Below are 57,671 nucleotides of genomic sequence, written 5' to 3'. Positions count from 1 at the left end.
TCTCGGCCCATAATTTTTGAATATTTTTTAAATCATCTTTACTTGTTTGTCTTATTTCCAACATTATAAATCCTAACTTTTAAAACATAATCTTTATCTAGTTGCTTGTGGATAATTGCAAGTCTGCCATATCGTAAATAATCAATATAGTAGTTTCTCATGGTAGGTCATTATGACTTGGAAAATCAAATTTGCCCTTATAATAAGGTTTATTCTAGATAATACTCTTCTTTATTTTTTACCTTACCATTGTAATCCTTTGGAATAAGCATCCGCACGAAAAAAAGCTGGCTTATGTCGCCAGCTTTTGATGCTTATTTTTCTTCGGCCGCTGCGTTTTGACCTGCTATTCTACCAAATACTACTAAATCTACTATAGCATTTCCGCCTACTCTGTTTGCTCCATGGATTCCACCAGTAACTTCACCTGCTGCGTATAAACCTGGTATAGGTTTGCCATCCTTATTTAAAACATGAGCATCAGTATCTATTCTTAAACCACCCATAGTATGGTGAAGTGATGGTGTTCTTGGCACTGCCACAAATGGGCCTTTTTCAATCTTATGAACAAATAATTCTCTTCCAAATTCATCTTCACTTGCGCCTTCTTCTACAAGTTCATTGTAATGATCAAAGGTTCCTTTTAGATTTTCATAAGGAACTTCTAATTTTTCAGCTAGATCTTCAAGTGTATCAGCTTTTACCCAACCATATTTACCATCTTCTAGCACATCTTTCATTGGCTCATTTTCTAAGGTAACAGCATCGTTGTCATAATCAAAATAATCTGACGAATGAATCATATACATTATTTGATCTGTTTGTTCGTATATAGCTTTAGATATAACATCACGTCTTCCATCTTCTCTTACAAATCTTTTACCTTCTTTGTTAACTATAATATCATCTTCTGCACCAGCCTTTAGAAGTCCTGTTATTGGGCCTTTCTCTGGTATACCTAGATATAAGAATTGCATTTGGTCCATATCTACAAGGTCAGCTCCTATTTCTTCGCCCATAGTAATACCATCACCAGTAATAGAACCCAAGTTAGTAGAAATTGTATTCTCATCTAAGTCAGGCCATTTTTCATCGTTTTTGTATTTTACTACCATATCGGTATTTTTTGCAAAACCACCTGTCGAAATTATAACAGCTTGATTTGCTTGAATTGTTAAATCTGACCCATCATAATTTTTAGCTTTAACACCAGTAGCTTTGCCGTCTTTCATGATAACATGTTCAGCTGTTGTCTCTGTTAAAACTTGAACATTGTTATTTTCTTTTAGAGCGTCCATAAAGGCATCTATAAATCCTGTGCCATTTGGTTTTGTAGAAAAATGTGTTCTTGGATATAGTGAACCTGCTCCTTGACCAATTTTATCTTCAAATTCCATACCTAATGATTTTAACCACTCTAGACCATCGTATGCATTCTCTGTCATCTCTTTAACTAATTCTGGGTTCGCAACTTCATCTCCAGCTTCATAAGTTTGTTCATAGAATAATTCTGGGCTATCTTCAATTCCTTCAGGCTTTTGTAGGTCTGAATCTGGGGCGTTGTATATGCCGCCTGATAAGATGGTATTACCACCAACAAAGCCATTTTTCTCAATAACTACAACTGATGATCCAGCTTTGCTCGCCTCAACTGCTGCAGCAAGTCCTGCTCCACCGCCACCAACTACTACTATATCCGCTTCGATTTCGCTTGGATATTCACGTTTTTCCTTGTATTCTTCCTTAAAATCATCAGCAACTCCAGCTTCTTCCAAAGCCTTGCCAACTGCAAGCATCATTCCTTTTGATGATGCTGTCGCACCAGTTACAGACTCAACATTTGTTGATTGGCCTTCAATTATTCTTCCACTAACTTTTTCAAGGGCAACTTTGCCAACTCCACTAGTTTCATTGTCTTCTAGGATATTGATATCAAGGATTTCTCCTTCTTCTCCCATTTCTACAGAAACTTTGACATCTCCACCATATCCTGGAGCAATTCCCTCATATGTACCACCAGTTGCTGGGCTATGTCCGCCTTCATCAACAGGTTTTTCTGCCATTTCATCTTCTGGCGTTTCTTTACCCTCTTCCTTCTTTTCTTCTTCGGTATTTACTTCTTCTGCTTTCTGTTCGCTCTTATTGTCAGTCTCTGCTGAATCATTGTTACACGACGTTAGCATTGTAATTGACAATGCAAGGGTCATCAAATACGATAAGGTTTTCTTTATCTTCATATACTTACCTCCTTATTTACCTGTATTTTAACATATTTTAGCCAAAAAATGAATACTACTAATATATAATTTTTAATTGAAAACATTTATTTGTTTTTTTAATTTATTTGTTTTCTACAGATATGTAGTATAATAAAATTGACAGTGTTAAAGAAATAACTATCAAGGAGTTACAATGAAAAATTATTTAGATTTAACAGGTGATGTAGCTATAGTTACAGGTGCCTCATCAGGACTAGGTGTACAATTTGCCAAGGCTTTGGCTAGCCAAGGAGCAAAATTGGCCCTATTTGCTAGACGTGAAGAAAAATTAAAAGAAGTAGCAGAAAATATAGAAAACGAATTTGACGTTGAAGTTAAATACTATGTGACAGATGTTACAGATTCCAAAAAAGTAAGCGAAAATGTCGGAAAAGTAATAGAAGATTTTGGCAAAATTGACATCCTAGTCAATAACGCAGGTCTAGGCCTATCAGCACCAACAACAGAAACAAGTGATGAAGATTGGCAAAAGATGATGAATATCAACGTTAATTCACTATTTTATATGGCTCGTGAAGTAGCAAAAAATATGAAAGAGAATGGATATGGCAGAATCATCAACTTAGGATCAATCCACTCAAGCGTAGCCCTTGCCAATGGTGCACTAACAATGTATACAACCACAAAAGGTGCAGTAGAAAATATGACCAAAGCCTTAGCAGTAGAATGGGCAAAAGATGGAATCACAGTAAACGCCATAGGACCAGCATACTTTGCAAGTGAAATGACAGAAAACTTATTAGAAGATGAAGCTTTCAACCAATTTATAGCAATGAGCGACCCAATGGGCAGAACTGGCAAGCCAGGCGAACTAGACACAGCCCTACTAATGTTCGCAAGCCACCACTCCTCATACACAACCGGCCAATTACTAACAGTTGACGGTGGTTGGATAGCAATTTAAGGCATAGCATTAATTTAGGTAAAGTTTCGTCCAAGCTATCTTATGAGTCGTACATACTTTCAACGTTATATGTTCTAATCTTATACCAGCATATTCCAAAAACTTTAATACGTATTTTTTAATAATTATTTATAAAACAAGCATTTACCCAATTATATTCGAATTAAGGAAATTATTTGTATATCTATTATAGTAATTTCTTCATTAATTATCATAATTATAAATAATTAATTGAATAATAAGATCTTAGTATTTGGAAATCGAATAGGGGCTAAGATCTAGCCCCTTTCACACCACCGTACGTGCCGTTCGGCATACGGCGGTTCAATATTTTCTTGTATTATATTATTTATTTCTGATGCAACTATTTAACTTTATTCTTTTTCTATCCAAACCTTGAGAAATGAATACGTCATTTCTTGTATTCCATCAAGTCATAGTGCATCCTTTTCAAATATTACAATAAATATTGTTCCTCCCTTCGCTCCATTTCCATTACAGAAACTTCTTCGCTACTATGGATTCTGCTGACTTCTCACTATTCGTTGTTACTACTGCTTCGCTAGTGAGACCTCACGGGATAAGCCCTAATACTTTCATCGTTTACTTGCAGAATTTAAGCCTTGGGTTTACGGTTACCTTTTGGGTCTTTGCTATCTTAAGCTAGCTTGCCCACCTGTTACGCCTTGTATTCTGTTCCTGTTCGTCAAGCCACGATTTCGCTACTCGTTCTTCTCTCCTAGATGTCACCATCTAAAACTTGCAAGTCGCTGTTAGATTCGACGGTAACTACGCTCCGTAGGGATTTACACCCTAGCATTAGAACATGCCCGTCATACCAAAAAAAGGATGCGAAAATTTCAATTCGCATCCTTTTTATTGTCCTAAATTCCACCCTCAAAACTTGTATCTTCGTTATCATTATTCATAACAAAATATGAAACTCCATCCTTGGCAACTCTGATAGCTTCATCGGCATATGATTTTACATTACTTTCTAAATTGGAAAGTTCATAGGCTAGTTGGAAGTTAAGACCTGAAAATACCATAACTCTTTGATCTTCATTAGTTAAAGTAACTGCAGTATTGTAAGGAGTTCCTCCTGCAATATCTGTTGCAATAGCTAATGAATCATATTTTTCCAGCATTTCTGAAATAATTTCTTTTAATTTAACTTTATATGCATCAACCCTGTCTCCCTCAAAATCTATGGCTCTTACATTGTCAAGATCTCCAACCACTAAATTTAGACCACTTTTAAGTCCAGACGCATACTGTCCATGCCCTGTTAAAATTAACCCAATCATTCAATCTCCTATCTATATATATCTAAATCTTGCTGTCCATTTAAAACAATTGCTCTAGCATGAAATTTGATTCCCTCTACATTGAATACTCTTGGAGAATCAGTAATCTCTTCAAAAACATTTACAATTATTTCATTTTTATTCCTAATAGCTAAAGCTTGTTTATCACTTAAATATTCTTTATTTCTTTTTACCTTCACAAATTCGTAATCTTCAACGTTTCCAAATACCATACATTGAGTATAAGTATCAGTAAAATTCTCGGAAATCTTTACCTTTAGGCAACTATCTAATTTATTATATTCTGGAGAAAAATATCCACCATCTTCCAACATGTATTGCTTATTAGTCAAGAAATTTTTTCTATTAATACCTTCAGCCAACAATTCCATTTTAACTTCATGATTTCCACTACACTTTACCTGATCAAAAACAATTAAGTCACCCTCTTTTAAATAGAATATTCTTCTCTTTACAAAAATATTCCTATTATCATCAAAGTAGCTCATTTCTACAAATGTATTCTTATCTTTTTTCACATATATTGGGTTGATAATAGGGTAATAATTTGTTTGCCAAGAGGAAACATATCCCATCGATGAAATGCCATCAATAACTAAGTTGTTGTGAGAAAATAGTTTAAAGTATTTTCTATCCTTACCTTCCTTGTAGGTGTATCTTCCACCATCCAATATTTTTAATTTTTTATTCTGATAATTAAAATGAGTAAAGTCAGCATGAGTATGATTTGAGCTCATAGACTGATTATAGCATGATAAATATGAATTGCTGTTTTTTTCTACATATAGTCCGTAGTTTTCAAAAAGTTTATATTTTTCACAAACTATTTTTTCTTCAAATATTTCCTCATATCTCCTAATTAAAAATCTTATATCAGTAAGATCTGAATCTCCATTATTTATTTGCTTGTACGATAAATCACTAGTTAGCTTTGTTGTTTTTGCAATACTTTTAATGTTCTCTTTAAAACTTATTTTATATCCATGGCTCTTTTCAAAATCACTTAATCTCAATAACCATAACAACATGAAATTATGATATCCTATGCATTTTTCCCAATGAATAGAAGAATCATCAATGTATTGGATGGCAAGCATATCTTTTAATTTTTCTATTGACTTATCATACATTTCTTTATTGTTAAAATAAATTCCAGCTACTGCTATGGCGATAACTTGTACTAAGCCCCAATTACTCAAATAATATTTTTCAATATAATTATTTTCCAAAAAATAAATTTGTTCCACCAAACTTTTTCGGAGTTTCTTCATAAATATTTCGTCATCTATTTTTCTATTGGAAACAAAATTTATAAAATGATATATCCTCATTCCAGTATCTAGTGTTCTTGTCATTTTAGATGGTTTGAGTTCGACATTATCTATCCAATCATTTATAAGATATAATCCCTTGTTTATATATGCCTCATTCTTGGTTTCCCTATATGCCCTATCTAAAAGATCTAGGTAAGAAAATCGATTTAGCATATAAGTCCACTCATCATCTCCATTTGGAGAAAAATCCCAAACTAGAGGATGATTTTTTACCTCTAGCTTACATTTTTCCATATCTCCATCTTCATCGAATACAAATATATCATTTAATATTAATTTAGCCTTGTATAAATCATCCATTATATTACCTTGCTCAATATAGAATTTTTACTTATTTTCATAGCATTTCCATCTTCTAATTTTATTATGACAGTTTCTCCTTGAATTTCAGAAACATGACCGTAAATACCAGCAACTGTAATTATCTTATCTCCACAGGATACATCTATGGATTTTTCATCAATTTTTATCGATTCTTCTAATCTTTTTCTAGCCTCGTATTTATCAATTGCTAAATAAATCCAAAAGCTAAAATACATCACTAAAATTATAAACCAATCTTTTTTAGTCATATTATTCGATTACCGGAGCCTTAGGAGAAATCAATCCTAATGTTGATCCAATAATTGCTACTATTACAGTTAGGATGATTACTTTGTAAGTTGTCCAGCCTTTTTTCTTAACTAACCAGTATACAAAGCCAGTCCATAATACTGGCAAAAGTTTTGGTGCCATCCCATCAATCATTGACTGAATAGCAACATTTTGTGTTTGCTCACCTATCTCTTTTACATAGGTAATAGGTATGCTTATTTTAACAAATTGTGTAACAAGTGCTGAAATTACTGCAACACCTACAATACTTGCTGCGCTAGTTATTTTTTCCATTTTTTCAGAGAAATCACTTACTACAGATACTCCTACCTTGTAACCTGCCTTTCCCATGCTAAGTTTAAGAACAAGAAGAATTACATTAATAGTAATAAAGAAAAATACTGGCGCTAAATTATTTCCTGCTGCAGCCATTGAAGCAAATATTGTCGATAGTAAAGGAGCTAATAGAAATTGAGATATTGAATCTCCTATACCTGCCAAAGGCCCCATCAAGGCCATCTTCATATCTTGTATTTGATCTTGCTCTACTCCTCCCTCTTCCATGGCTAATTGTACACTTGATACAAATGGAACTAGCTGAGGATTTGTGTTATAAAACTCAAGGTTTGACAACATTGATTTTTTATATGCTTCCTTATCGTTAGCATGAATCTTTTTTAGCGCTGGTCTCAATACATTTGCATAACCTGTACCTTGATAATTTGAGTAGTTAAATCCATTTTGCAAAATATACGCTCTAAGAGAAGCTCTTGTATAGTCTGAACTTGTTAATTTTTTCTTATTTTGATTAGATTCCATCTGTAAACTCCATCCTTTCATCACTTTCTTCTGCTACTTCTAAAGCTTTTTTATCAGATTTTCTTTGATACTCATAAATCGCGAAAAATGTTGCAAATGCCGCAACTCCCATCAATGGCATTTCAAGATATGCAGCTAGTATATAACCTAGTAGTACAAAAGCTACATTCTCTTTTCTTATCATATTAGATAAAATCATAGCAAAACCAACTGCTGGTATCATTGCTCCAGCCATTGAAAGACCATTTGTTATAAACTCTGGAATCATATTTACCATTTGATTGATTGATGAGGTTGATATAGCTGCTACAAAACCAATTATTGCTCCAATTAATAGTTGTAATAAGAACGATAGATTAGCATATAATGTAAATTTTTTATCATTATCTTCTACTATTGCTTTTTTAGCTAAAGATGGTGAAAAGCTCATTAATGTATTTATTGCTGTAATTGCAAATTGTATTGCAATTGCAAATGGTATAGATAGAGAAAATGCTGTTTGTCCATCTATACTTGGATTAGTAATAGCAAGGAGCGCCCCAAAGATTCCTGGTCCTAGAGGAGATGGTGGTATTGTTCCACCTGGTGATACACCAAATCCCATAAATGCTAGTTCACCTATTGCTCCTACTGTTAATGCTTTAGGTACATCACCTAAAATTAATCCTATCCCAAAAGAAAGGACAAGTGATCTGTTACTATAAATTCCGAGTAAGGAACCTGCTAATGCTAAACCAGTCCATAATGCAATTAATAATGCTTGTACTAATGTAATTTCCATGTTTTACTCCTACTATAAATAATCATTTATATCTACTTCTTTAGATCCGTCAGAGCCTGATGGTGTGGATCTTGTATTAAACGAAATATTGTAATCATCTCTCATTTTTCTTAAGTTATCTTTATCACTTTCGCTTAAATAAATAGCTCTAGTGATTCTTTCCTTGCCTTCACCATCGTGAATATTTCCAATGTTAACTTCTTTTATTGGTATCCCTGATTTAATAATTTTCATTGCATCTTGAGTATTACCTACAACAATAAAGAACTTTTGTCTAGGACTTGCTTTATCAAATATACTAATAAATTTATCAACACCATAAAAACTAACTGCAATAGACTTATCGATCATAGCCTTCATCAAATTTTGTTGAACTGGATCATTTGCTGCTTTATCATTTACGCATATCACTGAATTGGCTCCGCAGTGTCTTATCCAAATTTGTCCTTGTCCATGAAGTAATCTCTCGTCTATTCTAAATAATAAAATTTCTGCTCCCATATTAACCTCCTATTATTTCTTTTAATACTTTAGCATCTTCTCTAAACTGTTCAATACTATCACCTTCAACGAATTCCAATAAATAAGCTCTATCGTCTCCAAGTTTATCCACATAACTCTTCCACTCATCTCTTGCATCTTTTAGAGGATATCTATTAAATTCATCATCCCAATTAAATACATGGACATTTGAGATTTTATCCTTTAATATATCTATAGCTTCGAGTCTTTCACTTGTATCATTTCCTGCCTGGGGCTGCCAATACATATATAGATTATCTTTATCTATATCGGTTAATAACTTTTTAGCTGATTTAGTAGTATCCGTAAGAGTTTTTCTATGATTTTCAAAATTTATATTAATATTTTTGTTCTTGGCTTTATCGCAGATTTCTTTGCTTACCCTAATAAATTTCTCATAATCCAAAGCTGATATTTCTTTTGAACTAATTCTTTTAGCCCAAATCCTGACATCCTTAGCACCTAAAACTTCTGCGGTTTCTAAGACTAAATTTATGTCATCATCTTCTTTATATTTAAAATATGACCCATAAGAATAAAAGATATTGTTTTTTTGACATATATTTTTTATTCTTTCTGCCTTCTCAAAATCTCCAGGAGGTAAGTGAATATCAGCTCCCCATTCGATGAAGTTTAGACCATTTTCAATAGCTATGTCTACAATTTCATCTACACTTTTATCTCTGAATGTGACTGAGCATAAACCAATTAATTTCATTATGCCATCCTCCTAAAATCTTCATGAGAAATTTTATATTTTAATTCTCTACCATTTATATACCTTATTAACTCCTCGTACATCATCTCTCCCATAAGATACGTCTCATTTCCTATAGAGCCAGCTATGTGTGGCGATAAGATAATATTATCCATATCATATAATGAAGAATCTTTGCTTAAAGGTTCTGGGTCAGTAACATCTAATATTGCCGTAAGATCACTTCTACTAGTAAAAACTTTTATTAGGTCTTCAGTATTAATAATTTTTCCCCTAGCTGTATTTATAAATGAAGCATTTTCTTTCATTCTTGAAAACTGCTCAATAGTAATCATACCTTCTGTTTCTTTAAGTAATGGAGAGTGAAGGCTGATTACATCGCATTTATCAAATATTTCATTGAGTTCTGCCTTGATGAGACCTTCTTTTTTGAAAAAATCTTCATCATAAAATGGGTCGTATACATAAATATTGTTGTCAGAAAGATATTTTAAATTATTTATAACAGCTTGACCAATCTTACTATAAGATATTATTCCTATATTTCTTTTATAAAAACCTTTCGACAAATTATAAACATCTAATTTGTTTTTTCTTTCGCTTTTACCTATAGATGTTAACTTAAAAAAGTCTTTCAACAACAATTGAATTAAACTTGTAGTGTACTGAGCAACGGGAATTGCATTTGCTGAACTTGCAGATGTAATATCTACATCTCTCTCCCACATATAGTCAGTTTGGACTTTTTTAATTGATCCTGCCCCATATAAAACTAACTTAAGCTTCGGCATAGCATCTAAAGCTATTTTATCCATGGGCACTGCTCCCCAACCAGAAAATACGAAATCAACATCACTTAAATTCACAGCTTCTGCAATCGAATCAAATCTGCCTAATACTTCAACTTCTTTCTTTATTTTTTCTAAGCACTCATCAGAATATATACGTTTATAGTTCTCCTCGCTTAGCAAAAACACTGCCTTCATTTTATAAACCTCTCCCTTTGTCTAAATATTCCTTCCATTGAATCTCAAAGGGATAATTATTAGATGGGATTTCTCTAATTTTTTCCCAATCAAATGTACATTCCTCCCCGTCAAACTCTACTGTTTGAATTTCATTTACAAATTTACCTTCTGAATTAAAATCTATATCTTCTTCAAAATATATACTACCTCCTATTTTTGCATCTATTTTTTTATAATAATCTAACATAGCCTCTAAGTAAACTAATTGAGAAATAATTATATCATAATACTCGAATGCTTTTATAAGTTCGTTATTATTTATTTTAACCAAATCATAAAAATTTTTATAAGTATATCTACGCTTAAGTATTAGTTCTTTAATCGCTTTTATATTCCTAAAAGCTGCTGCACTTGCTGTCATTTCAGCTTGTGCTTGTCTTATAAGCTCATATATGTTGCTTTCATTAGAGATTAACTTATAAAATTCTCCTATAAATTCACTTGCTTGTTTATAATGATCTCTTATAGGTGTTATTCTTCTGGTAAGACTTATCTTATCGCTTGCCCTTTTTGATCCAACTTGACCTGCATTTAATGCAGATCCACCCGGCCTATAAATCCCATGACTTCCTGCAACTTCACCTACCGCATAGAAGTTTTTTATATTAGTTTCATAGTCCTTGTCAATATAAAGACCTCCATTGTTATGTTGTGCACAAATTGAAATCTCTAAGGATTGTTTCTTTAAATCAACTCCATGGTCTAAATAAAAATCATAGGCTCTTTTGTTCATTTTTATTAATCTATCAATAGGTCTAGGAAGGTCCGCATTATTTTTTAATATATATTCTCTAGCCTCATCGTCTAATTTATTAAATTCGATCTCCTTATATGAAGGATTTTCCCTAAAATCTATGAAGACTCTTCTTTTCTTATTTATTTCTTCCTTATATACTAAATAGTCAATTAAAGATGACCCCTTTATTTTTCTAACATCAAATGGCCATTGGTATCCTTTTAAAAAAATATTTTTCAAAAGTTCATTGAAATCTTCATACTCCTCTGCCAAGAAATCATGTTCTTTACCTTCTTGATCTAGAGAGTAAAATCTAGGCATTGCTTGCATATAAGTACCTGATACATTCCACTTAGGATTTAATGATGACATTCCATATTGAAAATGAGTTAAATTCATTCCCATGACTCTAGCTTCAAAAGCAAGTCCGCTAGCTCCCTTTTGACCATGAGGATAGACATTGTTTGCGTAGATGTTAGCTGGCCCTCCTGTAGCATATATGATATTATTTGCTTCAATTAGGTAGAAATTATCCTTATGTAAGCATAAGATAGAATCAAAAGCATTATCTGATGTGAAAATTTTAATAACTTTAAAATGATTTAAAATTTTTATTCCATAGTCAGATGCTCTTTTTTCTAATTTTTCAGTCATTTGCTTTGACGTATATGGGCCAGCTGAAGTAGCTCTTTTGTTTGGGTCATGGTCAGTTTTATAAGCTATATACTCCCCATAATCATTAAAAGGAAACTCAACTCCTAATTCAACAAGATTCATAAATGCCCTAACTGATTCGCTTGCTTCAACTTTTGCTATATCTCCGTGCATTTGTAGACCATCAACATACACCTTAGCCATCTTATCTACCGAGTCTAAATCAGATGATTCTAAGGATAATTTATAATATGTCTGCTTATCAGAACCTGCATTTCTGCTAGTTCCCATATTAATGTCTTCTGTTACTATAGCTATGTTTTTTACTCCTCTTTCGAAGAGTCTATTTGCTGCATTAAAACCGGATGCTCCAGAACCAACGATTATTGCATCAAACTTTTCTCTATAGAGTTTGTAAAGTGTATCCGCCGTCAACTTTTATCACCTGCCCTGTCGTATATTTGAATTTAAATTCAGCGAGAGCGCTAACTGCTAATGCTATATCTTCTGGATAACCCCATCGTCTAATCGGAGTTATTCCTTCATTAAATAACTTATCATACTTTTGCTCAGCTATTTTAGTCATATCAGTCTTTATAATTCCAGGTTGAATTTCATAAACATTAATCCCGTACTCTGCAAGTCTACTTGCATACAATTTAGTAATCATTGATATGGCAGCCTTAGATATGCAATAATCTGCCCTATCGACGCTTACTACAGATGATGATATTGATGAAATGTTAATGATACACTTATCTGTGTTTTTATCGCTAATCATTCTTTTAGCTATATCTTGAGTCAAGAAAAACATAGCCTTAGTATTAATTTCAAATAGTCTATCAATGCTTTCCTCAGATACTTCAAGTATGTCCTCTCTTACCTTCGGAGCAACTCCTGCATTGTTTACTAATACATTTATTGACTTAAATTTTTCGTAGACCTTGGATACAAATTGTTTCCTATCATCAATATTTGAAATATCTCCCTTGAAATAAAAGATACTTTCAGGATCATAAATATCGCTAAATTCTTCATAATCTTTTATATCTCTTGTTCCAAAAGCGCATATTTTGTAACCATCAACTAAGAGCTGTTTTGTAATGCCCAAGCCAATACCCCTAGTTGCACCAGTAACAATCGCTACTCTACCAATCATTTGTCTAGCTCCTTTAAATACTTACCATATGTCTCTTTGTTTCTAACAACACATCCTGCAGGTAAGAAATTAGCCTTAAGCTTTGAGCATAATCCACAAGTAATACAAACTTTATCCTTATCAAGACAAGCATTTGTCAAAATATCATTAGCAAGATCAGGATATGCTAAAACCTCTCTTCCAAAACCAGCAAGTTTGATATCGTTATTTTTTATTTCATTTTCAGCAACATTTGCCGCAAATTGCCTAAAGAAAGTATAACCAACCCCTACAAAGAATATTTCCGGAAACTTTCTCTGTAATGTTCTACTCATTTCGAATATCCTATAAGAGGAAGTAAAAGGATCTTCTATATCTTCATTTTTTTTCAAATCAGAAGGCTTATTAACATAAGGAATATAGTAAGGGTTTCCTAAAGTCAAAGATATAAGTTTTACTCCACGATCTCTCAATAAATTAATAAGCTTTTGAGTTTCTTCTAGGTCATATTGGAGGTTTTCTGTAGTAGAAAATCCATTTTCCGTCAAATCTGCCATGTTAAGCCTTATAGCTATATCTAAATCTTGACATTCTGAATTAGACTTTATCATATCAATAGTTTCCAATAAGAACCTACTCCTATTAGAAAAACTTCCCCCATAATTTCCTGACCTATCAAATGCGGAAAGAAGTTCAGACAATAGATAGCCATGACAAGATTTTATATCGACCGCATTGAATCCACATTTTTTCGCAAGCTTAGCTGCATTCAGGTAATCGTTTTTTAATTTATCAAGATAATCATCAGTTACTAATTTCCTATCACTCTCTATCCCTCTTTTTTCATCCAGAAGTCTTCTATGAGTTGCTATTTGTGCATTTTCTTTTTTATTATGATTTGAATATCGTCCAGAATGATTTAATTGAAGAACTGTATAGGCTTCTTTTTTATATGAGGATTGTTTTGATGCTTTTTTTATATCTTCATTTAATCTTTTAAATTCATCATAATTATCTTCGTTGATGATTAATTGATTATCATTGCTCATTCCTTCTCGATTGACAGACGTAGCCTCAAGCCATATAAGGCCGTATCCACCACTGGCAACATTTATGTATTTATCCCTAGTAAGTTTTGTAGGTGCTCCATTAACTGCATCCACACCTTCCATTGGTAAAGCTACTATCCTATTAGCTAATATAAAATCACCAAGCTTAATTGGAGAAGTTAACTCTGTAACGTTTTCTGAAGCAGCTAAATTAAACTTATTAATCTCATTATTTAAATCATTTAATGTCTCGAAGCTAAACCTTCTTTTATTAAACTCCATACATCCTCCTCTTTAATTGCGATTATAACATAGTAAAGTAAATATAAAGATAGTAATTTTTGTAATTCTATTTACATTTCTTGTATTTAGGAGGATAGTTTGGAAGATAATATAAATATTTATTACACTGAAAATAAGAATAATATTGAAAATACACATTATCATAATAATGTAGAGCTTATTTTTATAACAAGCGGAAGTAGTACTTTTTTGATAGAAAATAAGAAAGTATTAGCAAATAAAAACTCTTTGGTTGTTATATCCAACCTTGAAAAGCACTCTATGATTATCAATACTTATCCCTATAAGCGATATGTTGTAAATATTGATAATATATTAAAAATAAATCTATTACCTTCAGAAATATACATCAAAATTTTCCAAAGTAGGCCTATAGATTTTCCATATGTATTTAATTTGACAAATACTGAAGCAAAAGAAGTTGTGAATCTATTCGATATTTTAATCAATGAGGAACCTAAACTTATATTATCTTCCCATTATTCCAATCTTATTTTCAACCAAGTTATGATTATTATATTTAGATCTAACGAATACTTTTTCAAGAGAGAAAGAGAAGAATTTGAAGAAATAATATACAAGATTCAAGACTACATAAATGAGTACTATATGGAAGATATAAATTTAGAAATGATAGAGAGAAAGTTTTATATAAATAAATATGAAGTAAGTAGACATTTCAAAAAAATAACAGGTTATAATTTTAAAACTTATATAATATTAGTAAGAATGTCTAAAGCAAAAGACTTGCTAATAAATACAAATCAAACCATAGATACAATATCTAAACAAATAGGTTATAAGTCTCAGAGTATATTCATTAGAATGTTTAAAAAATACGAAAATATGACTCCAACTAGATATAGAAATATTTACAAAAATTATAGAAATTAAAAAATAAGCATAGCCACAATCTAACTTAGCTATGCTTATTTACATTATTCAATTATCTCAGGCTCATCATAGTCTACGCCGAAAGTTTCTACTGTTACTGTCTTCATCACTTGATCTTCTTTTGGTTTATCTTGGAAGTCAGTTTTTGTTTCTGCTATCTTATCTACTGTATCCATTCCTTCGATTACTCTGCCGAAGGCTGCGTATTGGCCATCTAGGTGAGGGCTGTCTTTGTGCATTACAAAAAATTGGCTACCTGCACTATCTGGCATCATAGACCTTGCCATGGAGAGAACTCCTCTGTCGTGTTTTAGGTTATTCTCAAAGCCATTTGCAGCAAATTCTCCCTTGATAGCATAGCCAGGACCACCAATTCCTCTTCCTTCTGGGTCTCCTCCTTGGATCATAAAGCCTTTGATTACCCTATGAAAGATTACTCCGTCGTAGAAATTGTGATTTATAAGTGAGATAAAGTTTCTTACTGTGTTTGGAGCAACTTCTGGGTAGAGTTCGGCCTTGAAAGTATCTCCATTTTCCATTTCAAATGTTACAATTGGATTTTTGTTTTCCATATTTCCTCCTTAGTTTTTGAATGAGTGAACAGGGGCTGGTATGTGGCCGCCTCTTTTGATCATTTTATCTGAATTTGAATTTCCTATATCTATAATTGGTGCATAGCCTAAAAGTCCACCGAACTCGGCATAATCTCCAACTTCCTTTCCTGGAACTGGGATTATTCTAACTGCAGTTGTTTTTGCATTTATCATTCCTATTGCCGCCTCATCTGCAATCATGGCAGAAATTGTAGCTGAGCTTGTAGAGCCGGGGATTGCAATCATGTCAAGACCAACAGAGCAAACAGAGGTCATGGCTTCTAGCTTGTCAAAGGTCAAATGTCCTCCATCTACTGCTTTAATCATCGCTTCATCTTCGCTCACTGGTATAAAGGCACCGGAAAGTCCTCCGACAGAGGCACTTGCCATAAGACCGCCCTTTTTTACAGCGTCATTGAGTAGGGCTAGGGCTGCAACTGTTCCGTGTCCCCCTACATTATCCATTCCAATCTCTTCTAAGATTCTTCCTACAGAATCGCCAATTGCTGGCGTTGGAGCTAGGGATAGATCAAGGATTCCGAAGCTCTTGCCAAGTCTATCGCAGACATCTCTTGCTACAAGCTCGCCCATCCTAGTGATTTTAAAGGCTGTCTTTTTGATAATCTCACAGATTTCATTGATTGGAAGATCATCCTTGCCTGAAATTGCTGCCTTTACTACTCCAGGTCCAGAAACTCCGACATTAATTACTGTATCGGCCTCACTTACTCCGTGGAAGGCTCCTGCCATAAAGGGATTATCCTCTACGGCATTTGAGAATATTACAAGCTTGGCACATCCTAGGGCATCTGTATCCTTAGTTTTTTCTGCCAAATCTTTTACGACCTCCCCGCACATGGCTACAGCATCCATGTTGATTCCTGCCTTAGTTGATCCTACATTTACACTTGAACATACCAGGTCGGTATTCGATAGGGCCTTAGGGATAGATTTAATCAAAATCTCATCAGCCTTGGTCATGCCCTTTTGAACTAGGGCAGAAAAGCCCCCTATAAAGTCTACTCCAACGTCCTTGGCCGCCCTGTCGAGGCATTCGGCAAATGGAGTGTAATCGTCAAGGTCTGTCGCTGCCGCAATAAGAGAAATTGGTGTAACAGATATCCTATTATTAATGATTGGCACACCATATATTGCAGAGATTTCCTTAGAAGTCTTGATAAAGTCCTTGCTTTCTCTTAAGATTTTATCATAAATTTTATCACATGCTTTTTTATAATCTTTGTCTATACAATCAAAAAGGGAAATACCCATAGTAAGGGTCCTGATGTCGAGATTTTCCTCATCTAGCATTTTGATTGTTTCAATAATATTATTCTTATCCATATTAAATCCTGTGCATAGCGTCAAAGAGCTTTTCGTTTTGGATTCTTATTTCGAGATTGTTCGCATCGGCTAGCTTATCAAAGGCCTTCTTAATCTCAGCAAAGTCTGCCTCTGACTTTGTAAAGTCGATATTAAACATTCCTACAAATTGATTTTCCATTATAGTTTGGCTTAGATCAAGGATATTGATATTGTATTCATATAAAACTTTAGAAATTTTATAGATAATTCCTTCTTGGTCATTTCCTATGACTGTTAGTATAGCTTTCATTTCTTCCTCCTAATGAGACTTTTCCTGCTTATGATTTTACCCTTTTATTAATTAGTGCAAAGAAAAATAGCCCCTAAGGGCTTTAGTGCAAATCGAATAGGGGCTAAAATCTAGTCCCTTTCACACCACCCGTACGTGCCGTTCGGCATACGGCGGTTCAATCTCTTGTATCATATTGTTTATTTCTGATGAAACTATTTAACTTTATTCTTTTTGTATCCGAACCTTGAGGAATGAATACGTCATTTCTTGTATTTCATCAAGTCATAGTGCATCCTTTTCAAATATTACAATAAATATTGTTCCTCCCTTCGCTCCATCTCCATTACAGAAACTTCTTCGCTACTATGGATTCTTCTGACTTCTCATAGTTCGTTGTTACTACTGTGTCGTCTATGAGACCTCACGGGATAAGTCCTATTACTTTCATCGTTTACTTGCAGAATTTACGCTTTGGGTTTACGGTTACCTTTTGGGCCTTTGCTATCTTTAGCTAGCTTGCCCACCTGTTACGCCTTGTATTCTGTTCCTGTTCGTCAAGCCACGATTTCGCTACCCGTTCTTCTCTCCTAGATGTCACCATCTAAAACTTGCAAGTCTCTATTAGATTCGTTGGTAACTACGCTCTGTAGGGATTTTCACCCCAGCATTAGAACATGCCCGTCATACCTAAAAAAGCCACATTTTCTTGTGGCTAGTTTTACTTATTCTCTTCAAAGAACTCATACATTTTGTCAAATATTATTTGCCTGTGATCGTAGTTGGTAAATGAGTGATCTGCTCCATCGATTTCTTCATATTGGCAGTGTGGGAAAGCTTTATATAACTTCTCATTTGAATCTCTAAATACAAGCTCGTCTTGGTTACCTCTAAGGATTAGGACATTTCCCTTATATTTTTCTGCTGCACCGTAGATATCATATCTTAAGAAGTCCAACCAAAATCTTCTGTGAAGCTTCTCCCCACCTATATCCATATCTTCTAGGTCTTTGATTTTTTTGATTTTCTCTATTTCACTTAAGTTACTATATTCATCTTCTACTCTGATTTGGACTGCAACCTTTAGATAGTCAATGTTATTCATATCGCTAGCTGGTGCAAGTAGGGCTATGGCCCTTGGGTTAATTTTCTCTCCTATGAGAGTTGATATAACTCCTCCAAGTGAGTGGCCGATGAGATAAATCCTATCCTTATCTACATATGACCTAGTCTTTGTGAAATCATAAATCATATTGGCTTCGTAAAGCTCTCTTGTGACGGTCATATCATAGAAGTTGCCATCGGACTCATTGGTTCCAGAAAAATCAAATCTTACTACTAAATATCCTCTTTGGGTGAGATGTTTGGCGTTTTGAATCCTCATCCAAGTCCTGCCATCCCTATCACCACCAAAGCCGTGGTACATTATTACTGTTGGATATTTCTTATTTTTATCAAAGTCATCAGGAGTATTCACTACCCCTCTTAGGACCACTCCATCTTTTTTTGAAATTTGCTCGTAAAAATATTTCACTTAATTTTCTCCATTTAGGATCCTTGCCATTTCTACTCCAGATGCAGATGCTTGGGATAGGGAATGGGTTACGCCTGATCCATCTCCTAGGCAGTATAGGCCTTTTTGTGATGTTTCAAATTTATTGTCAACATCTACTACAGAGTTGTAAAATTTAACTTCTATACCATATAAAAGTGTGTCGTCATTTGCCATACCTGGGGCAATTTTATCTAGTTGGTAGATCATCTCTATAATGTCGTCAAGTTGTCTTTTTGGCATAACTAGGGAAAGGTCTCCAGCTGTGGCATTTAAGGTTGGATTGGTAAATGATTTTGCCATACGTCTTTCTGAAGACCTACGTCCTTTGACAAGATCGCCAAATCTTTGCATAAGCACTCCCCCACCTAGCATATTTGAAACTTTTGCTATAGATTCGCCATATTCGTTTGAGTCTTCAAATGGTTCTGTAAATCTATTTGTTACTAGAAGAGCAAAGTTGGTATTTTCTGTTCTTAGGGCAGGATCTGTGTATGAGTGGCCGTTTACTGTTAGAACACCATTGGTGTTTTCTGTAACAACTTGACCATATGGGTTCATACAAAATGTCCTTACAACGTCGTTATATTGTTTGGTTTGATACATTATCTTTGCTTCGTAAACATCATCTGTTATATGCTTGAAAACTTCAGCAGGAACTTCTACACGAACTCCAATGTCTACCCTGTTTTTCTTGGTTGTTATATTGAATTTGTCGCAGATTTGAGATACCCATTTTGATCCAGATCTACCGGATGCAAGAACAAGGTCCTTGCAAGTGTAGGTATTACCATCATCTGTTTTCACAGAATACTGACCATCTTGGTAGTCGACATCTGTGACCATTGACATAAATTTAAAATCTATGTCATCTTTTACATAGTCATAGATTCTTTGTAAGATTATCTTGTTTCTTTCTGTACCGAAGTGGCGAACCTTGGCATCGAGTAAGTGGAGGTCATACCTTAGACACTTAGTTTTAAGGTCGTTTTTATCTGTAGAATATAACTCAAGGTCGTTTCCACCATCAAATTCCATGAGAACTGAATCCACGTATTCCATAAGTTCCATGGCCTTTTTTTCGCCTATGTACTGGTGCAAATCTCCACCAAAGTTGGTTGTTATATTGTATTTACCATCAGATAAGGTACCTGCTCCACCAAAGCCATACATAATATTACATGGCTTACAGCCTATACAATGGTCAACTTTGCCCTCTGTTATAGGACAAGTCCTCCCATGAACCTTCCTACCTCCATCAATTACTAGAACTTTTTTATCAGTATTTAGCTTTTTGAATTCATAGGCCATAAAAGCGCCTGCAGCACCTGCACCTACAACAATTACATCATAATCCATATCTATCCCCTTTTAAACTTCATAAACAGCACGTGCTCCGCCAATCAACTTTGGTCTAGATTTAAGCGCTGTTAGCCTAGCATTTCCAACAAATTTCTCAGTAATTCTCAGCGGCACTTGAACAAATTTCACGTGCATGCCAATTTCTGTATCGCCAATATCAATACCTGCATCAGCTATTATGTGTTCAACCATAACCGGGTCATTAAACTTCTTATAGGCATTAACTGCAAGTGATCCGCCTGCATGAAGGGCTGGAATGACTGATACAATCTCAAGTCCGCGTGCCTTAGCAAGTTCTCTTTCAACCACAAGGGCTCTGTTTATATGTTCGCATCCTTGGACTGCAAGATTGATTTTTCTTTCATTTAGAATTATCAAAAACTCATCTATAACAGCTTCTCCAACTTCAAGTGAAGAATCTTTACCAATCGCACCACCTACAATCTCACTAGTAGATCCACCCAAAACTAATATATCGTCCTCGCCAATACCAGAAGCATCGATAACTTCTAGGATGGCCTTATGTACTTGTTTATGAATTTTATCCAAATTTTCCAATTTATTCACCTCAATATAATCACTATACAACAAAAAATAACTTTATAAATCATAATTAAAAACCGAAAACCAGTTAAAACAAATCTTTGATTTTCATCTATTCAACCAAATTTAAGCACATAAAAACCGCCACAATTTACAAACTGTAGCGGCTATTATCTTACTTGTACCAATATTTACCTTGATCAGCAAACTTTTGGTAGAGGAAGTATCCTGCCCCTCCCAAAAGTATTATTGGTAGTAATTTTATTACAAGGCCTATACCCAATCCGAGTATTGCAAAAGGTATTAACAAAATGCCAGCAATTATTAAAAATGGTAGTAGTAGAACACCACCAACTAGTCTTAGGACAAAGCCTAGAATAGCAAATAAAATTCTAAAAACAAATGCACATATTAGTCCACCTGCTACTAAAAACAAAATTGTTGTAAGCATTTCATTCTCCTTCGATCGTTTTAAATTTCTTAATAGTATTATACCACATTTTAAAATAATTCAATAGATATTTGAAAATATTTTATAATATTAATCAAGAACTTTAATTTCTATTTTTAATTCGAAGTCAGATCCTGGACCTAATTTATAAGCTTGCTTATTTTGATCAGAGAAGGCAGTTGAATTATAAGTTGGCTCTACGCATATATATTCGCCCTTATAATCAGTCCAAAATACAAATTCATTTACATTTGTAATCCCTTTAACCACGATGTGATTGTCGTTTGATGAAAATTCTTGAGATTCAGATTTGTTATAGATGCTATTTGGCAAATCCTCTTTGTTTATTTGCACATCATCAATTACAAAATCTTCGTGGTCAGTATAAAAATAAGGATGAAAAGCTGGTGCAATTATCTTATCACTTTGACTTTGATTTTCTATTTTTATGCTGGCAAATAAAGATTTATTGGTAAGTTCATAGAAAAGTGTGAATAAGGTATCTTCATACTCTCCCTCACCTTCTAATGAAAGTTTAATGCTAGATTCACTTGATTCTTCTATTTTCCATTCTCTATCCCTACAAAAACCATGAGCAGGCAAGTTCTCATCAATTGTAGAAACACCAAAATTAGGGGCACACACATGCATGCCCCCTCTAACTTTCAATTCATCACCAATTTTTACCATAAGCTTTGGGAAAAATATTGGCTTGTCTCCTAGCTTAAGTGAGTCGATATATCCACCATTGGTGTTTACCCCTGCTATTAGGCTAGAATTTGAAATTATTTTTTTCATATTATTGTGGAGTTACATCAGGAGCTTCTGCTGGGCCTCTCTTGCCTAGTTCATTATCAAGCATATAAACTGAATGCCAGTCATCTCCAACTCTTTCAAGTCTTGTTAACATCTTTGTGAAGTTTTCTTCTTCTTCAACTTGTTCATCGATGTACCATTGGATAAATGAAAATACACGATGATCACTGTCACGTGCTACATCTGCTATGTGTGTGATTCTTTTTGTTACTTCTTTTTCATGTTCTAGGGCAGATCTTATAACATCAGTTACACTGCTGTATTCAGATTTTGGTTCACTGATTGCTGCATAATGTGGCTTATATCCTACTGATTGAAGGAATTTTCTCATGCCTTCACCATGTAAAATTTCTTCTTCAACTTGGATGTCAAGCCATGATGTGAATCCATCTAGGTCCAAATCATCTGTATAAGCGCTCATTGCCTTGTAAATATAAGCTGATTCATACTCAAAGTTCATTTGTTCATTTAATAAATCTAATACATTTTCACTCATTTTTATCTCCTTCATTCATTTCTAAAAAATTGTCATACAGAACGTATATCCCATAAAAAGGTAAGTTGTTATCCAATAAAATTTTTGCTATTTTGGGTATATTTTCCAAAAGAACCTGTATTGTAAAGGTATTTTTGCCCAAAACAAGAGAGTCCTTGGAAAGCAAACTCTTATCTTTAATTTTGGAATAAACTTCTGTTATCCCATCTCTGTCGAAAGCAGATCCTATATCAATAGTAACAGGATAGATTTCTCCAGAATTTTCCCTATATTCTATTTTTTTAATTAAAGATACATTTTTCATGACAAACTTCCTCTTCTTATGTTATTATACAAATACCCATATAAAGAAAAAAAACACAGATTTTATTCATCTGTGTCATTTTTTATATTTTCTTTGTATTCTTGCATCTCCTTGTAGGAAAATACACATCCGCAATAAGATTGCCTGTACAAATCGTATTTTTTAGACAAATCTATGGACATCTTATAGCCATTTCTTTTTTTGAAATCAGAATATAAGTATTTTACTTTATATTTTTCTTCCAAATCTTTGCCTATTTCATTGATCCATTTGGAGTTCTTATATGGCGATATTGACAAGGTTGTGCAAAAATAATCGTAATTATTTTCCTTGGCGTATTTGGCTGTTTCTTCTAGCCTAAGCTTATAGCAATCATAACAAGCCTCGCCCCCTTCAGGAGTATCTTTTCTGACTTTTGCTATATCAGCAAAATCTCTCACATCATTTTCTGGCACTATAAGCTTTCCATCTAGACCCATGCGCTTAGCAAGTTTATCCACTTCTCTTGTCCTCTTATCAAGCTCGCTTGCTGGATATATCATAGGATTGTAATAATACATATCTATATCAAAATCCTCCTTTATCCTATACATAACAGTTGTAGAACAAGGAGCACAACAAACTTGCATCGAAAGTTTGGGTCTAACTCCATCTTTTTTATTCTTCTCTATTATTTTTTCCATTTCAAGGTTGTAGTTTATATTGTTCATATGAAAATTATACCTTTAAATTTTCCCAAGAAAAAAGCAGTTGTCTATATATTATAACAGACATATCTCAAAAGAAAGCGTTCCATTCGAAAGAAATTCCAATCGATATAATTTGCCAGTAAATCGCATTGTCTGTGATTAGTAGTAACAATTAATTTCAAATACGAAAAAAGCACATAACTGGTATGTGCTTCGTGATTTCTGTAATATTATCTCTTTGAGAATTGTGAAGATTTTCTTGCCTTCTTTTGACCTGGTTTGTATCTTTCTTTTTTACGTGGGTCACGTGTAAGAAAGCCTGCTCTTTTTAGAGCTTGTCTATAGTCAGGGTTTACTTCTAGTAAAGCTCTTGCAATAGCATGTCTGATTGCTCCAGCTTGACCATTGTATCCACCACCATTAACATTAACTTTAATATCATAACTGTTTTCATTTTCTGTTAGTTTAAGTGGTGATTTTACTATAACTTTTAATGTTTCAAAGTCAAAGTAATTGTCTAAGTCACGTCCGTTTATTACGATATTTCCGCTGCCTGGTCTCATTGTTACTCTAGCAACAGAAGATTTTCTACGTCCGGTTGATTGAATAATTGTATCTGCCATTTAAATCTCCTTACTTTAATTCCAATTTTTCAGGCATTTGAGCTTCGTGATTATGCTCTGGTCCTACTACTACTCTAAGTTTTTTAGCCATTTGGCGACCTAGTTTGTTGTGTGGTAGCATGCCAACTACTGCATGTTCAACGATTCTTTCTGGGTGTTTTGCCATCATATCTTGGTATTTTGTTATTTTAAGTCCACCTGTGTAACCTGAATATCTTTTGTATTCTTTTTGGTTTTCTTTGTTACCAGTAAGTCTGATTTTTTCAGCGTTCACTACAATTACGTAATCTCCTGTATCCATATTTGGAGTAAATGTAGCTTTGTGTTTTCCTCTTAAAATTGCTGCAACTTGGCTAGCTAATCTACCTAGCACCATGTCTTCTGCATCTACGACATACCATTTTCTATCAATGTCTGATGCGCTTGGTGTGTAAGTTTTTTGATATTTCATCAATATTCCTCCTATAAAATTTTCGCCTATCACATTTGGACACCGCAGCTGATAGGTGGCGGCTGTACTCGTCCTGACATTTGTTTTTAAAATCGCTTACAGGAAGCGCGATTTAATCGAAAAGTTTCATAAGAAGAAACTTTATAATCGACTGGTATATATTACTATATATCAGGCATTTTGTCAAGCTATGCTGGCATAAATGAAGGATTTTCTTTATTCTTGCCAAAAATAGCTTTCCTATTTTGTAAAAACAAAAATATGAATACTATGACAAATATTATTGCTGATAGGGCATTGATAGATGGGTTGATTCCTCTTCTTGCCATGCCGTAAATAGTCATAGATAGGTTAGACACGCCATTTCCTGATGTGAAATAGGATATGGCAAAATCATCTATGGATAGGGTAAAAGATATCAAAGCTCCGGCCAAGATTCCATTTTTAATATTTGGTATCAAAACTTTTCTTATAGCATATGATGGAGTTGCCCCAAGGTCTAGGGCAGCTTCTATAATATTTTTATCCATAGTTTCTACAGCTGGCAGTACTGTCAAAACGACATAGGGTATGCAAAACATAATGTGGGATAAAATCATGGTAATGTAACCAAGTTCCATCCTTAGGAAACCATATAGGCCCATAAGAGATATAGCTGTGATGATATCCGGGTTTAAAACTGGTAAGTAGTTAATATTTAATATCATATTCTTGCGTTTTCCACGTAGTTCTGATATGCCAATAGCTGACAATGTTCCTATTATTGTCGCAATTATTGTCGCAGCTACTGCTACTATTAGGGTAGTTCTCACCGCTCCTATAATCTCTGGATTAGAAAATAGCTCTACATACCAATCGGTTGTAAAACCAACCCAGCGGCCACGTAGTTTACTGTCGTTAAAAGAAAAGACAATCATCACTACAATTGGTGCGTACAAAAATAAAAATACAAGGATAGTGTAAAAGCGTTCTAGAAATTTTCTCATACTATATCCCCCTCTAAGTCTCTACCAAATCTTCTTTGAACTGCAAGGGCTAGGATTAGTATAAGCATTAGAATTATTGCAGTTGCCGATCCAAATCCCCAATTGCCAGTGAAAGTGAATTGTTGGTCTATGAGGTTTCCTATCATATAAACTTTTTGTCCACCCAAGAGGTTTGATACCACAAAGGTTGATATGGCAGGGATAAATACCATTATAATTCCTGTATAAACTCCTGGAAGTGAAAGTGGAAAAGTTACTTTTTTAAATACTGTCTTTCTATTTGCTCCTAGATCTAGGGCGGCTTCTATAAGGTTTGGGTCAACTTTTCTAAGGGCATTATAAATTTGGATTACCATAAATGGCAAAAATTCATAAATCATGCCCAAGACTACAGCTGTTGGTGTATACATTATTCCAAGCGGGTCCATGCCAAGACTTGCTAAAAACCTATTTAATACACCATTTCTGCCCAGAAGTGTAATCCAACCATAAGTCCTTAAGAGTAAATTTATCCACATTGGCATTATAAAGACAAAGATTAATGATGAAGCCACATTTTCATCCATTCTAGAAATTATATAGGCAACAGGATAGCCAATCAATAAACATCCTAGTGTCGCTAGAAAAGCTATGAGTAAGGTTATTCCAAGCATTTTTAGGTAGATAGGCTCAAAAAATCTCTGATAATTTCTAAAGGAAAATGTGAAATTGTCAAAGGCTATAGATTCTGATCCGTTGAAAGAATACAAAAGTATCAATATCAGCGGCAATATTATAAAAACTCCCGCCCAAACCAGGTAAATATTTAAATATTTTTTCATGATGGCTCCTCAACTAATGGGTTATCATAAGGATCTGCCTCTATTGTAGGCTCTTCCATAACGTGTATAGCATCAGGGTCTATGGCAACTCCTACCTCACTGCCTATTTCTACATTTTCTGGATTGTGGACATTTATAGAAAAATCTTCTCCACTTACTTTGATATTGTAATAAGTTCCCTTAAACATTGTATTTTCTACAATGCCCCTAAGGCTAGCGTCATTTGATAGGTAGAGGTATTCTGGACGAAGCATGACGCTTACGTCCTTGCCTGGCATAACCTTATCTACACATGGGAATTCATGGTTTAAAAATCTTACCTTTGACCTATCGACCATCTTGCCCCTAAAGATATTTGAATCTCCAAGGAAATTTGCAACAAAGGCATTTACTGGTTCTTCATAAATGTATTGAGGTGTTCCGTATTGCTCAATGATTCCCTTATTCATTACTGCAATCTTATCTGACATAGAAAGAGCTTCTTCTTGGTCATGTGTTACGTAGATAAAGGTGATTCCTACTTCTTTTTGGATATTTTTTAGTTCGATTTGCATCCTTTTTCTTAGTTTTAGGTCCAAGGCTCCAAGAGGTTCATCAAATAGTATAATTTCAGGTTCGTTTACCAAGGCACGAGCAATGGCAACTCTTTGTTTTTGACCACCTGAAAGCCTTGATATATCACGGTTACCATATTTAGCCAAGTCAACTAAGTCTAGGGATTTTTGAACTTTTGTTTTTATTTCTTTTTCAGGAACTTTTTTTATCCTAAGGCCAAAGGCAACATTGTCGAATACATTTAGATGAGGGAAAAGGGCGTAATTTTGGAAAACTGTATTTATATTTCTCTCATTTGGTGGGAGCTTTGAGATATCTTTACCTTCAAAGATTACCTCTCCACTATCTGGATTTTCAAAACCTCCAATAATTCTTAGAGTTGTTGTCTTGCCACATCCTGATGGTCCTATTAAAGTTAGGAACTCTCCTCTTTCTACCGATAGATTGATGTCATCTAAGATCTTTTTGCCATCAAACTCTTTGTTAATTCCAACTAAATTTAGTACTTGACTCATTTCCCCTCCTTAATAGCTTGCTAGGACTTCCACCCATTTGTCGTTATAAACTTGCATAAATCCTTCTAGGTCCTTGAACATCTCAAGTTTTGGCAATTTATCAAAATCTGGATAGGCAATATCAGAATCAGCAATATAAAATGGTAACTTTTCTCTAACACCTGATACAACTGACGTGAAGCCTTCCATCCACTCAGCATTCTTTGCAGAAACATCTGGGTCTGTAAAATAATTTATAAAAATCTCAGCATTTTTTTTATTTTTTGCTCCCTTTGGAATAGCCATAGAATCTACTTGTAGGTTCATTCCCTCTTCAGGAATCACATACTCAAGGTTTTCATTTTGACTTTGCATTAAAAGCGCATCCCCAGAATACATAACAGTAATCGCCGCATCGCCTTGGACTACCAAGTCCCTGGCCTCATCAGTGAGATAAGCGTAAACCAAGGGCTTTTGCTTGATTAGCTCCTCTTTGGCTTCTTCTATTTCATCCATATTTGTAGTATTTATAGAATAACCAAGTTTTTGTAGGGCAACAGACATAGAAAGCCTTGGCAAATCGTACATTATAATCTCACCCTTATACTTAGGGTCCCACAAATCAGCCCATTTCGTTATAGGTTCTTTGATGATATCCTTGTTATAAATTATGCCAAAATGTGATGTGAAATAAGGCACTGTGTATTCATTATTAGGATCAAAATCAAGGCCCTTGTACTTATCTTCCACATATTTAAAATTAGGGACATTAGAAAAATCAATTTTTTCGAGCATGTCATTTTTCTTAAGTCTTTGGACCATATAATCTGACGGAAAAATAACGTCATAGTTATTTGATGATTGGGATAGCTTTATAAACATCTCTTCATCAGAAGTAAATGTTTCATAAACAACATCAATCCCCGTTTCTTTCTCAAACTCAGGAATCAAATCCAAATCAAGATATTCACCAGCATTAAAAACAACAACCTGGTTTTTTTCTCTTGATGAGCAAGATGATAGTAATAATATTAAAGCCAATAATAAAAAGCTCTTTTTCTTCATAATCCCTCCTTTTAAAGTTTAAAATATTTTTTTATTTTGTTAATTGATTAATTATCTTTTGGTTTATTTATAGTTTAAGGATATTCCGCTGCACCTCGGGGGATAGGAATTAGGGGTAGCGGAGACCCCTTTTTCCTTTCCCCCGATCCCCCTATACCTTCTACACCCCCTCCGCCACTGCGTGGTGCGCAGAGCAGAAGAAGTTCTCTTCGAGAATTCTTTTGTTTTAACTGTTTATGCACTATAAGCTGCACCGTTAAGTCTAAGTGTTTTTAAGCCTAGAGGTGGAAAAAATTGGTGTTTTAAGATCTCATAATTTCGTTTAAAAAATCGCACTGTTTGAGCGAAGCGAGTTTGCGATTTTTAGAAATTTGAGATTGCAAAAACCCAATTTTTGATGTTGGTATTATCAATCCGCCCCACGCGAGTGGCCGTTTCGAGGGGTAGCGGAAATGGGGGTTTAAGGGGGAAACCAGTTGGGGAGAATCGGAACTCCCCTGGGTTTTCCCCCTTAGGTCGAAGGAATAACCTTAAACTACAACAAAATAAAAGACATATTAATATAAAAAAGTATTTACTTACATGCTATAAATATGCTACAAGTAACTAGATAGCTTCCCTTAGTGCAACGGTATATCCTTAAATAACGAAAAACCACAAGATAATCATCCAATCAAAAAACAAAAATTTTAGTCCAAGATATTTAAAAAAATATCTTCTCCAACTCTTTTTGGGCAAAAAAATTCCTTGCACATTATTTTGAACAAGGATTTTATTATCCTACCTATTTACTCATTATTTAAACCCTATAGGTAGGAAGTTTATTATTCGGATTTGGCAATTTGCCCCCTGTGGTTGTGAGTTTTAGCCATATAAATGAGTCTAAAGTATGGATAAATGTGAGATTTCCCACCAGTTCTTACCCCACAGGTGTTCTTAATGTTTTTTGTTTTTTTATTTTATTGTCACTGCAATTATAATGATTAAAACTATAAAAGTCAATCAAAAAATCAAGTTTTTTATTTTTTCTTGATATTCTTGTATGTCATTGGAGATACTAATAGTAGCATTGGGTATAATTCCAATCTTCCAAATAGCATAGCAAGGGTCAATGTGAATTTTGATAGGTCGCTCATCCTTGCAAATGTGTCCATTGGGCCTAGTTCTCCAATGTATGGTCCTATGTTATTTATTGTTGCCGCCACTGCTGTGAATGCCGTTTCAAAATCACTAGTATCTATTGAAACTATTATCATAAAGATTACAAATAAAATCGTATAGATCAAAAAATATCTATTGGTTGAACTTTCGACATCATCATCTACTTTTTTGCCATCTAATCTATTTACTGTAATCCTCTTTGGGTTAACAGCTGTTTTTATTTGATTTATCGCAGATTTAAACATCATCACTACTCTAGAGACCTTTAGACCACCAGCTGTTGAGCCAGCACATCCACCTATAAACATAAGTAGGGTTAGTAGGTGTCTAGCAAAAAATGGCCAGTTGCCAAAGTCAGCTGATACATACCCTGTTGTTGTAATTATCGATGACACTGTAAAAAACGCATTTGATCCAGAATACAAAGGATCATTATAGATTGGTCTTATGCTTATGAATATGAGGACTGTCGCAACAAATATTACTCCTACATATGCCCAAAGTTCTTCTGATTTGAAGCTTTCTTTTACAGATTTTATTATTGCATAGTAATATAAGTTGAAATTTACTCCAAAGAGCATCATAGCAACTCCAAGGATGATTTCTATAGACCTAGAATCATAAAAGGCTACACTTGTCCCATGGTTTGCAAATCCGCCAGTTCCAGCAGCTCCCATAGCAAATATGATACTATCAAATAAGTTCATTCCAGCTAGCAATAGTGCTATTGTAGTTATAAGTGTCAAGGCAAGATATAGTATGTATAAGACTCTTGCTGTTTCTGCTAATTTTGGTGTGATTTTTCCAAAGGTTGGTCCTGGGACTTCTGCTTGCATTAGGTTTGTTGCTTCTTTGTTTTGCTTTGGCAAAATCGCAAGGGTAAATACTAAAATTCCCATACCACCTATTAAGTGGGACAATGATTTCCAAAATATTATTGAGTGAGGAAGTATATCTACGTTTGTAGCAACTGATGCACCACAAGTTGTAAATCCACTTGCCATTTCAAAAAAGGCATCCAAAAATTTGGGATAGTTTGTTGGTGTCAAGTAAAGAGGAATGGCTCCAATAATAGAGTACAAAACCCAGCAAAAAGCTGTGGTAAACATGGCTTCTCTAGTAAATACATGGCCTTTTGTACTTCCCTTTTTTACTAAGAAAGTCCCTAAAAGTCCTGATAAGATAATTGGAAATACGAAATATAATTTGTCATTTGTGCCTTCTTTGTAAATAAAAGCAACTATCAATGGTAAAATCATCAATAAAGCTAGTACCTGCAATAGCCTTCCAATAGCGTTATTTATAATTTTAATGTTCATACCTACTCCAATATATCGTCAACTTGAGCCATATTCTTACTTTTTGTAATGATTAGGACCCTATCACCTTTTTCTATGACAGAATTTCCTGTAGCAACTTCAATCGATCCGTCACGATTTCTATGTTCAATTATTGCCACTAGGGTGTCATCTTTTACCTTTACTTCTTTCAAACTATGATTAAATAGCAAAGAGTTTTCGCTTACTTCAAATTCTAGGACTTCTACTTGATCATCTTCTAGCTTGTAGAGGTTGTTTAAGGTTGATATGTCCTTAGAATCGACCTTTGACCTGATGACCCTATTGATATAGTTAGATGCTACAGATTTTGGTGTAAAGGTGGCATCTAGGTCTAAGATTCCGGTTATCTTTAACAAGCTTGTTCTATTTACCTTGGCTATAATTTTTTCAATTCCATATTTTTCAGCTATTAGGGCAATCAAGATATTTTCTTCGTCCATGCCTGTGAGGGCTACAACAGCATCGAAGCTCTCAACCCTAGCTTCTTCTAATATATCAGGATCTGAACCATCTGCATTTATTACTATGGCTTCAGCATATTGCTCTTGGAAATTAATCGCCTTTTCTCTATCAATTTCAATTACTGTAACATTAAAATTTCTTTCTAGTAGGAGTCTAGTTAGATGTGAACTTAAGGAGCTTGCACCTATTATAAGCACATCTTTCATTCTAATATTTTCAGGAATTTCCGCCTTATAGAAGGTATCTACATCTTCTTTTGTTCCCATTATATAAATTTTTTGCCCTGCTTCTAGGATAAAATTACCCCTAGGTATACTGATTTCTCCATGGTCATTTACTATGCCCATTAGCACATCAAATTGGTTTAAGTATGAGTCGGCCTCACTAAGCCTAAGACCAGCAAGCCTAGAATTTTTGCCAATAGTAATCTCAAGCATCATTGACCTATCTTCTAGGAAACTTTGTACATTTCTAGCATGGGAATATTTGATAGATCTCTGAATTTCTTTTGCAGCAAGGTATTCTGGATTTATTACTAGATTAGAACCAGTTAGTTCTACTATATTATCCAAATTGTTAACATACTTAGTATCTCTTAGCCTAAGTATTATGTCCTTTGCTCCCAAATTTCTTGCTAGGGCTGCAGAGATAATATTAGTATCATCGTTTCTTGTTAGGGCTATGAATATGTCACAGTTATCGACATTTGCTTCTTTTAATACATCAATATCTGTTCCATCGCCGACAAGCGCCATGACATCATTTTGTTCAAGTAATTTATTTAAGATATCCTTATCTTGATCGATTACCAAAATATCGTGATTTTGTAAAGATAATTCTTCTGTAAGATAAGAGCCGACCTTACCAGCTCCCAGGATAATAATATTCATCTATTCCTCCTAAGTCTAACTAGTATAGCATTTATATATTTAAATTCAAGTTTAAAACATAGATAATTAACTTAATTATACCACATAGATACTTTACAATAAGACTAATAGGCAAAGAAAAAAGCTAACCTAAAAAAGTCAGCTTTTGTCTCTTATATATTTATTCAAATACTTGCTTTTGATAAGCTTCTTCTTTATTTTTCTCCTTGTAACCTAGATAGTTTAATGAAAGTTGGTTTAGGAAAAATACATAAGCGACAACTATATAAACAATGAAAACAAGGCTTAGAATCCCAGCAAAAATACTTGCCCCAATATTAGCTCCACTTGACGCCCCAAACAAGGCTACTATCAAAACTATAAAAATAATTACAGGAAGTAATATCCATTTCAAAAATACCTTTACTGTTTGCCCAGCCAAATTTTTACCAACAACAAATACTTTTTTAAAAAGATCTCCAAAAGGCATCTTTGGATTCTCAGCTATGACAAAAAATTGGTAGGCGGTAAAAATATAATATATAGTAGATAATACAAGTATTATTATTAGACCAAAAGCAAAAGATCCCAGGCCACTATAGTTTCCTGCCAGAAGGCTAACAGTTAAAGATGCAGCAAAAACTGTTCCAATTAAAGTCATTGCTATAGTTGGGATTACATTTAATAATAGGCTAACTCCAAAGTTTGATGGATTTATAACATGGATTCCATCTAAATATTCTGAAACCGTACCCATCCTATTAAATAATAAACCGTGGGCAAGGGTTACATTTCCCAGTATAGTAATTAACAAAGCCAAAATTGAGTAAATAATCGATGGTTCGGATTCTTCTATAGGTCCATTAAGTATCTTTCCTAAAAGATATAGAATAAGAGCCATCAAAATTTGAATAATTAATACGCTTGATAATTTAAAATCTCTTCTTTCCATAATTTCCTCCTATATTATTTTTATTTATTTACCCATTATTGGGGTATAGATTCAATAAGAGGTGAATAAAATGATTATAAAATTTGTAAAAGAAGAACACGAAGCTCAAGCTTTAGATGGTGATAAAAAAGCTGGCTTCTGCCAATACGAAGAAAAAACAAATGACACTTGGGCTATCACCCATACAGTTGTTGATAGCAATTACCAAGGTCAAGGCCTAGCAGCTAAGCTAGTTGACGAAGTTTGTGAAGCTGCCAGAAAGGAAAATGTAAAAATCATCCCTATTTGCTCATATGCAGTTAAGAAATTTGATCAAGAGCCAGAAAAATACGGGGACTTGGACGCTAGATAAAATTAATACTAAGAGTGCTAGGCATGATTAAGCAAGCACTCTTTTTTTGCCCTTTTTTACAAAGCTTTTTATAATATTTTTTATTTTTCATAATATTTATTACAAAAGTCAAATATTTGAACTTATTCTCTTATTAATACATATGAATTGGCTATTTTTAGGCCTTTCTTATTCATTACGCTAATGTGACATTATTTACCTTTTATTTATCATTTGATATGATATTTTTATGAAAAGAGGTATTTCGGTGAAAAATGATTTAAGGAAAAAAATAGCAATACTTGCCCTATCAATTTATGTTGCCAGCAATAGTGTAGTATCCGGTACCCTTGCTTTTATGCAAATAGACTTAGGACTTTCTATCACAAATGCTGAAATGATGATAACCCTTGCATCTATAGCATCAATTGTGACTATATTATTAAATGAAAAGATTACCCAAAAAGTCGGTATGAAAAAGTGCGTGGATACCGGTCTATTTTTAGTGGGGCTAAGTGCGATTACACCAGTAGTATTTAAGTCATATACATCTATTATAATAAGCCGTCTTTTGATGGGTGCTGGTGTTGGCCTATTTAATGGACACAGTGCCAATTATATAAATGTATTTTTTGAAGGAGACGAGGCAAATAAGCTACACGGTATAAGAATTTCTGCAGAGTTTATTGGACAAATGGCCCTATTATTTATTGCAGGTCTCTTAATCAAGATCCAATGGCAACTTGCATTTCTGGTTTACGGTTTTGCTTTTTTAATTATGTTTAATTTTAATAGAACAATTCCTGATGTGGACATAAATGTTGAAAGCAAAGATGAGTCAAAATTTAGGATAAGTGGCCAATTAATTTTTTATGTAGTTTTTATAGCTATTATTATTATGAATAACACAGCTATAAGTGTAAGATTTCCAACAATTGCAACCCTAGCAAAGGGTCTTGATGCTGATGTAAGCCTATATATGCTAATCCTACCAATTTCAGGCATGGTTTTTGGCTTTATGTTTGGTGCAATCAATAAACTATTGAGGGAAAAAACGCTCTACCTAGGTCTCAGCATTTATGTAATCTTTAATATGGTTATCGCCTTATTTGGTTACAATATGTATATTTACCTAGTTTCTATGTTTTTCCTTGCCTTTTCCCAATCCTTGTGCACACCATACCTATTTGCAGAAGTTGCAAGATTTGCCAAAGGATCTCAGGCTCGTATAGCAAATAACTTGCTTTTCATAGGATGCAATGTCGGCGGATTTTTGGCTCCATTTTTCCTAGAGGGAATTAATAGAGCATTTAATACAACTTCATTAACCCTAGCTTTTTCAGCCTTTAGTGTGATTTATGCTTTGATGCTTATTTTAAATATCTATGAAGAAAGAAAAATAAGAATGTAATTTGAGAGTGAATTTATCGCTCTCTTTTTTTATATTGACAAATATTAACTTTATTTAATCAATGTAAAATGATAAAATAATACAAAAGGAGATTTTATGAGAATAGTTGATATAGTTTGTAAAGACGAATGGATCAAAGATTACGAATTTTTTAATGAATTTAAAGACACAAAATATTTTGATATACTTCTAGATACTTGTGAAAATTTGAATACTGACATTCTTTTCAAAAGCAATGTCCACGGCCAAGACCACATAGAAAGGGTTATTTTCTTTGCCCTAGTCCTTGCCTGGAAGTATGAACTTGACAAGAGAGATACCGATATTATTCGCTTTGCTGCTTGCCTACACGATACAAAAAGGGTTAATGACGGTTGGGATACAGATCACGGCAAACGTGCAGCAAGTGAATCTATTAAATATGCCAATATAGACAAAGACGATACAAATATCCTCCAAGCAGTAATCACCGCCCACTCTACAGATGATAAATATATGGAGGATATAATCAGAGAATATGAGGTCACAGACTTTGATAGGGCCTTATTTTTGGCAAAGCTTTTCAAGGATGCCGATGGCCTAGATAGGGTAAGAATCAATAGGCTAGATTCGGCCTACCTACGCAATGGTTTTTCCAAAGACCTTGTAGATTTTGCTTACATTTTGTATGAAAAGTACTGATTATTTGACAGAAAATTTATTATCTAATAAAATTATTATGTAATAAATTAGGAGAATTGAATGTCTGTAAGTATAAAAAAATTATTTATCACATCTTTAATCCTTTCTCAAATTTTCATTTCAAACACGGCTTATGCTGATTCTATTATTTTAAATAAAGAAACAAGCCCTGGTGTTAATGTACGTAGCGAAAAGGATACAAATAGCGAAATCTTAGGTGGTATAGAAGATTTTACTATGTATGAAATTAAAGATGAAGATGAAAATTGGTACCAAATTAATTTTGACGGGAAAACTGGCTATGTTGGTAAATCTTGGTTTTATAGGCTTAGCCAGTCTAATATTATAGATGCCACAAATCTAAAAAGCGAAGCTAATAGTGAATCTACAAACTCTGCTCCCTACAAGCTCTTGGAGCAAACAAAAGTAACTATTTTAGAATTTGTAAAAGATTCTGAATTTGTGAAAGTTTCTTATGATGAAAGTTATAAGGATAACAGGAAAATCAACGTAACTGATATCGAGGACTTATCCAACAATGACTTGCTTTTTAGCCTATCAGATGACAAAGATTCTGGAGTAAAGACAGTTACTTTAGATGATTCTATAAAGGATATTCCAGAAGTAGTTACCCTATCCGAAAGTCCACAAACAGTAGAAATTGGTAAGAATGAAGATAAACTAAAAGATCCTGTAACAGGCTATGTTAAGCTATCTTCCCTTGCTATTTCTAAAAAAGACAAGAAAGACTTGGAAGAGTTAAAAAATACATATGAGGATATGAATAAACATATCAAAGAAACTTTGGAATATGAAGAGTCTATCAGAAACCAAGTTAGACAAATCCAAGAAACTCATTATGAAACAATAACTACTTATGAAAATGTCCAAAATAACGATACAAACACATCTGTGATTGAAGTTCCAGTTACTGGCAATCCAGTCGGTGTAGAGCTTTATAAATGGGCTACCCAATTTGTAGGCCGTCCTTATGTCCTAGGTGGCGTATCTCTTACAAATGGTATAGATTGTTCCGGTTTTACCATGCAAATCTATAGGCAAATAGGAGTAGAGTTGCCACACTTTGCTCAAAGCCAACAAAGATATGGATTAGAAATTCCATTTGGTCAAGAACAAGCTGGGGACTTGGTATTTTTTGGAACGAGCCTAAATAATATCACCCACGTAGCTATGGCTGATGGCAATGGCAATATGATCCATGCATCTAGCCCAAGAGTTGGAATTATAATAAGTCCTATTAGAAATCCAATTTCTATAAAAAGAATAGTACAATAGCAAAATCCAGACCTCATTTGAGAGTCTGGATCTTTTTGTCTAATTATTTGACGAAAATAAATTTGCTATAGAGTTTACAATTGATCTAAAAAAGTCTAGGATTGAGTCAAGTAAACCACTTTCTTGGGCTTGGTTGACTACATCATCAATTGAATCCTTATTATTTTCATAAAACTCGTTGGCATTATTTGCTAGTTCATTGCCAAATTTGATGAGATTTTCTTTTACTTCTTTACTATCAATAGCTGATGAGTCTTGGTATTTATCAAAATAATTTATTAAAATATTTATATTGTTATCGCTTAAAATATTTTCAAGGTTGACATTTTTTAAGGCATCGTTGATATAGATTCCAATTTGTTCGCTTGATGCATTTTGGCCTGTTTCTTCCTTGTGTTCGGCTAATTTTTGTTTTACTTCTATTATTAGCTTATCTAACTCTTTTGGATCAAAATTAGTTTTTTCTTTGTTTTCTTCTGCAATTTCTGTTACTGTTTCAAGCTCTTCTTGAGCAACTTTCGCCCTTCGTGGGTCGATTTCTTGTCCCTTTTCTTCAAGGGCCTTGTAAACACCAACTAGGGCAGATTCACCGGTAACTGGTGTTGGACTTGCTACAAATATATCTGCATCTGTAATCCCTGCTGTTATAGCAGCGTTAGTGTATTGGCCATTGGTTATTTGGGTAATATTTGCAGGTGTGCTTATATTTACCTTTATTCCAGAATTAGCTGGCAAATATTTTATATATACAGAGGAAATCATATTTCCATCTGGAGCCTCATAGCCAAGATATTTTTCTAAATCTTTACCATTTACAGTTGAAAAATTAGTGTTTGCATCTCCAGCTTTTACTCCAAATACATCATTCATTTGTTCTTGCTTCTTATTATCTAGGGCAACTCCATATATTACATCATTTTTATCTTTGCCCGCTGCAAAGGCTAGGCTTGGTATCACTAGGGCAAAGGCACACAAAAGTGCTATTAATCTTTTTTTCATAACCCCTCCTATAAACTTGTGATTTTAGAAACTATTGGGTCAAGTTCGCTTGGATTCTTATCCTCTATTAGACCCTTATCTATTAGTTCTGCTATTTGTGGGTCTATTGGTAGTTTTGCTACTGTATCTATGCCATGGTTTTCTGCAACTTGATCAATATTGCTTTCGCCAAAAATCTTGTGGACACTTCCACAATCTGGGCATTTGAAATATGACATATTTTCGACTATGCCTATGACATCCTTGCCCATCATCTTAGCCATTTTTAGGGATTTTTCTACAACCATCTCAACTAAGCCTTGTGGAGTTGCAACTGCTACAATTCCATCTATTGGTAGTGATTGGAAAACTGTAAGTGGTACATCACTTGTTCCTGGTGGCATGTCGATTAGTAGGTAGTCTAGCTTACCCCAATCTACATCTGTGTAGAATTGTTTGATAACGCCAGTTACTATTGATGATCTCCACACAACCGGATCTGTCTTATTTGGCAAAATCATATTTACAGATATAACTTCAACTCCATCTCGACTGATGCCTGGATACATCAAACCTTCCTTGGTTCCTCTAACATTGTCATTGATACCAAAGGCTTGAGGTATAGATGGTCCTGTCACGTCTGCATCAAAAACTCCAACTTTGTATCCTTCTTTGTTTAATTTATTGGCAAGCATACTAGTTACTGAGGATTTGCCTACCCCACCTTTACCAGACATGATTGCTATAACATGACCAACTGATGAACCTTCGTTTAGATTTACTTTAAATTGGTCAAAATTTCTTTTTGTTTCCATTATTAACTCCTTTGTATTTAAAAAAAGCATCTTATGATGCTCTTTTTATGATTATATCTAATTTTTATTAAATTTCCATAAAGAAGACTTTAAATATTCTTAAGTCCTAAAAATCAATCTTCATATCTCCATCTTTTATAAGGCCTTTTTTGCCCATTATTTTATAAATTATAAAGGATAAGACCGATGGCAAAATAAAGTGTAGGAGAAGTATTTGCAAAAGCAAAATACTTACTGATCTGGCCCCAGCCATGGTATTAATTGTGGCAATTTGTCCTACAAGTCCACTAGTTCCCATGCCTGATCCCAAAGGCGAGTTTTCCATTTTAAAAACCACTGTCGCAAGTGGGCCTAGGATTGCACCTGCAAGAGTCGGTGGCAACCATATCCAAGGATTTTTGATGGTGTTTGGCACCTGAAACATAGAGGTTCCAAGACCCTGGGCAAGAAGTCCTTCTAGGCCATTATCCTTATAGGAAATTATGGCAAAGCCAATCATTTGCGCTGAACATCCTACTGTTGCAGCTCCACCAGCAAGGCCTGATAGGGATAACATCATACAAATAGCAGCTGATGATATTGGCAAAGTTAGGGCAAGACCTACAAGAACAGCAACCACAATACCCATCAAAAATGGCTGAAGTTCGGTTGCTCTCATTATGATATTGCCTAAGCTTGCCATAAAGGCTGACACTCCTGGCCCAATAAAGTCTCCCACAATGATACCCACTAAGATAGTTAGGGCTGGCGTAATTATTATGTCTAACTTAGTTCTTTTTGATACTAGCTTGCCAAATTCTACCGCAAAGATTGTCGCAACATAAACTCCTACTGGCCCACCAAGTTCGTAAGCTCCGTTGCCAACTATAGTAACTGCAAATAAGATTAGGCTAGGAGCCTTCAAAGCATAGGCTATAGAAACAGCTATAGCTGCTCCTGTGGACTTAGTAACAAGTGGCCATATACGCTCTGTTAGAAAATCTATGCCAAAACTAGTTCCTATAGAATTTAAAATAGTTCCCACCAAAAGCGATGCAAAAAGACCAAAGGCCATGGCTCCAAGTGCATCGATAAAGTAGACCTTAGCTGAAAGGTCGATGTTTTGTTCTTGTAAATATTTTTTCATGCTAATTCCTTTTCAAATGCTTTTCGTTAAGTATAGCACAAAAACATTTAAATGTATATACACTAAGAAATTAATTTAGGTAACCTTTCTCTGCCAAAGCTTTTTTTATTCTGTCAAAGTCTTCCTCACTTTTAACTTTTATGGTGTGGTAGTGGATGTCTTCTGTCAAATTCTTCAAAGGAATAGAAGTAGTCATATTTTTTACAAAATTTGTAACACCACTTCTAGAATGTATGTCCAGATCCTTTTTAATCACCCCGTAGACAGGATGGTTTATGAAGACATCAACTACGATTCCGCCATTGTCAACTATTGTATTTAGCTCATCTCTTATATCCTTATCCTCGTGGTGAGATTCTATGATATAGGTCAATGAGCCTTCACCATCTATTTTGTAACCCCTATTTGTAGATATGATATTTATCCCAAAAGCCTTTAAAACTCCAATATCTTTTACTATAATTTGCCTTGAAACACCAAATCTTTGGGCCAAAGCTGTTCCACTTTGGGGATGTTCTTCTTCTTGTAAAATTTTTATTATCTGATTTTGCCTATCACTAATTTTCATTTATTACCTCTTTTCTCTAATATACCTTTAAAGCTTGACATTTTTAAATTATAATGTATTATAAGTAAAAACGAAGAAGAGATGAGTAGCTAGATTTAAATTTTATAGAGAGTCCCTGACGGTGGAAATGGGATAAAGGCTTGTTTAGTGAATAAAAACTCGGAGTACCTTTGGGGATTATTTGATCTAAAGGCGGGATTGCCCGTTATAGAAATAGAGTATGTATGTACTTGATGAGGTGTATATCGTGAGGTGTACATAAATTTGGGTGGTAACACGGCACAATCGTCCCATGGATGATATGAGCGCGTGTATTTTTTTACACTTTTTTAGCCCAGAAAGATTAGGAGAGAAAATATGAAAAAAGTAAGAAAGATTATTTTGACCTTGTTAATCACCATTCTAGCCTTTGCTAGTACAAGTTTTGCAAGCTCAAATGAGAAAAAGGTCCTAAGAGTTGGCATGGAGGTCAACTACGCTCCTTATAACTTCTCAGAAGTAGACGATAGCAATGGAGGGGTTCCTGTAAAAAACTCCTCAGGAGAATATGCCAATGGTTATGATATAGCCATAGCAAAAGAAGTTGCCCAAAGCCTTGATATGGATTTGGAAGTTTATAAAATAGATTGGGATGGTCTAATCCCTGCCCTTACCAGTGGGAAGATAGATGTTATAATCGCTGGTATGAGCCCAACCGAAGAAAGAAGAGAACAAATAGATTTTACCGACTCATACTACGATGCTGTAGTTGGAGTAATCTTAAAGGAAAATTCGAAATATAAAGATGCTAAGTCTATAAATGACTTTGCCGGTGCAAAACTTACTGGCCAATTGGGAACCTACCACTATGACTTGTTAGATCAAATGCAAGATATAAAAAAGGAACAAGCCCTTGATTCATTTCCAACAATGATTGCCGCAACTAAGGCAGGAACCATCGATGGCTATGTTTCTGATAAACCAGGTGCTGAAAGTGCCATGACTGCAAACAAAGACCTTATATTTGTTCAATTTGGCGAAGGAAACGGCTTTACAGTTGACTCATCACTTACATCGATCTCTATAGGTGTCAAGAAGAATTCTGACCTTACTCCAAAGCTTAACCAAGCTTTAGAAAATATTTCTACCGACCAAAGGGAAGAATTGATGAAGGAAATGGTCCTACTAACTAGTGCAAATGAAAGCAGTGAAGAAAATCCAACATTCTTTGAAGAAATGCAACAAATCTGGCAAAAGTACTCTTCCCTATTTCTTAGAGGTATAGTAAACACCCTATTTATAGCCATACTATCAACAATACTAGGATTTTTGATAGGACTTCTTGTTGCAGTTATTAGAAAAATCGAGATAAATAAAAGCAAAAATAAATTTTCTTATATCCTTCATAAGATAATAAACTTTATCTTATCAGCTTATGTAGAAATATTCCGTGGCACACCTATGATGGTCCAATCTGTAATAATTTTTTATGGTCTCAAGCAATATTTTGACATTGACCTTTCGACAATGTTTGCAGCAATCCTCATAGTTTCCATAAACACTGGAGCCTACATGTCAGAGGTTGTAAGAGGTGGTATAAATTCAATTGATAACGGCCAATTTGAAGCTTGTAAGGCCATAGGAATGACCCATTTTCAAACTATGACCAATGTTGTTTTGCCACAAGCGGTGAAAAACATCTTACCATCCTTGGGCAATGAATTTGTTATAAATATCAAGGATACATCAGTGCTTAATGTAATATCTGTAACAGAATTATTCTTTATGTCTAAGTCTGTAGCAGGATCAACCTACCAATACTTCCCAACATATTTGATTACAGCAATAATCTACTTTGTACTAACCTTTGTTATTACAAGGATAATCAATCACTTGGAAAGAAAAATGAACGGAAGAGAATACATCCACGAAGCAACTACAGGAGTAAAAAATGCCAATATTAAAGGTTAAAAATTTGGAAAAAAAGTTTGGAGAAAACTTAGTTCTCAAAGATATAAATTTTGAAGTTAATAAAAACGAAGTCGTTTCAATCATAGGATCTTCCGGTTCTGGTAAGTCCACCTTGCTTAGATGCCTAAACTTACTAGAAAGGCCAACTAGCGGCGAGATTTACTATATGGATAAAAATATCCTAGCTGAACACTTTGATGAAAGACACTATAGGTCTGAAGTAGGCATGGTTTTTCAAAACTTTAATCTTTTTGAAAACAAAAACGTCTTGGAAAATTGTACTCTGGGCCAAGAAAAAGTTTTGAAAAGGTCAAAAAAAGATGCCCAAGAATTGGCCATGAAATATTTGACAGATGTCGGCATGGATAGCTTTAAAAATTCTAAGGCAAGCCAACTATCCGGAGGTCAAAAGCAAAGAGTAGCCATAGCCCGCGCCCTTTGCATGAACCCAAAAGTCTTATTGTTTGATGAGCCAACCAGTGCCCTTGACCCAGAGATGGTAGGTGAAGTACTTGAAGTTATGACAAAGCTTGCCAAAAGTGGGATTACAATGATTGTAGTAACCCATGAGATGGACTTTGCAAGAGATGTTTCTACTAGGGTATTATTTATGGATAAAGGTATAATCTTAGAAGATGGAAGACCAAATGACATTTTCACAAATCCAACCCACGATAGAACTAAAGAATTCTTATCTAGGTTTTTAAATAATTAATAAGAGGAGAAAATATGACAGACTTAGTAGAAATATATTCCACCAGCGAAGACTCATTTGCCGTTGGCTATATAATCTATCAAGAAAATAATAGACTATTGACCCACCTTGTGGATGACCAAGGCAAGCTTGATGGCTACCTATTATTTGATACTAGGATGATTGATGGAATCGAAACAAATACAGACTACCTTAAAAAGATCGAAAAATATATGGACTTTTGGGGCAATATTTCTATAGGTGATAGCGACAATGAGATCTATAAGTCAAAACCTGACTTCATAGATTTGATCAAATACGCCAAAGACAACCACAAAATAATCACTCTTTCAACAAGCTTCGATTACTTTGATTCTATAACAGGCTTTGTAAAATCTTATGATAAAGAAAAAGTTCTTATAGATGCACTTAATCAAACAAATGCCAAAATCTTTGACCAATTTGAAATCCCTATAAAAGACCTTGTAACCTTGGAAATAGAATCCATAGATAATTTCCTCTTGGGATACGCACACAAAAAATCATGAATAATACTTTACTATTAATAATATTAAACTTTGTAGGAAAAATCTTCTCATTTGTTCGTGAGATGATTTTTTCTTTTACCTATGGGACTGGTGATATTACCGATGCTTTCAATACTTCAACCACAGCAGCAACCTTGATATTTTCAGTAATCACCTACGCCCTATCAAAAACCTACATACCTACTTACAATGAGGTTGTAAAAAATGGCGATGAAAAGTCTGGAGACCACTTTACCAATAGACTTCTAGATTTTATGCTTTTTCTAACTACCCTTATGATGATATTAGGTCTTGTATTTGCACCATTTATAGTAAAACTTTTTGCAGCAGGCTACAGTGGTGAAAAACTAAAAATCGCCTCTATATTTATGAGAGCAGTAATCCTTACCATATATCCAAATGTATATGCAGCAATATTTTCTGCATATTTGCAGATTAAGGGAGATTTTCTCACTCCTGCCTTGCCTCTTGTCATTATGAATATATTGCTAGGACTTACTATAATGGTATCCAAGGGCAATGTTGTCATAATGGCAGTGGGTATATTTTTGGCTTATTTCTTACAATATGCAATGTTTCCTCGTGCGACAAAAAAAGCTGGTTTTAGAAGAGAAAAGATTAGCTTTGGTCTTGATCCCAATGTCAAAAAACTAATCATTCTTTCTTTGCCAACAACTTTTACCATGGCAGCTGTCTACATATCAACCATTGTAGACCAATCATTTGCATCTATAGTTGCTCCAAATGGAGGAGTTTCAATAGTAAACTATGCTCTAAAGATTTTAAGGATAGTAAGTTCAACCTTTATTATTCCCTTCCAAATCACAGCATATCCATTCATAGGAAAACTAGTTGCAAATGGAGATATCAAGGGCATGAAAGATTTGACAGGACAAAGCTTGGTAAAGATAATGACCTTATTCATCCCATCAATAATAGGCCTTATGGTTTTATCAGAACCAATAATCACCTTTGTATACTACAGGGGCGAATTCACCTACCAAGATATGGTAGCAACTAGCCAGGTTCTATTTTACTATAGCCTCTACCTTATAGGCCCAGCCCTAGCTGACCTGCTATACCTATCATTTTTTAGCCACCAAAACACAAAAGTACCAACAATAATAGCCTTTATCCAGTTAGGGATTAATATATTTTTGGACTTTGTCCTATCCAAGGCCTACGGCTTAGTCGGTCTTGCCCTTGCAACAACTTTTAGTCAATTTGCAGCAGTATTAATGGCCCTTATAGCCTACTATAAGTATTTTGGCAAGCTAAATTATCCTTATATCTTAAAAAATATAGGAAAGATTATAATGGCAGGAGGAGTCATGGGAGTATTCTCAAAATTCTTCTTTGCCATAAGACCATCAAACCTATGGCTACTAGTAACCATTGCCCTTGCAGGGCTAATATATGTGGGATTAGTATATATGCTAAAAGTCGACGAATTTGACCAAATACTAGCGGCCTTTAAGAAGAAAAAGAAAAAGCTTGAGTAATTCTCAAGCTTTGTTTTTATAGATCTTTGATATTCATCTTATCAAGTTCTTTTTTCATATTCTTCTTTTCTCTGATACCCAAATAAATAAAAACTAATATTATAGTCGGAATATTAGCAACTAGAAAGGCAATAAATAGTGCCATATAATTTTCCACTTGGCTAAAAGAATCAAAAGCTGGAATTCCTGCAACATTCGCCAAGGCAAAGATTAATGAAATTACTGGAAGTATTAAACCTAAATACTTACTTTCCTTTTTGCAAAGATAAACTTGTAAATAAATTATTGCTGCACATATAAACAATAATAAAATAAGTGCTATTATTGTATGAATCAAAGATATTTTCATCCTAATCCTCCTTTGTCTTTTTGTATTCGTTAATCAAAATTTTAGCAGTATCAAAATCGATTTTTTCATCCAAGGCTAGTCTTTTTATTGTGAGAATATAAGGATCTTTGCCCTTTTGTTCATTAATTTCTATCTTTTGAATAAGCCTATCAAGTCTAAGTCTTACAGTAGGATAGGTCACATCGTAAATCCTTGCCACTTCTTTTAGTGATCCCGAAGCCAAGATAAAAGTTTTTATAAAAGAAATATCCTCATCACTAAGCTCAGCCATCCACTCAGGAAGTATATCCATAAGCTCCTCCTTTAATTATATTCAATATACTCTTTAATATTATTAAAGTCAATAGTTCCTTTAAGTTTAATTTTATTCAAATAAAAACTCAGCCACTTATTAAGGTGACTGAGTAAATCAAAAAATTATGGTTGTACAATAAATCGTGTTGGTAGAAGTAATGATACTTCTTCTAATACGATTTTTTTGTAAAAGAAAGAAGACATATTTAATCATTGCCCTATAATAGTATTAACCACAATACAAAAGGGGGATTAAATATGTCTAATGATTATTTTATTGCAAATTTACTAAATATCAAAGATGAAAATATTACTTTTGGTGAAGGTATTCATCACGAGAAAATTAAGGGTATTACTTATACTGTTATTTCTGCTAAGCTTACTTATTCTAAGGATTTTTGTCCTAATTGCCATGGTAATGACATTATTAAGTATGGATTCAAGGCTTCTAATCTGAAATTCCAAGCTTCTGCTGGTTATCCTGTTTTACTTAATTTAAAAAAACAAAAGATGTATTGCAAGGCTTGCGGTAGATATTTTTTAGCTACTTCTAGTATTGTTAATAGGTATTCACATATTTCTAATAATGTTAAGAAAGCTATTAGTCTGGATCTAACTAAGAAGAAGTCTATTAAGGATATTGCTTTGGATAATTTTGTTTCTACCAATACTGTTTCTAGACAAATGGCTAAGTTTGATAATTATTTTAATGTAGATTTTAGGTCTATCCCTAAGCACCTATGTTTTGATGAGTTTAAGTCTACTAGGGATGCTAAGGGGGCTATGAGTTTTATGTATTGTGATTCTTCTACTGGTAAGGTTGTTGATGTTATAGAGAATAGGCAGTTGCCTTTTCTTAGGAGATATTTTTCTAATTATCCAAAAAAGCTTAGGGATAAGGTTAAGACTATTAGCATTGATTTATATGCTCCATATATGTCTTTAATTAAAGATTTATTTGTTAATGCTAAGATTGTTATTGATAGGTTTCATATTGTTGGTTTATTTACTAGAGCTTTTAATCAGACTAGGGTTGATGTTATGAAGGAGTTTTCTACTTCTTGTTTTGAATACAAAAGATTAAAGAGATATTGGAAGATTTTCTTAAAGCCGTATAGTTTGCTTGATTGTATACATTTTTCTAAGAGAGTTCATTTTACTGATTCTTATGTGTCTGAGTTAGATATTGTGGAAAAAAGTATTGCTGTTGATAATGTTTTAAAGAATACTTATTTATGTTATCAAAGTTTTAGATCTGATATAGAGCATAGAAATTTTGATATGTTTAAAAAGCATTTATTGATCTTTAAGGATAAGGTGAGTGAGAGAGTGAAAACATCTATTGATACATGTTTAAAATACATTGATTTGATTAAAAATTCTTTTACTTATGAATATTCAAATGGAATGATTGAAGGTATTAACAATTTTGTTAAGGTTTTAAAAAGAGTAGCTTTTGGCTATAGACGATTCGTTAATTTTAGAACTAGGATATTTCTTACTAGAAATCTTATTAATGCAAGTTGATTAAAGGTAGGTCATTTGAGAAACATTTATTAAACTTATGTAAAAAATTCCATGGATAGGAATTCCTATCCATGGAAAAGTATTTGGTTAATTATTATTTACCAACACTATTTGACATAGAGCCAAAATTATAGGCGATTCTTATTTTCAATAATCCAATCCTCGAATTTTTCATCATTTTCTATATTTTCTTGGCCAAATTTTTCAAAAGTTCCGTCTTTTTTTACTAGTAAGAAGTCTGGGACTTGTTCTATTTGATATTTGTCTACGATTTCTTTATAAGATTTTTAATCTCTATATTTCTTTGCATCAAAGTATCTGATTTTGATGTCATTTTCTTTTGATATTTGTGTTAGTACTTGTGCTAATGCCTTGCAACCTATGCAATCTTCACGTCCTATGTAGACAAAGGCGTTTAAGGAATTGTCAGCATTTAAAAACTCTTGGTCAGATATCTCATCAAATTGGGAAACATCGTAGGGACTATTGCTGATTTCTGCCAATTCATCTTCTAGCTCTTGGCTTTTTTGGCTATAGATGCCAAAGGCTACAAAGAGCGCTATTACTATAGTTAAGATTATATTTCTCTTGTTCATATGCCCCTCATCAATTCTATGGTCACTTTAAATGATTTATAAAAGCTATCCATTGGCAAGAATTCTTTGTTTGAGTGGAAGTTGTGGGCACCTGTGAAGTAGTTTGGAGTGAGTATTCCCCTTGTTGATAGGTATGATCCATCTGTTCCACCTCTCATTGGGATGATTTTTGGATCTATCTCTAATTTTTGATAGATATCTTTAAGATTTTCTATGGCTACTTTGTTATTTTCATCGACACTGTCTAGGATATTTGCGTAAGTATCTTCTATGTCAATTTCAATTTCAGCAGACTTGTATCGCTTTTTCAAGATTTCTATTGCATCAAGTAGGTAGGTTTTGGATTCTTCAAATTTTTCCTTATCGTGGTTTCTTATATTGAAATCTATCCTACAGTTGAGGACATCTGATTTTATGTCGGTTATCCAGACATAGCCCTCTCTATTTTCGGTATTTTCTGGCATCTTTGCCCTATCTAGCATAGATATAAAGTCATGGGCAATCATGATAGGATTGACCAAAACTCCCTTGGCTGACATTGGATGGGCGCTTACTCCCTTTATCTTTATAGCACCACTTGCTGCATTGAAAGTTTCATATACTAATTCACCAAGGGCACAGCAATCAATTGTATAGGCAAAATCGACAGGAAATTTTTCAAAGTCAATTTTCCTCACTCCCCTAAGGCCAATTTCCTCATCTGGAACAAAGGCTATGTAAATATTACCGTGGTTAATATCTGGATTTTCTCTTAGATACCACAAGGCTGTCATGACATTGGCTATGGCCGCCTTGTTATCAGCTCCAAGGACAGATCTTCCATCTGTTACAATTATGTCATCACCAATATAGGATAAGATTTCTGGGTTTTCTTTGGTGGAAAATACTATATTTTCTTCCTCATTTAAAAGGATATCCTTGCCGTCATAATTTTTGATTACTTGTGGATGGATCTGATCTGAGAGCCCTACATCAACTGTATCGAGGTGGCAGACCCAGCCGATGTTTGCTTGAGATTTTTCAGTATTTGCTAGAAGTTTCCCTTGTAAAACTCCAAATTCATTGATAGCGATATCAACTAGTCCCAAATCTTCTAAGTCTTTTTCTAACTTTTGGGCCAATAAAAGTTGTCCCACAGATGATGGGACATTGGGATTTTTTTCATCAGATTGGCTAGGTATAGCCAGGTAAGATAGAAAGTTTTCTTGTAGTTTTTCTTTTATAATAGCTTCATTCATTTCATATTCCTTATAAAATCAGCAAAGATTCTTCTGCTGTATTCATCGTCATCATAGCTAGCTTCTGGGTGCCATTGGACCCCTATCATATATGAGTAGTAGGGATTTTCTATAGCTTCTATAAGCCCGTCTGGGCTTTCTGCTCCGATATCTAGGCCATCGGCTAGCTTTCTTATTCCCTCGTGGTGGAAGGAATTGACTTCTATTTGATTTTCACCAATAACTTCTTTTAGGTAGGAATCATCTCTTATATTCACATTATGGTAAGCAAAAGTTTTATCATCGCCCCTATGGATAATCTCTGTAGAATATTGGCTTTTTATATCATCATATAAAGACCCACCATAGTAGATGTTTATCAGCTGCATGCCTCTACAAATGCCAAGAATCGGTTTATTTTTTTCTATAGCATAGGCAAATATATCGATACTTTTCTCATCGTCTTCCCTGGAATAATCTTCTACCAAATCGGGATTTCCTCCATAAAGTGAAGGATCAAAGTCATTGCCACCAGCAAAGACAACTCCATCAGCTTCATCCACCATTTCTTTTATATCTTCTAAGCTAAATTGGCTGCTATCAACGTCCATCAACATAATATTGTTTGAGCTAAATGGATACTCAACTTTCGATATATTTTGATTGTTGTGGACAATAGCAACTAACTTTTTAGGGAAAAACCTATCTCTTATTACTACAATTGCTAATACGGCAATTATTAAAACTAGGCCTAATTTAAAAATTCTTAAGGGAGAGTTTTTCTTTACTTTTTTCTTGGCTTTTCTTTCCTTCAATTTACTTATCCTCTTAAAATAACTAGTACTTGCTTGCTCCTTTATCGCTTGCAACAACTATTGTATCGCCCTCAAATCTTATGCCATAGACATTGTCTACTTTTGTAAAAACAGTTCTAGTTCTCTTATCCATGAAGCTTAGAGCCATATCTTCCCCATCCTTGTCTATGCCAATTACTGTCGATGGAGTGAAATAATTGGCCTCATGCTTGTCCCAGGATTCCTTTTGGGAATATATCCTATCCTTGTCTGAAGCATATAGACTTATTATCTCCTTTTCCCTGTATAAGTCCTTGGATAAGTACAAGTCAGAAGTCTCATAGCCAACTGATATAAGCTCTGGACTATCTCCTTTTTTGCCAGACTCTATAGATTTTTTGTAAAGTTCGTAGTAATTTTCGCTTGCCTTATAAGTGGTATAGAAAATATTATTAGGGCTTACTATGCCATCTTTGATATCGCCGTGGATATTTTCAATTTGGGTGATAGTAAAATCGCTTAGGTTTAGGAGGCTTATAGTAGTCTTATCTCTATTTTCCTGATCATTATCATAAAACTTATTGATGAAATATAAGTTGCCATCCATAATACCTATAGGTATGATCTCTTGGCCACTGTCAAAGTCAAAAATAGTCTTAATCTCTGTCTTTTCTATGTCAACTAGCTTATATTGGTGAAGCTTGCTATCTCCTATAACAAACATAGATCCCACCCCATAGATATCATAGGCAAGGGAATTTTCTTCGGCATATATTATTTCTTTTGTGTTTCCATTTGGGTTAAATTTTAGCAATTTTTTCACTATAGGATTGTAATAAATTTCTTCCTTATTTACATCCAAGTGCCTTATACTCAGCGAATCATTATTTTTAGAAGCACATCCTGTAAAAAGTAAAACCGCTAAAATCAACCATATTCTAATATTTTTCATACTTTAATTATAACACGGATTTGCCAAAAGTTTGTCTCTTTACTGAAAATCGATTTCAAATTCACCTATGTTATTGCCCTCGTCTATATAATATAGGGTATTTTGTAAATATTTCTGCCCCCTAATGTTTTCATCAAAAACCATATCGCCATCGTAGGCATGATAAATTTTTAGATTTTGTTCATAGTCACTTGGATTTTCTCCGGTAGATTTTGTGTAATATAAAATGTACTTGCCCTTTATATCAACCAAACCATCTGCCTTTGCTGGAATTGCCCATACTTGATCACTGATATGGATGCCCTCCACATCAGCTTTGAAATATTCATTTATTGTTTCAGGTCCATCTTTGTAGCTAGTAGCATAGATATCATAGGAATCGAAATCTTCTTCTACTAATTCTGGTTCATCTGATAGATCAGATTCTGGCGAAAAAGCATAGAGATTATTTTTGCCAGATTCATTATTTATAAAATAGATCTTGTCTCTAGTATTTGCTATAGATGTAACATTAGTCGAAAACTGACCTGTATAATCTTTTAGGTCTTTATTTTCTATATCAAAGTATCCTAGTGTATTTTTACTATCTACAATATTGCCATCTTCATCCAATACAGTCAGATAGTGGTAGCCATAAACCTTATTGCCAATCATCCCAATTGGATGAAATTCTTCATTTTGGGCAAATCTAAATAAAAGATTCAAGTTTTTGCCTACTAGATCGTAAATACCATATTCATTATTATCAGTTGACCTACCAACAAAGAGTGTAATGGCGCCAGGAACTTTTTCAAAAAACATAGATCCATTTTCAAATTTTGTATTCCCATCAAGGTCTACCAGCTTATCATTTCTGTCAAATTGGACCAGGTAGAAGTTAGGAATATAAAAGACATTGTCTTTATCAATCTTTACATCCTTATCTATTAAAAGTTCCTGATTTTCTACATTGGCTTCTTTTTTACTTTCATCTTCTTTTTTATCTTTTTGCTTGCTATTATTGCTATCTTCATTGGCTTTGGAAACTTCTTCTATTTCAGTATTTGTACTTTCTTTATCGTCTATATTTTTATCACTTTTTCCATTGCTAGCACATGATGTTAAAAACAAGACTAGTGCTAGCATGGATAAGATCTTTTTCATAATAAGCCCCATTTATAGCTCTATATCTACTGATTCCAATTGGTTATTACTGGTTAAATAATATAGTTTGCCATCAGCAATTTTTATGCCACGAACAGTTTCTTCAAGTACTGTTTCTCCACTTGTAAGATTCATAACCTTAAGAGTTCTAGATAGAAGGTCAACATCTCTTGTATCGGACTGGTTAGCTGGGAAATAGAAAATGTTATTTCCTATGATTTCTTGGTAGCCTGCTTCTGCCCACAAAAATGGGAATTTTTGGTCATTGGCATAGATATTATCGTTATCTGCCCTTAATATATCCCATACTGGCTTACCATCTACAAATCTTTTTTGACCAAATAAATATTGTAGGTCAAAGTCCTTTTCTACAAGTTCTGCTTTTTGGTCAAGTCCCTTCGTGAGGTCAAGTTTGTATAGATCATAGTTATATACATTTTCTTTTGCATTATCACCAGCTTTTGTAAATTGCAACTGTCCATCAATTACTACAGCTTCACCAGTCTGAACATCTATTGTATCTTCATAATCATGGACTTCTCCACTAGCAAGATCTACATAGCCTATGGCTGTTTTGTCAGTTTTTAGACTTGGAGTTCCATTGATGTCAGATTTAGATTTATAAGAGTGGAAACCATATATCTTATCTCCAATCATGCCTAGTGAAGTGAATTCTTCTCCTTCAGGAAACTCGTATAGAGTTGATACATCTTTGTCATTCATTCTAACAATTGATACTGTCCCATATAGATCATTTTTCATTTTTACGAAGACATTGTTTGTATATTTGACATATTCATAGCTGTTTGTAGGCTGGTTAGGAACAAGTTCCTTACCATTTTCATCTACAAGTTCTCCATTTTCATTAACACTTGCAAATGGACCATATGGTAGGAAGAACAAATCATCAGCGTTTACCTTGCTTTGTTTTTCTTCATTATCACTTTCTTTTTCTTCGCTAGGTTTTTCTTCTTTCTTTTCTTCCTTATCGTCTACTTTTTCTTTTTCATCTTCTTCTTTGTCATTTATATCTTTGTCAACTTTTTTGCTTTTGTCTGTATCTTCTGATGCATTTTCTTCAGAATTTTTATCCTCAGACTCCTCTTCACTTTCCTCCGGTTTTGATACTTCTATGACTTTCTTTTGATCGTCTTTATTCTCTTCTTCGATTTGACTATTTACCTCTCCTGCTGGCGCATTTGAATTGGTACACCCCACAAGGGCTAGGGACAGGACTGCTATTGGTATATATTTTTTCATTATCTTCTCCTTAATTTGCTCTTAGGGCCTCGATTGCTGAAAGTTTTGTAGCTCGTCTTGCTGGCAGATATCCTGCTAATACACCAACTAGAGCTGAAAATCCTACTCCAACTAGGGCTAGCCAGACTGGAATAATTACTATATCTCCGCTAGAACCAAACATTGAGTTAGGATCTGCTCCCAGAGTGCTATTTAATAGTTTTGCTACGAGCAAAGAAATGACAAGACCAAGTATGCCTCCAAAAAATCCTATAAAACCAGACTCTATAAGAAACATAGTCTCAACATCTCTAACTGAGGCTCCTATTACTTTCATTACCCCAATTTCCTTCTGTCTCTCATAAATGCTCATAAGCATGGTGTTTATGATACCTATGGCTGATACTATAAAGGCGATAGATCCAATACCTCCAAGGATAAGCATGATAGTCCTTGTTTGATTTTGGATTTCTTCATTAGTCTCGGCCATAGAATGGGTTTGGTAGCCTAGTTGTCTGATTTCTTGTTCGACTGCTTCTACATTTTTGACATCATCTACTATTACTTGCAAATTGTCATAAGTTATTTCGTCACTTGTTTCAGGGATTGGATTTCCTTTTTCATCAAATGATTGGTTTAAACTTGGAGACATTATCTTATCATCTTCTTTTTTTAGCATTTTGAAGGTTGCTTCCGATATATAGGACCCCCAGCCAGATAAAAATGAGTTTTTGTTTAGTTTGCCTGCTATTTCTATCGGTACATCTGTATATTCTGGTTTTTGCTCTTCTTTTTCTTCAGGTCCATTTTGAGGGTTTTCATTGCCAAAATTGACTCCATCGTCCTCTTCTTCAAAGACATAGCCTAAGCGGATGAAGTACTGGTGGGCATTAAAGTCAAAGTCTTCAACAGGCTCCATATAAAAATTATTGCCACCTTCTGCTATTTGTTTGGTAGCTTGGGTATTTTGTCCTAGAATAATTTTGTTATCGTCTTTGGCATTTGGTGGATTTCCAAAATCCATCATATCTTTATCTATGAGTGAAAAGACATTGTCAGGAATGATATTTAACGAACCGTCAATCTCATAATCTTCAGTATCAGACATCTTTATTTGGACATATACGTTCTTGCTAGGCACTACTGCCTTTACATGACTTACTCTTTTTAAATCGTTTAGCACCTTATCATTTATCTGAAGATTGCCTTGACCAGATCCGTCCATGACATCTATAGTGGTAAGACCTTGAAAGGATTCTATCATCTCTTTTTGCGAATTACTGATGCCTTGGGCAAAGGCAAGCATTAGGATAATAGAGGTTGAGCCAATGACAACTGATAAGATAGTAAGAATAGTCCTAGATTTACGACGCCAAAGATTCCTTAGGGCCATTATAAATCTATCAGATATCTTCATCTTCTATTATTAGCTCCTTCTCTTTTTTATTTTTTGATCTTTTTCTGATTAGTATCACTACAAGGGCTACGATTATTGCTAGTCCCACCCACAAGAATGGGGATGCAAACAAGCCTCCACCTGCATTCTCTCCAGGATCAGCTCCCATATCCCCATCAGCAGGTATCATTTCACCAGTTTCTGGGTCTTGGATCATACCACCTTCCATGCCATCCATACCCCCCATGTCCTTAGAAGTTACATTGGAGTTGAAATTTTGTGTTTGTGTATGGACATTGCCTGCTGAATCTTCGTATGTTAGAAGTATCTTGCCCTCAACATCTCCCTCTCTTTCTGGAGTGATATTAAAGGTGAAAGTTTCAGTTGTTCCTGTATTAAAATTACCTATAAATCTTCTGTCATTATCAATTGTAAATCCCTTGCCTATGACATCACACATAAAGGTATTTAGATTGTCCTTGCCTGTATTATAGATGTTGACAGACACTTGAGTTTGCTGACCAACTATTAAATCTTCGTGCTTTACATCACCAATGGTTACATTTGCCCTTTGGACAACAGGTATACCTATAGACTCCTTGGTGGTGTATTGGTTGCCCCAGTAGTCTTCGTATTCCAAAGTTAGGCCAATCACATAGTTACCTGCAGCAGCATTTGGATTTACATTCATGGTTATATACTTATTGGAAGTATTCCATGGATAAAGAGCTGCTAGATAAAAGGAATTTGATTGGTCAACAGGACTAAAGACTGAACCATCGCTTACAAGGGCATTGTTATCTCCGCTTGCTTGGGGTTGGGATTGGAGTTGGGACTCTATGGTTACCTTAAGGTTATAGATGGTATTTTTGGCGTTGGTATTATACAAGGTAAAGCCAAGGTTAAAAGAATCGCCAGCCTCTACAGTTTGTGGGTTCAAGCTATAGTTTGAAATTATAAGCTTTGGCTGGTTTTTCATTTGTACTTGGTTTGTTGTATCATCTCCTGAATCCTTGCTATTTGAAGAATCATTTCCATTTATTTCATCATAATATGTCGTCATTTTCTAATACCTCATCAATAGTTAAATTCTTATGTATATTTTCTATCTTTCCATCTCTCATAAATAAAGTTCTATCAGCAAATTCTGTCATCTCATCATCATGAGTTACCATAATAAAGGTCTGTTTATTTTTCTTGGTGATGTCCTTTATGAGCTGCATTACTTCAAAACTTGTCTTAGTATCTAGGTTTCCCGTTGGCTCATCTGCAAAAATAATCTTTGGTGTTCCAACAAAAGCACGGGCTATAGACACCCTTTGCTGTTGACCACCTGAAAGCTCATTTGGCTTGTTGTTCATCCTATCTTCAAGGCCAACTTGTTTTAAAATCTTGTAGGCTTCTTTTTTCCTCTCTTCTACTCCAATTCCCTTAAAGGTTAAAGGCAAGGATACATTCTCCCAGGCAGTTAAATAGGGCAAGAGATTGTAAGATTGGAAAACAAAACCTATGTTTAGATTTCTAAATTTGGTTATGTCGGTTTCCTTTAGCTCATTTAAAATAATACTCCCATACTTTATGGAACCCTTGGTCGGATACTCAAGACCTGCAAGCATATTTAAAAGCGTTGACTTGCCAGAACCAGATGTCCCAAGCAAAGCAATAAACTCCCCTTTTTCAATGTCTAGGTCTATACCGTCCAAAGCTTTAATGATATTATTTCCAATCTTATAATATTTTTTTAAAGATCTTACTTCAATTAGTGACATTATTAACTCCAATTTTAAGTTTTTATCATAAAATAAAATTTATTACAAAATAGTGTCACATTATTAGACACACACTCTGTTTGCATTATTATATCATTTCAAATGATAGTTGACAATTGTTTATATAAATAATATTTATATTCATTTACATAACAGAAAAAAACATATATTAAAATAACCTACAAGATATTTAAGCTCGTAGGTTAGAATTTCAAAATATTTAATTTATATATGTAATATCATCACTACGAACGTCCCATACAATTTCTTGGTAGGTCCCATCATAGATCTTTAGAATCTTATCCATAGAAAGGCTCATCCCATCCATTTTCTTGAAGTCCTCAAAATCCACCCAAAAAAGCGTCCCTTCTCGATTATCTCTGATAAGCTTACCACTATACTTACTTGTCTCATAAAGAAGACCCACGTCCTTATAGTCATCAGAAATCCAAGTTATAAATCCACAAAATGTCAAATCAGAAATGTCAAGACCAGTTTCTTCCTTGGCTTCCCTTATGGCAGAATCATAAAAAGATTCGTTTTCTTCTACTTTGCCCCCAGGAAAAGTCAGCCCTTCCCAACCTTCTTTTTTCACCTTATCCAAGATGACAACTTCATTTGTATCAGGGTTTACAATTTTTATCATATTCATTAGTCTAGTTTTCATATAAATTCCTCTAAATTATTAATCATACATAAGTACTTTATTGGAATTTATGATTTTTACTAGTTATAGACATAAAAAAAGCTGGCTTTATCGCCAGCCCAGACTGTCGACAAAGTAGGTAATAAAGTACAATCTTATCTACTTTTTTTGTCTTCAAATGGCTTAATATCAATATATTAGGGTATGAATATACTAAAGAAAGAGGTGTATTATGCTCAATAAAAATGATAAGGATAAACAAAAGCAAGTACAGCTAGTAGCTCTAGAGGATTTAGTACCAGAAAATCATCTACTTAGAAAAATAGATAAATACATAGACTTTGACTTCATATACGACCTAGTAGAGGGAAAATACTGTCTTGATAACGGCAGACCAAGCATAGATCCAGTAGTATTAATGAAATTAGCATTCATACAATATCTTTTTGGCATTAGAAGTATGCGTCAGACAATAAAGGAAGTAGAAGTAAATCTAGCCTACAGGTGGTTCTTAGGCTTAGACTTCTATGATAAAGTACCTCACTTCTCAAGCTTTAGTAAAAACTACCAAAGACGATACAAAGATACA

61 protein-coding genes and 1 other annotated feature (1 of these 62 only partly in view) are annotated in these 57,671 nt (G+C 34.2%); of the genes, 12 read left to right on the top strand and 49 right to left on the bottom strand.

All coding sequences use genetic code 11. The features are described 5' to 3' along the window. Together BN38_RS04085 and BN38_RS04080 are read right to left on the bottom strand one after the other, a co-directional pair. A protein-coding gene (locus BN38_RS04085; protein ID WP_049944439.1) for a GNAT family N-acetyltransferase crosses the window boundary here: on the bottom strand, positions 1-64 show its beginning. The gene continues 425 nt to the left of window position 1, outside the view; the window shows 64 of its 489 coding nt (coding positions 1-64); it begins with the start codon at positions 62-64; its stop codon lies beyond the left edge, outside the window. Between the two features lie 250 nt (positions 65-314). Continuing rightward, complete coding sequence (locus tag BN38_RS04080; RefSeq protein ID WP_049944438.1) at positions 315-2,237, bottom strand: flavocytochrome c; 1,923 nt, start codon at positions 2,235-2,237, stop codon at positions 315-317. 175 nt (positions 2,238-2,412) lie between these two features. On the opposite strand from BN38_RS04080, the gene BN38_RS04075 reads away from it, so the two are divergent. Beyond that, positions 2,413-3,183: an SDR family NAD(P)-dependent oxidoreductase gene (locus BN38_RS04075; RefSeq protein WP_044565723.1), complete on the top strand. Its 771-nt coding sequence runs from the start codon at positions 2,413-2,415 to the stop codon at positions 3,181-3,183. 884 nt (positions 3,184-4,067) lie between these two features. On the opposite strand, the gene BN38_RS04070 is transcribed toward BN38_RS04075, so the two are convergent. From BN38_RS04070 to BN38_RS04020, 11 genes are read right to left on the bottom strand one after another with little or no spacing between them, the layout of a single operon-like run. Continuing rightward, the gene (locus BN38_RS04070) at positions 4,068-4,490 is read right to left on the bottom strand and encodes a PTS sugar transporter subunit IIA domain-containing protein (protein ID WP_044565722.1); all 423 of its coding nucleotides are present in this window, start codon (positions 4,488-4,490) and stop codon (positions 4,068-4,070) included. A gap of 8 nt (positions 4,491-4,498) precedes the next feature. Next, on the bottom strand, positions 4,499-6,145 hold the full coding sequence (locus tag BN38_RS04065; protein WP_044565721.1) for a heparinase II/III family protein: 1,647 nt from the start codon (positions 6,143-6,145) through the stop codon (positions 4,499-4,501). Then, positions 6,145-6,417: a preprotein translocase subunit YajC gene (locus tag BN38_RS04060; RefSeq protein WP_044565720.1), complete on the bottom strand. Its 273-nt coding sequence runs from the start codon at positions 6,415-6,417 to the stop codon at positions 6,145-6,147. The genes BN38_RS04065 and BN38_RS04060 overlap by 1 nt, the downstream gene beginning before the upstream one ends. Before the next feature lies 1 nt (position 6,418). After that, a complete protein-coding gene (locus BN38_RS04055) occupies positions 6,419-7,258 on the bottom strand; it encodes a PTS system mannose/fructose/sorbose family transporter subunit IID (protein WP_044565719.1) in 840 nt (279 codons plus the stop codon). Then, a complete protein-coding gene (locus tag BN38_RS04050; RefSeq protein WP_044565718.1) occupies positions 7,248-8,039 on the bottom strand; it encodes a PTS mannose/fructose/sorbose/N-acetylgalactosamine transporter subunit IIC in 792 nt (263 codons plus the stop codon). The genes BN38_RS04055 and BN38_RS04050 overlap by 11 nt, the downstream gene beginning before the upstream one ends. A 12-nt stretch (positions 8,040-8,051) precedes the next feature. Continuing rightward, complete coding sequence (locus BN38_RS04045) at positions 8,052-8,540, bottom strand: PTS sugar transporter subunit IIB (RefSeq protein ID WP_044565717.1); 489 nt, start codon at positions 8,538-8,540, stop codon at positions 8,052-8,054. Between the two features lies 1 nt (position 8,541). Continuing rightward, positions 8,542-9,279 (bottom strand): sugar phosphate isomerase/epimerase family protein, encoded by a 738-nt coding sequence (locus BN38_RS04040; protein WP_044565716.1) that lies wholly within the window; start codon positions 9,277-9,279, stop codon positions 8,542-8,544. After that, the gene (locus tag BN38_RS04035; RefSeq protein ID WP_044565715.1) at positions 9,279-10,265 is read right to left on the bottom strand and encodes a hydroxyacid dehydrogenase; all 987 of its coding nucleotides are present in this window, start codon (positions 10,263-10,265) and stop codon (positions 9,279-9,281) included. Before BN38_RS04035 ends, BN38_RS04040 begins: the two co-directional genes overlap by 1 nt. A gap of 1 nt (position 10,266) precedes the next feature. Then, the gene (locus BN38_RS04030) at positions 10,267-12,132 is read right to left on the bottom strand and encodes an FAD-dependent oxidoreductase (protein WP_044565714.1); all 1,866 of its coding nucleotides are present in this window, start codon (positions 12,130-12,132) and stop codon (positions 10,267-10,269) included. After that, entirely contained in the window at positions 12,101-12,856 is a 756-nt protein-coding gene (locus tag BN38_RS04025) for a 3-ketoacyl-ACP reductase (RefSeq protein WP_044565713.1), read from the bottom strand. The genes BN38_RS04030 and BN38_RS04025 overlap by 32 nt, the downstream gene beginning before the upstream one ends. Further along, complete coding sequence (locus BN38_RS04020) at positions 12,853-14,166, bottom strand: oxidoreductase (protein ID WP_044565712.1); 1,314 nt, start codon at positions 14,164-14,166, stop codon at positions 12,853-12,855. The genes BN38_RS04025 and BN38_RS04020 overlap by 4 nt, the downstream gene beginning before the upstream one ends. Before the next feature lie 99 nt (positions 14,167-14,265). Here BN38_RS04020 and BN38_RS04015 point away from each other — a divergent pair, with 99 nt between their 5' ends. Then, entirely contained in the window at positions 14,266-15,081 is an 816-nt protein-coding gene (locus tag BN38_RS04015; protein ID WP_044565711.1) for an AraC family transcriptional regulator, read from the top strand. Between the two features lie 44 nt (positions 15,082-15,125). Here the strand turns inward: BN38_RS04015 and BN38_RS04010 are convergent, their stop codons facing one another. The 20 genes from BN38_RS04010 to BN38_RS03915 all read right to left on the bottom strand — a co-directional run bounded on the left by BN38_RS04010 (position 15,126) and on the right by BN38_RS03915 (position 33,260). Next, the gene (locus tag BN38_RS04010) at positions 15,126-15,653 is read right to left on the bottom strand and encodes a peptidylprolyl isomerase (protein ID WP_044565710.1); all 528 of its coding nucleotides are present in this window, start codon (positions 15,651-15,653) and stop codon (positions 15,126-15,128) included. Between the two features lie 9 nt (positions 15,654-15,662). Beyond that, complete coding sequence (locus BN38_RS04005; RefSeq protein ID WP_044565709.1) at positions 15,663-17,018, bottom strand: PFL family protein; 1,356 nt, start codon at positions 17,016-17,018, stop codon at positions 15,663-15,665. 1 nt (position 17,019) lies between these two features. Continuing rightward, entirely contained in the window at positions 17,020-17,289 is a 270-nt protein-coding gene (locus BN38_RS04000; protein WP_044565708.1) for an ACT domain-containing protein, read from the bottom strand. A 700-nt stretch (positions 17,290-17,989) separates the two neighbouring features. Continuing rightward, a complete protein-coding gene (locus BN38_RS03995) occupies positions 17,990-18,802 on the bottom strand; it encodes an alpha/beta hydrolase (RefSeq protein WP_044565707.1) in 813 nt (270 codons plus the stop codon). Next, entirely contained in the window at positions 18,803-20,179 is a 1,377-nt protein-coding gene (locus BN38_RS03990; RefSeq protein ID WP_044565706.1) for an NAD(P)/FAD-dependent oxidoreductase, read from the bottom strand. Positions 20,180-20,191: 12 nt separating this feature from the next. After that, a complete protein-coding gene (locus BN38_RS11160) occupies positions 20,192-20,740 on the bottom strand; it encodes a TIGR01440 family protein (RefSeq protein WP_407636490.1) in 549 nt (182 codons plus the stop codon). Between the two features lie 160 nt (positions 20,741-20,900). Then, entirely contained in the window at positions 20,901-21,176 is a 276-nt protein-coding gene (locus BN38_RS03980; RefSeq protein ID WP_044565705.1) for a hypothetical protein, read from the bottom strand. A 90-nt stretch (positions 21,177-21,266) separates the two neighbouring features. After that, positions 21,267-21,974: an aldose epimerase family protein gene (locus tag BN38_RS03975; protein WP_044565704.1), complete on the bottom strand. Its 708-nt coding sequence runs from the start codon at positions 21,972-21,974 to the stop codon at positions 21,267-21,269. A gap of 1 nt (position 21,975) precedes the next feature. After that, positions 21,976-22,488 (bottom strand): ferritin, encoded by a 513-nt coding sequence (locus BN38_RS03970; RefSeq protein ID WP_044565703.1) that lies wholly within the window; start codon positions 22,486-22,488, stop codon positions 21,976-21,978. Continuing rightward, positions 22,481-22,792, bottom strand: coding sequence for a hypothetical protein (locus BN38_RS03965; protein WP_044565702.1), 312 nt, complete (start codon positions 22,790-22,792; stop codon positions 22,481-22,483). Before BN38_RS03965 ends, BN38_RS03970 begins: the two co-directional genes overlap by 8 nt. Before the next feature lie 62 nt (positions 22,793-22,854). Beyond that, the gene (locus tag BN38_RS03960; protein ID WP_044565701.1) at positions 22,855-23,502 is read right to left on the bottom strand and encodes an epoxyqueuosine reductase QueH; all 648 of its coding nucleotides are present in this window, start codon (positions 23,500-23,502) and stop codon (positions 22,855-22,857) included. 209 nt (positions 23,503-23,711) lie between these two features. Beyond that, the gene (rpsI, locus tag BN38_RS03955) at positions 23,712-24,104 is read right to left on the bottom strand and encodes a 30S ribosomal protein S9 (RefSeq protein ID WP_044565700.1); all 393 of its coding nucleotides are present in this window, start codon (positions 24,102-24,104) and stop codon (positions 23,712-23,714) included. Between the two features lie 10 nt (positions 24,105-24,114). Then, positions 24,115-24,555 carry a 50S ribosomal protein L13 gene (rplM, locus tag BN38_RS03950; protein ID WP_044565699.1) on the bottom strand — a complete coding sequence of 147 codons (441 nt, stop codon included), beginning with the start codon at positions 24,553-24,555 and terminating at the stop codon, positions 24,115-24,117. A gap of 188 nt (positions 24,556-24,743) precedes the next feature. Continuing rightward, positions 24,744-25,541, bottom strand: coding sequence for an ABC transporter permease (locus BN38_RS03945; protein WP_044565698.1), 798 nt, complete (start codon positions 25,539-25,541; stop codon positions 24,744-24,746). Next, a complete protein-coding gene (locus tag BN38_RS03940) occupies positions 25,538-26,362 on the bottom strand; it encodes an ABC transporter permease (RefSeq protein WP_044565697.1) in 825 nt (274 codons plus the stop codon). Before BN38_RS03940 ends, BN38_RS03945 begins: the two co-directional genes overlap by 4 nt. After that, a complete protein-coding gene (locus BN38_RS03935; protein WP_044565696.1) occupies positions 26,359-27,432 on the bottom strand; it encodes an ABC transporter ATP-binding protein in 1,074 nt (357 codons plus the stop codon). The genes BN38_RS03940 and BN38_RS03935 overlap by 4 nt, the downstream gene beginning before the upstream one ends. Positions 27,433-27,441: 9 nt before the next feature. Next, positions 27,442-28,476, bottom strand: a complete 1,035-nt coding sequence (locus BN38_RS03930) for an ABC transporter substrate-binding protein (RefSeq protein ID WP_044565695.1) — start codon at positions 28,474-28,476, stop codon at positions 27,442-27,444. 1,019 nt (positions 28,477-29,495) lie between these two features. Beyond that, positions 29,496-30,956: a TrkH family potassium uptake protein gene (locus BN38_RS03925; RefSeq protein WP_044565694.1), complete on the bottom strand. Its 1,461-nt coding sequence runs from the start codon at positions 30,954-30,956 to the stop codon at positions 29,496-29,498. A 2-nt stretch (positions 30,957-30,958) separates the two neighbouring features. Further along, positions 30,959-32,329: a Trk system potassium transporter TrkA gene (gene trkA, locus BN38_RS03920; RefSeq protein WP_044565693.1), complete on the bottom strand. Its 1,371-nt coding sequence runs from the start codon at positions 32,327-32,329 to the stop codon at positions 30,959-30,961. Between the two features lie 160 nt (positions 32,330-32,489). After that, positions 32,490-33,260 carry a hypothetical protein gene (locus BN38_RS03915; RefSeq protein WP_044565692.1) on the bottom strand — a complete coding sequence of 257 codons (771 nt, stop codon included), beginning with the start codon at positions 33,258-33,260 and terminating at the stop codon, positions 32,490-32,492. 70 nt (positions 33,261-33,330) lie between these two features. On the opposite strand from BN38_RS03915, the gene BN38_RS03910 reads away from it, so the two are divergent. The 4 genes from BN38_RS03910 to BN38_RS03895 all read left to right on the top strand — a co-directional run bounded on the left by BN38_RS03910 (position 33,331) and on the right by BN38_RS03895 (position 36,979). Then, entirely contained in the window at positions 33,331-33,612 is a 282-nt protein-coding gene (locus BN38_RS03910) for a GNAT family N-acetyltransferase (protein WP_044565691.1), read from the top strand. Between the two features lie 247 nt (positions 33,613-33,859). Next, entirely contained in the window at positions 33,860-35,002 is a 1,143-nt protein-coding gene (locus tag BN38_RS03905) for an MFS transporter (RefSeq protein ID WP_230197721.1), read from the top strand. Between the two features lie 96 nt (positions 35,003-35,098). Next, positions 35,099-35,683: an HD domain-containing protein gene (locus BN38_RS03900; protein ID WP_044565689.1), complete on the top strand. Its 585-nt coding sequence runs from the start codon at positions 35,099-35,101 to the stop codon at positions 35,681-35,683. A gap of 60 nt (positions 35,684-35,743) precedes the next feature. Further along, positions 35,744-36,979 (top strand): C40 family peptidase, encoded by a 1,236-nt coding sequence (locus BN38_RS03895; protein ID WP_044565688.1) that lies wholly within the window; start codon positions 35,744-35,746, stop codon positions 36,977-36,979. Positions 36,980-37,018: 39 nt separating this feature from the next. Here the strand turns inward: BN38_RS03895 and BN38_RS03890 are convergent, their stop codons facing one another. The 4 genes from BN38_RS03890 to BN38_RS03875 all read right to left on the bottom strand — a co-directional run bounded on the left by BN38_RS03890 (position 37,019) and on the right by BN38_RS03875 (position 40,466). Further along, the gene (locus tag BN38_RS03890) at positions 37,019-37,978 is read right to left on the bottom strand and encodes a DUF1002 domain-containing protein (protein WP_044565687.1); all 960 of its coding nucleotides are present in this window, start codon (positions 37,976-37,978) and stop codon (positions 37,019-37,021) included. An 8-nt stretch (positions 37,979-37,986) separates the two neighbouring features. Continuing rightward, positions 37,987-38,772, bottom strand: a complete 786-nt coding sequence (locus BN38_RS03885; protein ID WP_044565686.1) for an Mrp/NBP35 family ATP-binding protein — start codon at positions 38,770-38,772, stop codon at positions 37,987-37,989. 106 nt (positions 38,773-38,878) lie between these two features. Further along, a complete protein-coding gene (locus BN38_RS03880) occupies positions 38,879-39,898 on the bottom strand; it encodes a PTS transporter subunit IIC (protein ID WP_044565685.1) in 1,020 nt (339 codons plus the stop codon). Positions 39,899-39,968: 70 nt separating this feature from the next. Next, positions 39,969-40,466 (bottom strand): transcription repressor NadR, encoded by a 498-nt coding sequence (locus BN38_RS03875; protein WP_044565684.1) that lies wholly within the window; start codon positions 40,464-40,466, stop codon positions 39,969-39,971. Positions 40,467-40,530: 64 nt separating this feature from the next. Then, positions 40,531-40,762 (top strand) — a binding site (T-box leader). 61 nt (positions 40,763-40,823) lie between these two features. Between BN38_RS03875 and BN38_RS03870 the strand changes: the two genes are divergently transcribed. Genes BN38_RS03870 through murJ form a run of 4 tightly spaced genes read left to right on the top strand, consistent with a single transcriptional unit; the run spans position 40,824 to position 45,160 of the window. Further along, a complete protein-coding gene (locus BN38_RS03870; protein WP_044565683.1) occupies positions 40,824-42,416 on the top strand; it encodes an ABC transporter substrate-binding protein/permease in 1,593 nt (530 codons plus the stop codon). Beyond that, a complete protein-coding gene (locus BN38_RS03865) occupies positions 42,397-43,131 on the top strand; it encodes an amino acid ABC transporter ATP-binding protein (protein ID WP_044565682.1) in 735 nt (244 codons plus the stop codon). The genes BN38_RS03870 and BN38_RS03865 overlap by 20 nt, the downstream gene beginning before the upstream one ends. A gap of 14 nt (positions 43,132-43,145) precedes the next feature. After that, positions 43,146-43,658 carry a hypothetical protein gene (locus tag BN38_RS03860; protein WP_044565681.1) on the top strand — a complete coding sequence of 171 codons (513 nt, stop codon included), beginning with the start codon at positions 43,146-43,148 and terminating at the stop codon, positions 43,656-43,658. Continuing rightward, entirely contained in the window at positions 43,655-45,160 is a 1,506-nt protein-coding gene (murJ, locus tag BN38_RS03855) for a murein biosynthesis integral membrane protein MurJ (RefSeq protein WP_084593742.1), read from the top strand. Before BN38_RS03860 ends, murJ begins: the two co-directional genes overlap by 4 nt. Before the next feature lie 16 nt (positions 45,161-45,176). Here the strand turns inward: murJ and BN38_RS03850 are convergent, their stop codons facing one another. Together BN38_RS03850 and BN38_RS03845 are read right to left on the bottom strand one after the other, a co-directional pair. Continuing rightward, positions 45,177-45,509 (bottom strand): hypothetical protein, encoded by a 333-nt coding sequence (locus BN38_RS03850; RefSeq protein WP_044565679.1) that lies wholly within the window; start codon positions 45,507-45,509, stop codon positions 45,177-45,179. 1 nt (position 45,510) lies between these two features. Continuing rightward, positions 45,511-45,801 carry a DUF2089 family protein gene (locus BN38_RS03845; RefSeq protein WP_044565678.1) on the bottom strand — a complete coding sequence of 97 codons (291 nt, stop codon included), beginning with the start codon at positions 45,799-45,801 and terminating at the stop codon, positions 45,511-45,513. Positions 45,802-46,061: 260 nt separating this feature from the next. Here BN38_RS03845 and BN38_RS03840 point away from each other — a divergent pair, with 260 nt between their 5' ends. After that, entirely contained in the window at positions 46,062-47,330 is a 1,269-nt protein-coding gene (locus tag BN38_RS03840) for an ISL3 family transposase (protein WP_044565677.1), read from the top strand. Between the two features lie 287 nt (positions 47,331-47,617). Here BN38_RS03840 and BN38_RS03835 read toward each other — a convergent pair whose 3' ends face one another. The 10 genes from BN38_RS03835 to BN38_RS03790 all read right to left on the bottom strand — a co-directional run bounded on the left by BN38_RS03835 (position 47,618) and on the right by BN38_RS03790 (position 57,103). Next, positions 47,618-47,926: a hypothetical protein gene (locus BN38_RS03835; protein WP_044565676.1), complete on the bottom strand. Its 309-nt coding sequence runs from the start codon at positions 47,924-47,926 to the stop codon at positions 47,618-47,620. Beyond that, positions 47,923-49,164, bottom strand: a complete 1,242-nt coding sequence (pepT, locus tag BN38_RS03830; protein WP_044565675.1) for a peptidase T — start codon at positions 49,162-49,164, stop codon at positions 47,923-47,925. Before pepT ends, BN38_RS03835 begins: the two co-directional genes overlap by 4 nt. Beyond that, the gene (locus BN38_RS03825; protein WP_230197720.1) at positions 49,161-49,958 is read right to left on the bottom strand and encodes a gamma-glutamyl-gamma-aminobutyrate hydrolase family protein; all 798 of its coding nucleotides are present in this window, start codon (positions 49,956-49,958) and stop codon (positions 49,161-49,163) included. The genes pepT and BN38_RS03825 overlap by 4 nt, the downstream gene beginning before the upstream one ends. A gap of 22 nt (positions 49,959-49,980) precedes the next feature. After that, a complete protein-coding gene (locus BN38_RS03820) occupies positions 49,981-50,889 on the bottom strand; it encodes a hypothetical protein (RefSeq protein WP_044565674.1) in 909 nt (302 codons plus the stop codon). A 39-nt stretch (positions 50,890-50,928) separates the two neighbouring features. Next, positions 50,929-52,032 (bottom strand): putative periplasmic lipoprotein, encoded by a 1,104-nt coding sequence (locus BN38_RS03815; protein WP_044565673.1) that lies wholly within the window; start codon positions 52,030-52,032, stop codon positions 50,929-50,931. A gap of 12 nt (positions 52,033-52,044) precedes the next feature. Beyond that, positions 52,045-53,292 (bottom strand): hypothetical protein, encoded by a 1,248-nt coding sequence (locus tag BN38_RS03810; protein ID WP_044565672.1) that lies wholly within the window; start codon positions 53,290-53,292, stop codon positions 52,045-52,047. Between the two features lie 10 nt (positions 53,293-53,302). Continuing rightward, entirely contained in the window at positions 53,303-54,688 is a 1,386-nt protein-coding gene (locus tag BN38_RS03805; protein ID WP_044565671.1) for an ABC transporter permease, read from the bottom strand. Further along, positions 54,675-55,730 (bottom strand): COG1361 S-layer family protein, encoded by a 1,056-nt coding sequence (locus BN38_RS03800; protein ID WP_044565670.1) that lies wholly within the window; start codon positions 55,728-55,730, stop codon positions 54,675-54,677. Before BN38_RS03800 ends, BN38_RS03805 begins: the two co-directional genes overlap by 14 nt. Beyond that, positions 55,714-56,436: an ABC transporter ATP-binding protein gene (locus BN38_RS03795; RefSeq protein ID WP_044565669.1), complete on the bottom strand. Its 723-nt coding sequence runs from the start codon at positions 56,434-56,436 to the stop codon at positions 55,714-55,716. Before BN38_RS03795 ends, BN38_RS03800 begins: the two co-directional genes overlap by 17 nt. A gap of 220 nt (positions 56,437-56,656) precedes the next feature. Beyond that, entirely contained in the window at positions 56,657-57,103 is a 447-nt protein-coding gene (locus BN38_RS03790) for an 8-oxo-dGTP diphosphatase (RefSeq protein ID WP_044565668.1), read from the bottom strand. Positions 57,104-57,314: 211 nt separating this feature from the next. On the opposite strand from BN38_RS03790, the gene BN38_RS03785 reads away from it, so the two are divergent. Further along, the coding region (locus BN38_RS03785; protein WP_044565667.1) for a transposase at positions 57,315-57,671 on the top strand (357 nt) is incomplete at its 3' end.

This window comes from Anaerococcus provencensis, from assembly GCF_000312365.2.
GTDB classification, from domain to species: domain Bacteria; phylum Bacillota; class Clostridia; order Tissierellales; family Peptoniphilaceae; genus Anaerococcus; species Anaerococcus provencensis.
The sequence above is the reverse complement of the archived record's forward strand: the minus strand, read 5'-3'. Positions and strand labels throughout refer to the sequence as shown.

Bases quoted from the DNA above. Each gene is read 5' to 3' on its own strand.
- BN38_RS04080 (WP_049944438.1), bottom strand. From the start codon at position 2,237: ATGAAGATAAAGAAAACCTTATCGTATTTGATGACCCTTGCATTGTCA.
- BN38_RS04075 (WP_044565723.1), top strand. From the start codon at position 2,413: ATGAAAAATTATTTAGATTTAACAGGTGATGTAGCTATAGTTACAGGT.
- BN38_RS04070 (WP_044565722.1), bottom strand. From the start codon at position 4,490: ATGATTGGGTTAATTTTAACAGGGCATGGACAGTATGCGTCTGGACTT.
- BN38_RS04065 (WP_044565721.1), bottom strand. From the start codon at position 6,145: ATGGATGATTTATACAAGGCTAAATTAATATTAAATGATATATTTGTA.
- BN38_RS04060 (WP_044565720.1), bottom strand. From the start codon at position 6,417: ATGACTAAAAAAGATTGGTTTATAATTTTAGTGATGTATTTTAGCTTT.
- BN38_RS04055 (WP_044565719.1), bottom strand. From the start codon at position 7,258: ATGGAATCTAATCAAAATAAGAAAAAATTAACAAGTTCAGACTATACA.
- BN38_RS04050 (WP_044565718.1), bottom strand. From the start codon at position 8,039: ATGGAAATTACATTAGTACAAGCATTATTAATTGCATTATGGACTGGT.
- BN38_RS04045 (WP_044565717.1), bottom strand. From the start codon at position 8,540: ATGGGAGCAGAAATTTTATTATTTAGAATAGACGAGAGATTACTTCAT.
- BN38_RS04040 (WP_044565716.1), bottom strand. From the start codon at position 9,279: ATGAAATTAATTGGTTTATGCTCAGTCACATTCAGAGATAAAAGTGTA.
- BN38_RS04035 (WP_044565715.1), bottom strand. From the start codon at position 10,265: ATGAAGGCAGTGTTTTTGCTAAGCGAGGAGAACTATAAACGTATATAT.
- BN38_RS04025 (WP_044565713.1), bottom strand. From the start codon at position 12,856: ATGATTGGTAGAGTAGCGATTGTTACTGGTGCAACTAGGGGTATTGGC.
- BN38_RS04020 (WP_044565712.1), bottom strand. From the start codon at position 14,166: ATGGAGTTTAATAAAAGAAGGTTTAGCTTCGAGACATTAAATGATTTA.
- BN38_RS04010 (WP_044565710.1), bottom strand. From the start codon at position 15,653: ATGGAAAACAAAAATCCAATTGTAACATTTGAAATGGAAAATGGAGAT.
- BN38_RS04005 (WP_044565709.1), bottom strand. From the start codon at position 17,018: ATGGATAAGAATAATATTATTGAAACAATCAAAATGCTAGATGAGGAA.
- BN38_RS04000 (WP_044565708.1), bottom strand. From the start codon at position 17,289: ATGAAAGCTATACTAACAGTCATAGGAAATGACCAAGAAGGAATTATC.
- BN38_RS03990 (WP_044565706.1), bottom strand. From the start codon at position 20,179: ATGGATTATGATGTAATTGTTGTAGGTGCAGGTGCTGCAGGCGCTTTT.
- BN38_RS03980 (WP_044565705.1), bottom strand. From the start codon at position 21,176: ATGCTTACAACAATTTTGTTTTTAGTAGCAGGTGGACTAATATGTGCA.
- BN38_RS03975 (WP_044565704.1), bottom strand. From the start codon at position 21,974: ATGAAAAAAATAATTTCAAATTCTAGCCTAATAGCAGGGGTAAACACC.
- BN38_RS03970 (WP_044565703.1), bottom strand. From the start codon at position 22,488: ATGAGTGAAAATGTATTAGATTTATTAAATGAACAAATGAACTTTGAG.
- BN38_RS03965 (WP_044565702.1), bottom strand. From the start codon at position 22,792: ATGAAAAATGTATCTTTAATTAAAAAAATAGAATATAGGGAAAATTCT.
- BN38_RS03960 (WP_044565701.1), bottom strand. From the start codon at position 23,502: ATGAACAATATAAACTACAACCTTGAAATGGAAAAAATAATAGAGAAG.
- rpsI (WP_044565700.1), bottom strand. From the start codon at position 24,104: ATGGCAGATACAATTATTCAATCAACCGGACGTAGAAAATCTTCTGTT.
- rplM (WP_044565699.1), bottom strand. From the start codon at position 24,555: ATGAAATATCAAAAAACTTACACACCAAGCGCATCAGACATTGATAGA.
- BN38_RS03945 (WP_044565698.1), bottom strand. From the start codon at position 25,541: ATGAGAAAATTTCTAGAACGCTTTTACACTATCCTTGTATTTTTATTT.
- BN38_RS03940 (WP_044565697.1), bottom strand. From the start codon at position 26,362: ATGAAAAAATATTTAAATATTTACCTGGTTTGGGCGGGAGTTTTTATA.
- BN38_RS03935 (WP_044565696.1), bottom strand. From the start codon at position 27,432: ATGAGTCAAGTACTAAATTTAGTTGGAATTAACAAAGAGTTTGATGGC.
- BN38_RS03930 (WP_044565695.1), bottom strand. From the start codon at position 28,476: ATGAAGAAAAAGAGCTTTTTATTATTGGCTTTAATATTATTACTATCA.
- BN38_RS03925 (WP_044565694.1), bottom strand. From the start codon at position 30,956: ATGAACATTAAAATTATAAATAACGCTATTGGAAGGCTATTGCAGGTA.
- trkA (WP_044565693.1), bottom strand. From the start codon at position 32,329: ATGAATATTATTATCCTGGGAGCTGGTAAGGTCGGCTCTTATCTTACA.
- BN38_RS03915 (WP_044565692.1), bottom strand. From the start codon at position 33,260: ATGGAAAGAAGAGATTTTAAATTATCAAGCGTATTAATTATTCAAATT.
- BN38_RS03910 (WP_044565691.1), top strand. From the start codon at position 33,331: ATGATTATAAAATTTGTAAAAGAAGAACACGAAGCTCAAGCTTTAGAT.
- BN38_RS03900 (WP_044565689.1), top strand. From the start codon at position 35,099: ATGAGAATAGTTGATATAGTTTGTAAAGACGAATGGATCAAAGATTAC.
- BN38_RS03895 (WP_044565688.1), top strand. From the start codon at position 35,744: ATGTCTGTAAGTATAAAAAAATTATTTATCACATCTTTAATCCTTTCT.
- BN38_RS03890 (WP_044565687.1), bottom strand. From the start codon at position 37,978: ATGAAAAAAAGATTAATAGCACTTTTGTGTGCCTTTGCCCTAGTGATA.
- BN38_RS03885 (WP_044565686.1), bottom strand. From the start codon at position 38,772: ATGGAAACAAAAAGAAATTTTGACCAATTTAAAGTAAATCTAAACGAA.
- BN38_RS03880 (WP_044565685.1), bottom strand. From the start codon at position 39,898: ATGAAAAAATATTTACAAGAACAAAACATCGACCTTTCAGCTAAGGTC.
- BN38_RS03875 (WP_044565684.1), bottom strand. From the start codon at position 40,466: ATGAAAATTAGTGATAGGCAAAATCAGATAATAAAAATTTTACAAGAA.
- BN38_RS03870 (WP_044565683.1), top strand. From the start codon at position 40,824: ATGAAAAAAGTAAGAAAGATTATTTTGACCTTGTTAATCACCATTCTA.
- BN38_RS03865 (WP_044565682.1), top strand. From the start codon at position 42,397: ATGCCAATATTAAAGGTTAAAAATTTGGAAAAAAAGTTTGGAGAAAAC.
- BN38_RS03860 (WP_044565681.1), top strand. From the start codon at position 43,146: ATGACAGACTTAGTAGAAATATATTCCACCAGCGAAGACTCATTTGCC.
- murJ (WP_084593742.1), top strand. From the start codon at position 43,655: ATGAATAATACTTTACTATTAATAATATTAAACTTTGTAGGAAAAATC.
- BN38_RS03850 (WP_044565679.1), bottom strand. From the start codon at position 45,509: ATGAAAATATCTTTGATTCATACAATAATAGCACTTATTTTATTATTG.
- BN38_RS03845 (WP_044565678.1), bottom strand. From the start codon at position 45,801: ATGGATATACTTCCTGAGTGGATGGCTGAGCTTAGTGATGAGGATATT.
- BN38_RS03840 (WP_044565677.1), top strand. From the start codon at position 46,062: ATGTCTAATGATTATTTTATTGCAAATTTACTAAATATCAAAGATGAA.
- BN38_RS03835 (WP_044565676.1), bottom strand. From the start codon at position 47,926: ATGAACAAGAGAAATATAATCTTAACTATAGTAATAGCGCTCTTTGTA.
- pepT (WP_044565675.1), bottom strand. From the start codon at position 49,164: ATGAATGAAGCTATTATAAAAGAAAAACTACAAGAAAACTTTCTATCT.
- BN38_RS03820 (WP_044565674.1), bottom strand. From the start codon at position 50,889: ATGAAAAATATTAGAATATGGTTGATTTTAGCGGTTTTACTTTTTACA.
- BN38_RS03815 (WP_044565673.1), bottom strand. From the start codon at position 52,032: ATGAAAAAGATCTTATCCATGCTAGCACTAGTCTTGTTTTTAACATCA.
- BN38_RS03810 (WP_044565672.1), bottom strand. From the start codon at position 53,292: ATGAAAAAATATATACCAATAGCAGTCCTGTCCCTAGCCCTTGTGGGG.
- BN38_RS03805 (WP_044565671.1), bottom strand. From the start codon at position 54,688: ATGAAGATATCTGATAGATTTATAATGGCCCTAAGGAATCTTTGGCGT.
- BN38_RS03800 (WP_044565670.1), bottom strand. From the start codon at position 55,730: ATGACGACATATTATGATGAAATAAATGGAAATGATTCTTCAAATAGC.
- BN38_RS03795 (WP_044565669.1), bottom strand. From the start codon at position 56,436: ATGTCACTAATTGAAGTAAGATCTTTAAAAAAATATTATAAGATTGGA.
- BN38_RS03790 (WP_044565668.1), bottom strand. From the start codon at position 57,103: ATGAAAACTAGACTAATGAATATGATAAAAATTGTAAACCCTGATACA.